The organism is Sphingomonas changbaiensis NBRC 104936 (genome assembly GCF_000974765.1).
GTDB lineage: Bacteria > Pseudomonadota > Alphaproteobacteria > Sphingomonadales > Sphingomonadaceae > Sphingomonas_B > Sphingomonas_B changbaiensis.
In genome coordinates, this window is the sequence record NZ_BBWU01000050.1 from 1 (window position 1) to 41,340 (window position 41,340).

The following is a 41,340-nucleotide window of genomic DNA, read 5'->3' on the forward strand; positions in this document are numbered from 1 at the left end:
TGAGCTCGACATTCGGGCTCCGTTCCCCCTCACCCGGTCAGCGCGAGCGCTGACTCGACCTCTCCCCGTAGGGGAGAGGTGCTACTCCGCGCCTAAGCCCGTTCCAGCACGTCGTGCAGGCGGGCTTCGGCGTCGCCTTCCGCGACGTCGATCTCGAAGGTCGCGGCGATGCGGCCTTCGCCGCCCAGCGGCAACGGATAGCGGGCTTCGGCGACCAGGATCGGCGTGCCTGCCTCGTCCGGAAGGGCGACGCGCGTGTCCACGCTCCTGTCATCGCCCGGGGCAACGTCGACGGTCGCGATCTGCGCGCCCGAGCGCGCGTCGATCAACGCCTGTTCGCCTTCCGACGACTCGTTGCCGTTCAGCATCCAGGTCGAGATGCGCACGTCGTGGGCGGGGGCATCGCCCGAGTTACTGACGGTTACCTCGACCTCCAGCGAATCCTCGGCGCGGATCGGTCGCAGGCCGATGTCGATCCAGGGCCGTCCGGCCTCGGCTTCCGCGGTCGCGGGGATAGGAGCGACGGCGGCCGGCTGCTCAAAGACCGGCTCCTCGGCCAGCGTATCATAGCTGTCGTCATAGGCATGGGCTGCCGCGCGCCGCCGGCGCGACACGAACAGGGCGACCAGCGCCAGGATCGCGATCAGAGGGATCGCCAGCATCGCCCAGGCAGCGCCGCTGCTGACCTCTCCGGTCGCGGGCGGAGCGGCGGGGGCCGGGGCCGGAGCAGCGGGGGCGGCCGCTTCCGGCACGGTGGTCGCCGACGCGGTCGGCGACGGCTGGGGTGAAAGCGCTGCTGCGGGAACGGCCGCAGCCGTCGCGGGCGCCGTAACGCTGGCGCTCCGTGTGTTGCGCGGGGGCGTCGAACGCGAGCGCTGCTCAGGAGCAGTGGCTGTCCGGGTCGGCTCGGTCGCAGCTGTCTCGGGGGGCGGAGCAGGCGGCGGCGCGACTGTCTGCACCACCGGCGATTGCGGGGCGAAGCTGATCGTCGGCGATGCCGCCGGTGCCGGGGCCGGGGCAGGTGCCTCGGCGGGCGCCGGAACCGGCGTGATGGTGGGAGGGGTGACCGGCTGCGTGTCTTGCGCAGCGGCGGGGATCGCGGCACCAGCCAGCAACAGGCTGAAGGCGACCCGGTGAGCGGTGTGATTCTGTGTCATGGTCGCGCGGCAACGGCCATTTGGCTCGGCTGGTCGCAAGCGTTGCGACAAGACGTGCTTGGACGCGGCCCGGCAGTTTCGCCATTGGACAATTTCGCCTTTACTTTCGCCGCGCCCCTTTGACAGGTCTACTTCACGTCCCTATATCGCGCCCTTCACCACAGTTTTCGGGAAATGGCTCGCAATGGCGCGGCGTGCCGAACGAATGGAAGACTGGTGGTTGCCCAGGACGCTTGGAGCTGCGGTTCTCTTGTCGAGGACACGCGGCTTTTTGCGTCCTGATCGCGTCCCGATTCTAACGGCGAGGCACTAAACCCCCATGGCGACTCAGGCAGTTCCGGCTCCGGCTGGCCGCGCGTCCAAGCGCATCCGCAAGGTCTTCGGCAACATCCACGAAGTGGTGCAGATGCCGAACCTGATCGAGGTCCAGCGCGAAAGCTACGAACAGTTCCTCCGCTCCGATCCGTCGATCGGCTATGTCTCGGGCCTGGAAAAGACGCTGCGCAGCGTGTTCCCGATCCGCGACTTCGCCGGCACCGCGGAGCTCGACTTCGTCCATTACGAGCTAGAGCCGCCGAAATACGATACCGACGAATGCCGCCAGCGCGGCATCACCTATGCGGCGCCGATGCGCGTCACGCTGCGCCTGATCGTGTTCGAGGTCGATCCCGATACGGAAAGCCGCTCCGTGCTCGATATTAAGGAGCAGGACGTCTACATGGGCGACATGCCGCTCATGACCGAGAACGGCACCTTCATCATCAACGGCACCGAGCGCGTCATCGTCTCGCAGATGCACCGTTCGCCGGGTGTGCTGTTCGACCATGACCGCGGCAAGACCCATGCCTCGGGCAAGTATCTCTTCGCCGCGCGGGTGATCCCATATCGCGGCTCGTGGCTCGATTTCGAGTTCGATGCGAAGGACATCGTCAACGTCCGCATCGACCGCAAGCGCAAGCTGCCGGTCACCTCGCTGCTGTTCGCGCTGGGCCTGAACTCGGAGCAGATCCTCCACCAGTTTTACAACACCGTGACCTGGGAGCGCGGCGAAGGCGGCTGGAAAGTGCCGTTCGTCGTCGAGAATTGGCGCGGCCAGAAGCCGGCGTTCGACGTCGTCAACGGCGACACCGGCGAAGTCGTGTTCCCGGCCGGCCAGAAGGTCACGCCGCGCGCCGCCAACAAGGCCGGCAAGGACGGGCTCACCACGCTGCTGATCCCGACCGAGGAAATCTACGGCCGCTATTCGGCGCTCGACCTGATCAACGAATCGACCGGCGAGATCTATATCGAGGCGGGCGACGAGGTCTCGGCCGAGAATCTCGAGAAGCTGGACAAGGCCGGGCTCGACCGTGTCGAGCTGCTCGACATCGATCACGTCAACACCGGCCCCTGGATCCGCAATACGCTGAACGCCGACAAGGCCGAGGACCGCGACCAGGCGCTTTCCGATATCTACCGCGTCATGCGCCCCGGCGAACCGCCGACGCGCGAGACGGCGGAAGCGCTGTTCGGCGGCCTGTTCTTCGATCCGGAGCGCTACGACCTGTCGGCGGTCGGCCGCGTCAAGCTCAACATGCGCCTGGGCCTCGATGCCGAGGACACGATCACGACGCTCCGCACCGAGGACATCCTCGCGGTCGTCAAGGAGCTCGTGAACCTGAAGGACGGCAAGGGCGAGATCGACGATATCGACAATCTCGGCAACCGCCGCGTCCGTTCGGTCGGCGAGCTGCTGGAGAACCAGTATCGCGTCGGCCTGCTCCGTATGGAGCGCGCCGTGAAGGAGCGGATGAGCTCGGTCGACGTGTCGACCGTCATGCCGAATGACCTGATCAACGCGAAGCCCGCGGTCGCCGCGGTGCGCGAGTTCTTCGGCTCGTCGCAGCTCAGCCAGTTCATGGACCAGACCAACCCGCTCTCCGAAGTGACGCACAAGCGTCGCGTCTCGGCGCTCGGGCCGGGCGGCCTCACCCGCGAGCGCGCCGGCTTCGAGGTCCGCGACGTCCATCCGACCCACTATGGCCGCATCTGCCCGATCGAGACGCCGGAAGGCCCGAACATCGGCCTGATCAACTCGCTGGCCTCGTTCAGCCGCGTCAACAAATACGGCTTCATCGAGACGCCGTACCGCCGCGTGGTCGATCACAAGGTCACCGACGACGTCGTCTATCTGTCGGCGATGGAAGAAGCCAAGCACACGATCGCGCAGGCGAATGCCGAGCTCGACAGTGAAGGCCGCTTCGTCGAGGAGCTGGTCTCGTCGCGCCAGGCAGGCGAGTTCCTGATGGCGATTCCGGACACGATCACCCTGATGGACGTGTCGCCGAAGCAGCTGGTGTCGGTCGCGGCCTCGCTCATTCCGTTCCTGGAGAACGACGACGCCAACCGCGCGCTGATGGGCTCGAACATGCAGCGCCAGGCGGTGCCGCTGGTTCGCGCCGAAGCGCCGTTCGTCGGCACCGGCATGGAAGAGACCGTCGCGCGCGATTCGGGCGCGGCGATCGCGGCCAAGCGCGCCGGCATCGTCGACCAGGTCGACGCGACCCGCATCGTCGTCCGTGCGACCGGCGAGGTCGAGGCCGGCAAGTCGGGCGTCGACATCTACCGTCTGATGAAGTTCGAGCGTTCGAACCAGTCGACCTGCATCAACCAGCGTCCGCTGGTGAAGGTGGGCGATGTGGTCAACGCCGGCGACATCATCGCCGACGGCCCGTCGACCGAGTTCGGCGAGCTGGCGCTGGGCCGCAACGCGCTCGTCGCGTTCATGCCCTGGAACGGCTACAACTACGAGGATTCGATCCTGATCTCCGAGCGGATCGTGAAGGACGACGTGTTCACGTCGATCCATATCGACGAGTTCGAGGTCATGGCCCGCGACACCAAGCTCGGGCCCGAGGACATCACCCGCGACATCCCGAACGTCGGCGAGGAAGCGCTGCGCAACCTCGACGAGGCGGGCATCGTCTATATCGGCGCCGAGGTGGAGCCGGGCGACATCCTGGTCGGCAAGATCACGCCGAAGGGCGAAAGCCCGATGACGCCGGAGGAAAAGCTGCTCCGCGCGATCTTCGGCGAGAAGGCGTCGGACGTGCGCGACACGTCGCTGCGCCTGCCGCCCGGCGTTGCCGGCACGATCGTCGATGTGCGCGTCTTCAATCGCCACGGCATCGACAAGGACGAGCGCGCGATGGCGATCGAGCGCGAGGAGATCGAGCGCCTGAAGAAGGACTCGGACGACGAGCGCGCGATCCTCAACCGCGCCACCTGGAGCCGCCTGCGCGAAATGCTGGTCGGCCAGGTCGCGACCGCCGCGCCGAAGGGCGTCAAGAAAGGTGCGACCATCGACGCCGACCTGCTCGAAAGCGTCGAACGGCACGAATGGTGGAAGTTCGCCGTGGCCGATGACAAGGTCCAGTCGGACCTCGAAGCGGTCAAGGGTCAGTATGACGAGGCCGTCAAGCTGATCAACGAGAAGTTCGAGGATCGGCGCGAGAAGCTGGAGCGGGGCGACGAGCTGCCGCCGGGCGTCTTGAAGATGGTCAAGGTCTTCGTCGCGGTGAAGCGCAAGCTGCAGCCGGGCGACAAGATGGCCGGCCGTCACGGCAACAAGGGCGTGATCAGCCGCATCCTGCCGATCGAGGATATGCCGTTCCTCGAAGACGGCACGCATGTGGACATCGTGCTGAACCCGCTGGGCGTGCCGAGCCGCATGAACGTCGGCCAGATCTTCGAGACGCATCTGGGCTGGGCCGCGCGCGGCCTGGGCCGCCAGATCACCGAGGCGCTGGACGCGTGGCGCGAAGCCAATCCGGACAGCAAGGGCGGCAAGGCGCCGGAAGCGGTCCGCGACCGGCTGAAGACCGTCTATGGCGACGCCTATGCCGCCGAGATCGCGGGCCGTTCCGACGAGGATATCCTCGAGATGGCGCAGCTGCTGAAGAACGGCGTGCCGATGGCAACGCCGGTGTTCGACGGCGCCCGCGAGGCGGACGTGTCCAACATGCTGGAGCTGGCGGGTCTCGACTCGTCGGGGCAGTCGACGCTGTATGATGGTCGCACCGGCGATGCGTTCGACCGCAAGGTGACGGTGGGCTACATCTACATGCTGAAGCTCCACCATTTGGTCGACGACAAGATCCACGCGCGTTCGATCGGGCCGTACAGCCTGGTCACTCAGCAGCCGCTGGGCGGCAAGGCGCAGTTCGGCGGCCAGCGCTTCGGCGAGATGGAAGTGTGGGCGCTCCAGGCGTACGGCGCCGCCTACACGCTCCAGGAAATGCTGACGGTGAAGTCCGACGACGTGGTCGGCCGCACCAAGGTCTACGAGGCGATCGTCAAGGGCGACGACACCTTCGAGGCCGGCATTCCGGAGAGCTTCAACGTGCTCGTCAAGGAAATGCGCTCGCTGGGCCTGAACGTCGAACTCGCGTCGCACGGCGACGACGAGGACGGCGAGCTGGCCGAGGCTGCGGAGTAACCGACCTTCTCCCCTCCCGCTCGCGGGAGGGGCCGGGGGTGGGCCTGACCTGCCCCCGCGGAGCCGATAAAGATTTGCCCACCCCTAGCCCCTCCCGCAAGCGGGAGGGGGACCGGAGCAAAAAATGAACGAGATGACCCCCTTCGCCAATCCGATGACCAAGCCGGAGACGTTCGACCAGATCCAGATCGGGATCGCGTCGCCGGAGCGGATTCGTTCCTGGTCGTTCGGCGAGATCAAGAAGCCGGAGACGATCAACTACCGCACGTTCAAGCCGGAGCGTGACGGCCTGTTCTGCGCGCGCATCTTCGGTCCGATCAAGGATTACGAGTGCCTGTGCGGCAAGTACAAGCGCATGAAGTACAAGGGCATCGTCTGCGAAAAGTGCGGCGTCGAGGTCACCGTCTCGAAGGTCCGGCGCGAGCGGATGGGCCATATCGAGCTGGCCGCGCCGGTCGCGCACATCTGGTTCCTGAAGTCGCTGCCCAGCCGCATCGGCCTGCTGCTCGACATGCAGCTGAAGCAGCTGGAGCGCATCCTGTACTTCGAAGCCTATGTCGTGATCGAGCCGGGCCTGACCCCGCTCGAGCGCTACCAGCTGCTGACCGAAGATGAGCTGCTGTCGGCGCAGGACGAATATGGCGAGGACGCCTTCTCGGCCGGCATCGGCGCGGAAGCGGTCCGCATCATGCTCGAAAGCCTCGACCTCGAAGGCGAGCGCACCCAGCTGCTCGAAGAGCTGGCGGTCACCAAGTCCGAGCTGAAGCCCAAGAAGATCATCAAGCGGCTAAAGGTCGTCGAGAGCTTCATCGATTCCGGCAACCGCCCGGAATGGATGATCCTGAACGTCGTGCCGGTGATCCCGCCCGAGCTGCGCCCGCTGGTGCCGCTGGACGGCGGCCGCTTCGCGACGTCGGACCTGAACGACCTGTATCGCCGTGTGATCAACCGCAACAACCGCCTGAAGCGGCTGATGGAGCTGCGCGCGCCGGACATCATCGTCCGCAACGAAAAGCGCATGCTGCAGGAAGCGGTCGACGCGCTGTTCGACAATGGCCGCCGCGGCCGCACCATCACCGGCGCCAACAAGCGTCCGCTGAAGTCCTTGAGCGACATGCTGAAGGGCAAGCAGGGCCGCTTCCGGCAGAACCTGCTCGGCAAGCGCGTCGACTATTCGGGCCGCTCGGTCATCGTGACCGGTCCGGAGCTGAAGCTGCACCAGTGCGGCCTGCCGAAGAAGATGGCCTTGGAGCTGTTCAAGCCGTTCATCTACGCGCGCCTTGACGCCAAGGGTCTCTCGATGACCCTGAAGCAGGCCAAGAAGTGGGTCGAGAAGGAGCGCAAGGAAGTCTGGGACATCCTTGACGAGGTGATCCGCGAGCATCCGGTCCTGCTGAACCGCGCGCCGACGCTCCACCGCCTCGGCATCCAGGCGTTCGAGCCGGTGCTGATCGAGGGCAAGGCGATCCAGCTCCACCCGCTGGTCTGCTCGGCGTTCAACGCCGATTTCGACGGCGACCAGATGGCCGTGCACGTGCCGCTGAGCCTCGAGGCGCAGCTGGAAGCGCGCGTGCTGATGATGTCGACCAACAACATCCTGTCACCCGCGAACGGCAAGCCGATCATCGTGCCGTCGCAGGACATGGTGCTGGGTCTCTATTACCTGTCGATGGAACGCGACGGCGAACCGGGCGAAGGCATGATGATCTCGGACATGGCCGAGGTGCACCAGGCGCTCGACAGCGGGGCGGTCACGCTCCACTCGAAGATCGTCAGCCGCGTGCCGCAGACGGACGAGAACGGCGTCAGCTACATGAAGCGCGTCGAGACGACGCCGGGCCGCATGCTGCTCGGCGAGACGCTGCCGAAGAGCCACAAGGTGCCGTTCGAGACGGTCAACCGCCTGCTGACGAAGAAGGAGATCGGCGACGTCATCGACGTGGTCTATCGCCACACCGGCCAGAAGGAGACGGTGCTGTTCGCCGACGCGATCATGGCGCTGGGCTTCCGTCACGCGTTCAAGGCCGGCATCTCGTTCGGCAAGGACGACATGATCATTCCGGAATCGAAGGTCCGGATGGTCGACGAGACGCGCGACCAGGTGAAGGATTACGAGCAGCAGTACCAGGACGGCCTGATCACCCAGCAGGAAAAGTACAACAAGGTGATCGACGCCTGGAGCCGTTGCGGCGACCAGGTCGCGAACGCGATGATGGAGGAGATCAAGGCGACGCCGCGGCTCGACAACGGCCGTCTCGCCCCGATCAACTCGATCTACATGATGGCCCATTCCGGTGCCCGCGGTTCGCAGGCCCAGATGAAGCAGCTCGCCGGCATGCGTGGCCTGATGGCCAAGCCGTCGGGCGAGATCATCGAGACGCCGATCATCTCGAACTTCAAGGAAGGCCTGACCGTCCTTGAATATTTCAACTCGACCCACGGCGCCCGCAAGGGCCTGGCCGACACGGCGCTGAAGACGGCGAACTCGGGCTACCTGACCCGCCGCCTTGTCGACGTGAGCCAAGATTGCGTCGTCGTCGAGGAGGATTGCGGCACCGAACGGGCGTTGGAGATGAAGGCGATCGTCCAGGGCGGCGCCACCATCGCATCGCTCGGGGAGCGCGTGCTCGGCCGCACCACAGCCGAGGACATCGTCGATTCCAAGACCAACGAAGTGCTGGTTTCGGAAGGGACGCTGCTCGACGAAGCGATGGTCGCGCGGATCGAGGAAATCGGCATCCAGTCGGTGCGCATCCGCTCCCCGCTGATCTGCGAATCGAAGCAGGGCGTGTGCGCGGCCTGCTACGGGCGTGACCTCGCCCGCGGCACGCCGGTCAATATCGGCGAAGCGGTCGGCGTCATCGCGGCGCAGTCGATCGGTGAGCCGGGCACCCAGCTGACGATGCGGACGTTCCACATCGGCGGCGCGGCGCAGCTTAACGAGCAGTCGAACCTCGAAGCGGTCAGCGACGGCCGCATCGAATATCGCGACCTGCCGACGATCGTCGACAGCCGCGGCCGCACCATCGCGCTCGCCCGCAACGGCGAGCTCGCGATCCTCGACATGGAGGGCCGCGAGCGGGCCACGCACCGTATCCCGTACGGCGCCAACCTGCTGCTGGCGGACGGCCACATCGTCCAGAAGGGCGAGCGGATGGCGGAATGGGATCCGTTCACCATGCCGATCATCACCGAAAAGGCCGGCGTGGTGAAGTTCCAGGACCTGATCGAGGGCAAGACGCTCGTCGAGCAGACCGACGAAGCGACCGGCATCGCCCAGCGCGTGGTGACCGAATATCGCGCGACGTCGAAGTCGAAGGAGGATCTGCGTCCGCGGATCACCCTGCTCGACGAGAGCTCGGGCGAAGCGGGCCGCTACATGCTGGCGCCGGGCGCGACCCTATCGGTCGAGGATGGCCAGCAGGTGCAGGCGGGCGACGTGCTGGCCCGCGCCAGCCGCGAAGCCGCCAAGACCCGCGACATCACCGGCGGTCTGCCGCGCGTCGCCGAGCTGTTCGAGGCGCGCAAGCCCAAGGAAAACGCGATCATCGCGAAGGTCTCGGGCCGCGTCGTGTTCGGCAAGGACTATAAGGCGAAGCGCAAGATCGGCATCCAGCCGGATGACGGCGGCGAGGTCGTCGAATATCTGGTGCCGAAGTCGAAGGTGATCGACGTCCAGGAAGGCGACTACGTCAAGCGTGGCGACAACCTGATCGGCGGCTCGCCCGATCCGCACGACATTCTGGAAGTGCTCGGCATCGAGCCGCTTGCCGAATATCTCGTGTCGGAAATCCAGGAAGTCTATCGACTCCAGGGCGTGAAGATCAACGACAAGCACATCGAGACGATCGTTCGTCAGATGCTGCAGAAGGTCGAGATCACCGAGTCCGGCGACACCACCCTTTTGGTCGGCGAGCAGCTCGACCGCGAGGAGATGGACGAGGTCAACGCGAAGCTGACGGCGGGCCAGCGTCCGGCCGAAGGCAAGCCGGTCCTCCTTGGCATCACCAAGGCGAGCCTGCAGACCCGCAGCTTCATCTCGGCCGCGTCCTTCCAGGAAACGACCCGGGTGCTGACCGAGGCCGCGGTGCAGGGCAAGACCGACACGCTGATCGGCCTGAAGGAGAACGTGATCGTCGGCCGGCTGATCCCGGCGGGCACCGGCGCCGGCATGAACCGCCTGCGTGTCGCTGCCTCCAGCCGTGACGCGGCGCTCCGCGCGGCGCACCGCGACTGGCAGGCCTCTCTGGTCGCGCCCGACAGCGCCGCCGAAGAGCGTGCCGCCGAACTCCGCCGCCCGGTGGAGGACGATAGCGGCGACGATCCGCTGAGCGTCGCCGTGGTCAGCGGCGACGGCAGCGACGCGGCTGCCGGTGATTACCTCGAGCAGTAAGGCTCAGGGCAACTGAACGAGGGCTCCGGCGGCGACGCTGGGGCCCTTTGTTTTGGGAACTCTGCGGAAAGCCGACGCGTCTTTGCAGCGATAGCTCGACGCGAGAGGCACTGACCATGTCGAAGACCACCACCGACCATGACGAAATCCGCCGCTGGGCCGAAAGCAAGGGCGGCAAGCCCGCCGCCGTCGAGCGCACGCACGAAGACGGCGATGTCGGCATCATTCGGCTGATGTTCCCGGAGAACAGACAATCCGAGCACGGCTCACTGGTAGAGATCGGCTGGGACGAGTTCTTCAAGCAGTTCGATGAAGCGGAACTCGCGCTGATCTATGACGAGAACAGCATGTTCAGCAAGCTGATCGGCCGCGACACCGCGGAGAAGCGCGCGCACGGCGACAATGACGCGTCGCGACACGAAAATCGCGGTCGTTCCGACAGCGGCGGCCGCTCCGACACCAGCGGCTCCCGATCAGGCGACGGCGGCTCCGATCTCAAGTCCCGCGAATATGTGGGCGAGGATGGCAAGACGCATCACCACACGCATCCGTACATGAAGGAACACGGCTAGGCGCGTCCACGAGCGTCACGTCTCAGCTCAGCAACGTCAGCAGCGCGAAGCCGGCGGGGAGAGCGAGCGCCGTCCCGAGCGCCAGGTCGAACACGCGCGCCGGAAGGATGCGGCGATCGCGGGTGACGGTTAGCAGGTCGGCAAGGCTCATCGACAGGATCGATGCGCCGCAGAGCGCAGTGACGGCGAGTGTCGCGACGAAGGCGCCGCGCACGCGATCCGGGCTGACCACATGAACGGGCCAGAGCAGCAGCGCGAGCACGGCGGCGATCAGGCCGAGCCGGATCGCGCGCGCCAATGTCCAGATCTCGCTCAGCCGCATGGCCGCTCTCCTGCGCGGCCGGAGCCGTTGGCGCAAGCGCCTGATCCGGGCCCGGTTTATCGCACGGCAGCAAGCGTCCGCCGCATCGGCGGGACCCCGGCAGCGCGGCCCTTGTTCACAAGGCGCCAAACCGAAGGGAGGCCCGTAATGCGTACTGGATTCATCACATCGGCGCTGATCGCATCGAGCATGGTCGCCGCCGCGCCGAGCGTCGCGCTCGCACAGACGACATCGTCGGCGGCCAAGCTGTCGGTCGCACACGCGCGCGCAGGCGCCCCGAGTGGCGACAGCCAGCTGGCCGGCGGAAGCGGCGGCGTCATAGCGCTCGCGCTGGTGGCGGGCATCGTCGCGATCGGCGTGCTGGCGGCGGTCAACAGCGACGACAATGGCTCGTCGCCCGCCAGCCCCTAGGGTGTGCACACACCCTAGTCGAACAGGCTCGAGACCGAGCTTTCGTCGGCGATCCGCTTGATCGCCTCGGCGAGAAGCGGCGCGATGGTGAGGGTGCGGATGCGCTTTGCCTGAGCGATGCTCTCCGTCGGGGCGATCGAGTCGGTGATGACCAGCTCCGTCAGGGTCGACCCGTCGACCCGCGCGACCGCCCCGCCCGACAAGACGCCGTGGCTGACATAGGCGACCACGTCCTCCGCGCCCGCCTCGCGCAGCGCGGCGGCGGCGTTGCAGAGCGTGCCCGCCGAATCGACGATATCGTCGATCAGCACGCAGAAGCGGCCCTCGACGTCGCCGATGATGTTCATGACTTCGGATTCGCCCGGCCGTTCCCGGCGCTTGTCGACGATGGCCAGCGGGGCGTTGTTGAGCCGCTTGGCGAGCGCACGCGCGCGTACCACGCCGCCCACGTCCGGTGAGACGACCGTCAGGTTCTGCGCCGGGAAGCGGGCGAGGATGTCGGCCGACATTACCGGCGCGGCGTAGAGGTTGTCGGTCGGGATATCGAAAAAGCCCTGGATCTGGCCGGCATGCAGGTCGACCGAAAGCACCCGGTTCGCGCCGGCGACGGTGATCAGGTTGGCGACGAGCTTGGCGGAAATGGGCGTGCGCGGGCCCGGCTTGCGGTCCTGCCGGGCATAGCCGAAATAGGGGATCACAGCGGTGATCCGCTTCGCCGACGCGCGTTTCAGCGCATCGATGCAGATCAGCAGCTCCATCAGATTGTCGTTCGCCGGAAAGCCGGTCGGCTGGACGATGAACACGTCCTCGCCGCGGACATTTTCGTGAATCTCGACGAACACTTCCTCGTCGGCGAAGCGGCGGACGCTCGCTTCGGTCAGCGGGATTTCCAGATAGTCCGCGATCGCCTGGGCGAGCGGCAGATTGGCGTTTCCGGATAGAAGCTTCATGGGCGTCCCGCTGTCACGATTCTGTCGCGGTCCTTAGAGCGCGCGGGCGCCTACGGGAACCCTTCCTTGTCGAAACGAACGGTCCTAGATGCCGCCGCATGACCGACCGGCTCCGCATCGCCCTTGTCCAGATCAGCCAGCGCGTCGGCGATATCGCCGGCAACGCCGACACGATGCTTGCCTGGCGAAGCAAGGCCAAGGACGCGGACCTTGTCGTCTTTCCGGAGCTGCAGCTGATCGGCTACCCGCCCGAAGACCTGGTGCTGAAGCCGGCGCTGCACGGCCGCGCGGAACAGCAGCTGCAGCGGCTGGCCGAGGCGACGGCCGATGGCGGCCCGGCGATGATCGTCGGCACCGTTCGGGCGGAAGGCGACCGGCTCTTCAATACCCTCAACCTGCTCGACGGCGGCCGCATCGTCGCGACGACCCGGAAGCACGAGCTGCCCAATTACGGCACGTTCGACGAAAAGCGCTGGTTCACGCCGGGTCCATTGCCGCAGCCGATCGACTGGCGCGGGGTCAGGATCGGCCTGCCGATCTGCGAGGATATCTGGTTTCCGCCGGTCTGCGCGCATCTGAAGGCAGAAGGGGCGGATATCCTGATCTCGCCGCACGGCAGCCCCTATGAAATCGACAAGGACGATCTGCGGACCGGCGAAATCGCGGCGAAGCGGGTGGCCGAAACCGGCCTGCCGCTCGTCTTCCTGAACCGGGTCGGCGGGCAGGACGAGGTGGTGTTCGACGGCGCCTCGTTCGTGCTGAACGGCGACGGCACGCTCGCCCACCAGCTGCCGGACTGGGAAGAAAAGCTGGTGATGACCGAGTGGGAGCGCACGGCGGACGGCTGGCGCTGCACGCCCGGAGAGATTCACGCGCTCGATCCCTATCCCGCCGACGCCTATCACGCGATGGTCGTGGGCCTACGCGACTATGTGAACGCGAACCGCTTTCCGGGCGTGGTGCTCGGCCTTTCCGGCGGCATCGACAGTGCTCTGTCGGCAGCGGTCGCGGTCGATGCGCTCGGCGCCGACCGCGTCTGGTGCGTGATGCTGCCGTCGCGCTTCACCTCGCAGGAATCGCTCGACGATGCGGCCGAATGCGCGCGCATGCTGGGCGTTCGCCTCGACACGATCCCGATCGGTCCGGCCGTCGCGGCGTTCGACGAGATGCTGGCGCCCAGCTTCGCCGGCCGCGAACCCGACCTGGCGGAAGAAAATATCCAGGCGCGAATCCGCGGCGTGACGCTGATGGCGCTGTCGAACAAATTCGGCCCCATGCTGCTGACCACCGGCAACAAGAGCGAGATGTCGGTCGGCTATGCGACGCTCTATGGCGACATGGCGGGCGGCTATTCGGTGCTGAAGGACGTCTACAAGACGGCGGTTTTCGAGCTCAGCCGCTGGCGCAACGCGAACCGCCCGGCGCTGGGCCTGGGCGACGACGGGCCGGTGATGCCGGAGCGCGTCATCGACAAGCCGCCCTCGGCCGAACTCCGAGCCGACCAGAAGGATTCGGATTCGCTGCCTCCCTATGACGTGCTCGATCCCATCCTGCACGGTCTGGTCGAGGAGGAATTGTCGGTCGATGCGGTCGCGTCCCGCGGCTTCGACCGCGACACCGTCGCCCGGATCGAACGCCTGCTGTACGTCGCCGAATATAAGCGCCGCCAGGCGCCTCCCGGCGTCAAGCTCGGCAAGCGCAATTTCGGCCGCGACCGCCGCTATCCGATCACCAACGCGTTCCGGACCGCGTAGGTCGACAAAGAGAAGAATCTGGCCTATATTCTGGCCAGAAAGGACGAGCCATGCGTCACGTGCCTCTCGCAGCGTTCAAGGACAGAGCATCGGAATATATCGCTGCGGCGGAAAAGGGCGAGGAGATCATCATAACGCGCCATGGCAGGCCCGCCGCGAAACTGACGACCGCGATTGATCGCGAGGAGCGCCAGCGGCGCGCACGCGAGGCGCTCGATCGCTTGATGGAGCATCGGGAGCGGATGCGGGCGGAAGGACGCACCGCGACCATCGAAGAAATGATCGCGTGGAAGAATGAAGGGCGCCCGTGACCGGACTGGTTGTTGACGCCTCCGTTATGGGGCCGCTGATTGTTCCGGACGAAGGCGACGACCTTGTCCCCGCGGTGTTGAACGCACTGTTGGCGGGGGAGGCCCTGGTTCCTCTGCATTGGCGGCTCGAAGTCGCAAACCTGGCCCGCATGGCGGTTCGAAAAGGGCGCTTGACCGATCAAGCGCTGGTGGCCGTTTTCGACGATTTCCGCGACCTGAATGTCAGCGTCGATCCGGAGACGGACCGGCTCGCCTGGGGCGACAGCCTTGAACTGAGCCGTCGCCATGACCTCACTGCGTACGACGCTGCTTATCTTGAGCTGGCGATGCGAGCAGACCTGCCGCTGGCGACGCTGGATCGCCGGCTCCGCGGCGCAGCCCGTGCCGAGAAGGTGGAGCTTCTGCCTAAATGAAAGTCACTACCCGCTTCGCGCCTTCCCCCACCGGCCGCGTTCATGTCGGCAATCTGCGGGCGGCGCTTCACAACTGGCTGTACGCGCGTCAGCAGGGTGGGCGCTTCCTGCTCAGGATCGACGATACCGACCGGGAGCGGTCGGAGGAGCGGTTCGTCGACGCGATCCGCGCCGATCTCGGCTGGCTCGGGCTCGATTGGGACGGGGAGGCGCGGCAGTCGGAGCGTTTCGCTCTGTACGAGGCGCGGTTCGAACAGCTGCGGGCTGCAGGCCGGGTCTATCCCTGCTTCGAGACGCCGCAGGAGCTTGAGCTGAAGCGCAAGGTGCAGCTCGGGCGCGGACTGCCGCCGGTCTATGACCGCGCCGCGCTTACGCGCGGCGACGCGGAGCGGGCGCGGCTGGAGGCGGAAGGCCAGCGGCCGCACTGGCGCTTCAAACTCGATCATGATGCGCCGATCGAATGGGATGACCTGGTCCGCGGCCCCCAGCGCTTCGATCCGACGCTGATGAGCGATCCGGTGATCCGCCGCGCCGACGGGTCCTGGCTGTACCACCTGCCGTCGGTGATCGACGATATCGACCTGGGCATCACCCATGTCGTGCGCGGCGAGGACCATGTCTCCAACACCGCGGCGCAGGTGCAGATGTTCGAAGCGTTGGGCGCAAAGCCGCCGGCCTTTGCGCACGAGGCGCTGCTGACCGGTGCCGAGGGCAAATTGTCGAAGCGTCTGGGCGCGACCGATGTCGATCATTGGCGCGAGACCGGTGTCGAGCCGCTTGCGCTCGCCGCCAAGCTCGCGCGGATCGGCACCAGCCTCCCCGTCGAGCCGGTCGCCTCGACCGCGCCGCTGATCGAACGGTTCGACTTCGCGACCTTCGGCCGTGCCCCCGCGCGGTTCGACGAGGCGGAGCTGGCGAAGCTCAACGCGCAGACCGTGCACCTGCTGAGCTTCGCGCAGGTTGCCGATCGCCTGCCCGCCGGCATGGACGCGCGCGCGTGGGAAGCGGTGCGGCCGAACCTGGAGCGCGTGTCCGATGCCGCGGAGTGGTGGCACGTGATCGAAGGGCCGATTGCGGCTGAGATTGGCCTGGAGGATCGCGACTATCTCCACACTGCGGCCGAAGCTGCGGCACGGATCGATTGGTCGGCCGACCCCTGGCATGCACTGACCGGCGCGCTGAAGGACACGACCGGTCGCAAGGGCAAGCCGCTGTTCCTGCCGCTGCGCCGTGCGCTCACCGGGCTCGACCACGGCCCCGACATGGCGGTGCTGCTGCCGCTGATCGGGCGGGAGCGGGCATTGGAGCGGTTGCAGGCGGCTGCGGGCTGAGGCGAGAAAGCCCGTTCGTTTCGAGCGAAGTCGAGAAACGCGTGTAACGTCTAGCCCGCTTCTCGACTACGCTCGAAGCGAACGGATTTTGGGGGCACGGTGGCCAAGCTCTATTTCTACTACGCCTCGATGAATGCGGGGAAATCGACGACCCTGCTGCAGGCGAGCTTCAACTATCGCGAGCGTGGCATGCACACGATGCTGTTCACCGCCGCGATCGACGACCGCTATCGCGCCGGCGTGATCACTTCGCGGATCGGCATCGAGGCGGACGCGAACAGCTTCGTGCGCGACACCGACCTGCGCGCGGCGATCGCGGCGGAGCATGAGGTGACGCCGCTCGCCTGCGTGCTGGTGGACGAGGCGCAATTTCTCACCCGCGATCAGGTGTTCCAGCTCGCGCGGGTGGCCGACGAGATGGGCATTCCCGTGCTCGCCTATGGCCTGCGCACCGATTTCCGCGCCGAGCTTTTCGAAGGCAGCAAATGCCTGCTGGCGCTCGCCGACGTGCTGGTCGAGCTGAAGGCCGTCTGCGCCTGCGGCCGCAAGGCGACGATGAACCTGCGCATCGATGCCGAAGGACAGCCGGTGCGCGAAGGCGCCCAGACGGAGATCGGCGGCAATGATCGCTACGTTGCGCTCTGCCGCCGGCATTTCATGGAGCAATGGCGCGGCTGATCCGATCGCCACGGCGGCATGATCCCTGTTGAACAGGTGCCGCGTGGCAGCTGTCCGGCCAATCGCGCCAGAGTCGCGAAATCGTCCCAGAAATAGACATTTCGTCCGGGTGGCTATCTTTTCCTATCGAATCAGTGCGTTTTGCTTATGCTTCCTGCGGGGCAAACTGGTCCCGCAGGTCCACAAGGGGGTTTTCCATGATCAATCATCTCTACGCCGCTGCCGCGGCGCTTCTGACTGTTTCCGTGGCGTCCAGTGCGCAAGCGGCTACCGACTATAATTCCACGCCCGCCAGCGGCTGGCATTACGGTTCGGGCAACGACTATGCCCCCGCGAACACGGCGGTGCTGACCACTGTCACGCCCTATAACAGCGATCAGCTCTATCTGCGCTGGCACAAGACCGGCCAGGTTGCTCCGGCATCGGACAGCAACGGCGTCTACAGCTTTGCCCTGGGCACGACTCCGATCAGCTTCGACTGGGGCTTCACCAAGGCGTCGGCGCCTGCCTCTGCGCTGATCACGATCACGAATCTCGGCACGGCTCAGTCGGTCAGCTATGATCCGCTGTTCGTCGGCAACGACAACTATACGGCTGTCGGGCCGTATTCGACGACGATGCAGAACAGCGCCCGGCTGACCTTCGCTTTCCTGTCGGGCGTCGGCTTCAACCCGAACATCAATGACACCTATCGCGTCCGGCTGGACGTCAACGGCCTGTACGGCGGCACGCAGTCGCTTTCGGTCGATGCGCAGATCGGCACCGGCGTGCCGGAACCGGCGACCTGGGCGCTGATGCTGGTGGGCTTCGGCGCGGCCGGTCTGGCGGCCCGTCGCTCGACGAAGACCGTCCGCGTCCTCGCGTAAGCACAGCCCAAAAGGGGTTCATCGAAGGGCGAGGGCTTCGGCTCTCGCCCTTTTATTTTGGGCGTGCGATCTCTCGCGCCGGAAGAGCCGGACGGGCCGGTCTTGCCCATCCGCCGGCGGTCCCCATATTCCTCGCCACTGCCCTTTTCGCGCTGCAGCAATTGCGCTAAGGGCGCCGCCAATTCCCGCTCGAGCCAGGATTTTTCATGAGCCTCCGCAACGTGGCCATCATCGCGCACGTCGATCATGGCAAGACCACGCTGGTCGACCAGCTGTTCCGCCAGTCCGGCACTTTCCGCGACAACCAGCGCGTCGAGGAACGCGCGATGGATTCGAACGACCTGGAGAAGGAGCGCGGGATCACCATCCTTGCCAAGTGCACGTCGGTCGACTGGCACGGCACGCGGATCAACATCGTCGACACGCCCGGCCACGCCGATTTCGGCGGCGAGGTGGAGCGCATCCTGTCGATGGTGGACGGCGTGATCCTGCTCGTCGACAGCTCCGAAGGCGCGATGCCGCAGACCAAGTTCGTGACCGGCAAGGCGCTGGCGCTGGGCCTCAGGCCCATCGTCGTCGTCAACAAGATCGACCGTTCCGACGCGCGCGTGCAGGAAGTGCTGGACGAAGTGTTCGACCTGTTCGTGAGCCTCGAAGCGACCGATGAGCAGCTCGATTTCCCCGTCCTCTACGCATCCGGCCGCAACGGCTACGCGTCCGAGGATCCCGAGGCGCGTGAGGGGACGCTTGCGCCGCTGTTCGACAAGATCGTCGCGCACGTGCCTGCGCCGACGGTCGACGAGGATGCGCCGTTCAGCTTCCTGGTGACGCTTCTCGACCGCGACAATTTCCTGGGCCGCATTCTGACCGGCCGGGTCAATGCCGGCACGGTCAAGGTCAACCAGCCGATCCACGCGCTCGACGCGGACGGCAATGTCATCGAAACCGGCCGCGCGTCGAAGCTGATGACGTTCCGCGGGCTGGAGCGCGTGCCGGTCGAGGAAGCCAAGGCGGGCGACATCATCAGCATCGCCGGCCTGACCGTCGCGACGGTCGCGAACACGATCGCCGACACCTCGGTCACCACGCCGATCAAGGCCCAGCCGATCGATCCGCCGACGCTCAGCATGCGGTTCGCCGTCAATGACAGCCCGATGGCAGGGCGCGAGGGGACCAAGGTGACCAGCCGCATGATCCGCGACCGGCTGCTCCGCGAGGGGGAATCGAACGTCGCGATCCGCGTCACCGAAGCGGCCGACAAGGACAGCTTCGAAGTCGCCGGACGCGGCGAGCTTCAGCTGGGCGTGCTGATCGAGACGATGCGCCGCGAGGGCTTCGAGCTCGGCATCAGCCGCCCGCGCGTGCTGTTCCGCGATGGCCCCAATGGCCGCGAGGAGCCGTATGAGACCGTCGTCATCGACGTCGATGACGAATATTCCGGCACCGTCGTCGAGAAGATGTCGATCCGGAAGGCCGAGCTGACCGACATGCGCCCGTCGGGCGGCGGCAAGACCCGCATCACCTTCTCGGCCCCGTCGCGCGGCCTGATCGGCTATCACGGCGAGTTCCTGTCGGACACGCGCGGCACCGGCATCATGAACCGACTGTTCGAGAAATATGGCCCCCACAAGGGCAATATCGAAGGCCGGAAGAACGGCGTCCTGATCTCGAACGGCAGCGGCGAGGCGGTCGCCTATGCGCTCGGTCCGCTGGAGGAGCGCGGCGTGCTGATGGTCGAGCCCGGCGAGGCGCTCTACGAAGGCATGATCATCGGCGAGAATGCGAAGACGGAAGACCTTGAGGTCAACCCGATGAAGTCGAAGCAGCTGACCAACTTCCGCGCTTCGGGCGGCAAGGACGACGCGATCCGCCTCACCCCGCCGCGCCGCCTGACGCTCGAACAGGCGATCGCCTATATCGACGACGACGAACTGGTCGAAGTCACGCCCAAGAGCATCCGCCTGCGCAAACGCCACCTCGATCCGCATGAGCGCAAGCGGGCAAGCCGCGCGAAGGCGGCTTGAACTTAGTCAAGTTGTTGACTAAGTTCGGGCGGTGGCGACCGTCAGCGTTCATGAAGCAAAGACCCACTTGTCGCGCCTGATCGAGCGTGTGCTGGCGGGCGAGGAAGTGATTGTCGCGCGCAATCGCGAGCCGGTGATCAAGCTCGTTCCCGCCACGCCAGCACCGAGCACGCGGCGTGCCGGACGGCTGAAGGGCAAGATCAATATCGACGATCGCTTTTTCGAGCCGCTTCCGGACGATGAACTGGCCGCCTGGAACTGCGAGGATTGAGGCTTCTCCTCGATACCCATGCGCTGATCTGGTGGCTGATCGACTCTCCGAAGCTCAGCAGATCTGCTCACGCAGCCATCGCTGATGGGCGGAATGAAATCTTGGTCAGCGCCGTCTCGGCCATCGAGGTCACCACCAAGTATCGGCGCGGCAGACTTCCCGAAGCCGAGCCCTTGGCGGTTGCCTTCGAGCGGGAAACCGCGAGCGAAGGTTTCATGTCTCTGCCCATCAGCATTGCCCATGCCGCGATGGCCGGAGGACTTCGTATTCAACATGCCGACCCGTTCGATCGCTTGCTGATTGCACAGGCGCAGCTTGAAGAGGCCCTGCTGGTCTCAAACGAGAAGCTGTTCGACGGTTTCGGCGTGAAGCGCCTATGGTGAGGTGAATCAGCCTTTCGCCATTTCCAGAAGCACCGCCCATTCCTCATCCCGCACCGGCGTTACCGACAGCCGCGACTGGCGGAGCATCTCGAGCTTGGCGAGGCGGGGTTCCGCCTTGATTTCGGCGAGGGTGACGGGGCGGGGGAGCTTTTCGACCGGCTTGACCGCGACGGAGGCCCACTCACCTTTCTCGCCATCCGGACGCCAGGCGCGGGTGATTTCCATGATGCCGACGGCCGCCTTCTCGGTGTTCGAATGGTAGAAGATGGCCCGGTCGCCGGGCTGCATCTCTTTCAGGAAATTGCGCGCGGTATAGTTGCGCACGCCGTCCCATTCGGTCGCGCCGTCGCGGGCCAGGTGATCCCAGCCATAAACGTCGGGTTCGGATCTCATCAGCCAGTAACGCATGTCACTGCGCCTCCGGGTAGATCAGGAATTCCTCGATCTTGCCGCCGTTCGGCTCGGCGCGCAGGCTGATCGTCAGCTTCCGGCCCGGGTAGCGCACTTCATAGACTTCCGACGTGAAGCCGCCGCGCATCCGGGCCGGGCGCAGGCGCACGAAGCTCTGCGGCTCGCCCAGCGGCATCAGGCTGGCGCGGTGGTCCGCCAGCACCTGCGGCGTCAGATAGGCATTGAAGTCCGCGGTGAACTTCGTCCGGTCCGCCTTGCCCTGGCGCAGCTGATCGAAAATCGCGCGCGCGGCCGCAGTGTCCGGGTCCTGGCCCAGGATCATCGCCTCGATCCGATCGGCGATCGCATTGTGCGCGTTGCCGAAGTCCGCATTCACGAACACCGTCACCGCCGCCTTGTCGGCCGGATAGACGCGGTTGTCGGCAAGATAGCCGACCGCGGCGCCGCCATGCTGGATACGCGGATGCCCGCGCACCTGGTCAACCGTGACGCCGAGGCCATAGCCGGAACCCTTCCCGTCGGTCAGGATGATCTCGCGCTCCTGCTCGGCCCAGCTTGCCGGCTTCAGCAGCGCGCGGTCGATCCGGGCGATGTTCCATTTGGACAGCTCGGTTGGCGTGGTCAGCAGCTGCCCCGCCGCGAACAGCCAGCCGGCCGCAGGCGCCTTGGCCAGCCGTACCGGGCCGAGCGCAAACCGGGTGAACGGCTGCGCATCGGTCGGCTTCAGATCATAATCCGAATCGCCGACCTTCATATGCAGCGGCTGGAAGATGCGCGTCTGCAGGAACTGCATCAGCGGTTCGCCCGTGACCTTCTCGATGATCAGGCCCGCGGCGACGAAGCCGGTGTTCGAATATTGCCATTGGCTGCCCGGCGGAAAATCGAGCGGCTGCTTCGCCCAGCGGTCGAGGATTTCCTGCGGCTTGACCGGCTTTTCCATCGCCGAGAAGGCGTAATTCTGCGGCCAGAAATCGCGGTAGCCGGAGGTGTGGTTCAACAGCTGCCGGATCGTGATCTTGTCCGCGTCGGTCAGCTCTGGGAGATATCTGGAGACCTTGTCGTCGAGCGACAATTTGCCTTCCTCGGCCAGCAGCAGGATCGCGCCAGCCGTGATCTGCTTGGAGACCGACGCGATCGGATAGGCGGCGGTCGTGGTCGGCGGGGAGGCATCGTTCCGCTGCTTGCCATAGGCTTTGGCGAACTGGAGCTTGCCGTCGGTCACGACCGCGACCGAGGCGGAGGGCACGCCGGTCTCCTTCAGCGCCTGGACGGCGATCCGGTCGATCTCGGCAATCTGCGCTGGGGTGAGGGGAGTGGCGAGGGCAGGAGCGGCAATCAGGACAAGCGGAATGAAAAAGGCGCGCATGACTCTCCCCGTCATTCCCGCGAAGGCGGGAATCCCGCTTCTTCTTGCAGCGTCTCGGGAAGAAGAAAAGGTTAATCCCGGCCTTCGCCGGGATGACGTCAGAGAAGGCCGAGCGTGCCCAGCTCGTCGCGCAGCGTGTCTGCGTCGCGGAACAGGTGCCCGCGCATGCCCACGGCTTCCGCGCCGGCCACATTCTCGGCCCGGTCGTCGATGAAGACCAGCGCCTCGGCCGGGATTCCGAAGCGTTCGACGGCCAGCTCGTAAATGGCCCGGCCCGGCTTCACCAGCCGCTCGGCGCCTGAAACCACGATATCACGGAACCGCCCGAACACCGGCTGGGTGTCGCGGAACGGACCCCAGAACTCGCGGCTGAAGTTGGTGATCGCGAACAGCGGCACGCCCGCTTCGTCGAGCTCCTCGACCAGCGGGATCATGCCGTCGACGGCCGGTCCCAGGCTCTCGTTGAAGCGCGGACCCCAGGCTTCGATCAGCGCACGGTGCTGCGGGTACTCGGCAATCAGCTCCGCGCTCGTTTCGGCGAACGGCCGGCCGGCGTCATGCTGGAAATGCCAGTCATGCGTGACCACGTCGCGCAGGAACGCGTCGAGCGCCCGGTCGTCGTCGATCAGGCGCTCGTAGAGGAACCGCGGGTCCCAGGTGAAAAGGACGTTGCCGACGTCGAAAACGACGCCGCGAACCGTCACGGCAGCTTAGCCCTGGCGGGCCTTGAAGCGGCGGTTGGTCTTGTTGATGACGTAGGTGCGGCCGCGGCGGCGGATCACGCGGTTGTCGCGATGACGGTCCTTCAAGGACTTGAGCGAGTTACGAATCTTCATGTGGTCAACGCCTGGTTCGAATCTGGGCTGAAAAGCGAGGCGCCCGCCTAGTCGAGCGAGGCGCGAAGGTCAAGGACTGCGCGGGCGTGCAGCTAATTACGGTTTCGATACGTTTATGGCAGGAATGGCTCGAAAGGACGTTTGCATGAGGTCTGCTCCGCGCTTTCTGCTGATCGCTTCGCTGCTGGCAGTCGGCGCCTGCACAACGCCGATGGCGCCGATCGAGGTCACGCGCTTTCACCTGGGCGAAATGAACGAGCGCGGCACGGTGATGGTCGAGCCCGCCCCCGGCGCGCCGACGGGCATGGAGTTCGACATGTACGCCAATGCCGTCGCCGGCGAACTCAACCGCCTCGGCTTCGCGCAGGTCGATGGCGTCGGCCAGAGCCTCTATGTTGCGATCGTCGACGTGCGGTCCGGCACGCGCGAGCGAATGGGCGGCGGCTCGCCGGTCTCGATCGGCATCGGCGGCTCGACCGGCGGCTGGCGGAGCGGCGTCGGCGGCGGCGTCAGCTTCGGCCTGGGCGGTAACCGTGGCGGCCTGGTCGTCAGCACGCAGCTCTCGGTCCAGCTGAAGCGCCGTTCCGACCAGACGGTGGTCTGGGAAGGCCGCGCCCGTGGCGAGGCGCCGGCGCGCGATTCCGGGGCGCTGCCGGGCCGTCTTGCAAATGCGTTGTTCAGGGACTTTCCGGGTCAGTCAGGCCGCACTATCAGCGTGCCATGACCTTCAGCATCACCAGCAGTTTCGACAGCGGCAACATCCGCGTCCTGAACATCGACGGGCATGAAGCCGATCTGGAGATCGTGACCGATCACGGCTCCGATTTCTATCAATGGTTCTATTTCCGCGTCGGCAATGCGGCCGGGCACGATATCACGCTCAGGATCGTGAACGTTGCCGGCTCCGCCTATCCGCTCGGCTGGCCCAATTACCGCGCGCGCATCTCGGAGGATCGCGAGGCCTGGCGCCTGGCCGACACCAGCTTCGTCGACAAGGTGCTGACGATCCGCGTCCGGCCCGAGACCAACGCGCTGTGGGTCGCCTATTTCGCGCCCTATTCGATGGAGCGGCATTACGACCTGATCGCGCGGATGGCGGCACAGCCCGGCGTCACGCAACGCGAGCTGACGCGCACGCTCGACGGCCGCCCGCTCGACCTCCTCACCTTGGGCGAGGGCGCGAAGCAGGTCTGGCTCTATGCCCGCCAGCATCCCGGCGAGAGCATGGCCGAGTGGTGGATGGAAGGCGCGCTCGAAAAGCTGACCGATCCGAACGACAGGACCGCGCAGGCGCTGCGGCAGAAGGCAACCCTGCACATCGTCCCCAACATGAACCCGGACGGCAGCTTTCGCGGGCATCTGCGCACCAACGCCGCCGGCGTGAACCTCAACCGCGAATGGCACGCGCCGACCGAGGACCGCAGCCCCGAAGTGCTGGCGGTCCGCGATGCGATGGACGCGACCGGCGTCGATTTCGCGATGGACGTCCATGGCGACGAGGCGATCCCGGCCAATTTCATCGCCGGCTTCGAAGGCATCCCGTCGTTCAGCGAGGACAAGGGCGCGCTTTATACCCGCTTCCGCGACACGCTTGCCGATCGCTCGCCCGACTTCCAGGTCGCCAAGGGCTATGAGATTTCGGCGCCGGGCAAGGCCAACATGTCGATGTCGACCACCCAGCTCGCCGAACGCTATGGCGCGGTGTCGATGACGCTCGAAATGCCGTTCAAGGACCATGACGACAATCCGGACCCGGAATTCGGCTGGTCGCCGGACCGCTGCAAGCGCCTCGCCCACGACTGCCTCGACAACCTCGCGGGAATGATTGATTCCATCTAGAACCCCTCATTTCAGCCCGGTTTGGGCTGAGCTTGTCGAAGCCCTCCCTTTCCTTTCTGCGTCCCGAAATAAGAAGGGAGGCCTTCGACAAGCTCAGGCCAAACCGGAGTTGGAAGCAATTTTCCCGGAGCCCAAATGCCCAGCCTCGTCCTCATCCGCCATGGCCAGTCGGCCTGGAATCTCGAAAACCGTTTCACCGGCTGGTGGGATGTCGACCTGACGGAAAAGGGGGCTGCCGAAGCGAAGGCGGCGGGCGAGCTGATGGCCGCGAAGGGCCTCGATTTCGACCGCTGCTTCACCAGCTACCAGACCCGCGCGATCAAGACGCTGAACATCGCGCTGGAAGCGATGGGCCGGCTCTGGCTGCCGGTCGCCAAGCATTGGCGGCTGAACGAGCGCCACTATGGCGGGCTCACCGGCCTCGACAAGGCCGAGACGGCGGCCCGGCACGGCGACGCGCAGGTCAAGATCTGGCGCCGCAGCTTCGACACGCCGCCGCCGGTGCTGGAGACAGGCAGCCCGTTCGACCTCTCGAACGACCGCCGCTATGCGGGCGTCCAGGTGCCCGCGACCGAAAGCCTGAAGGACACGATCGCCCGCGTGCTGCCCTATTGGGAGGCCGAGATCGCCCCGGCGCTGCGGTCAGGCGAGCGCGTGCTGATCTCCGCCCACGGCAATTCGCTTCGCGCGCTGGTCAAGCATCTGTCGCACATTCCGGACAGCGAGATCACCGAGCTGGAAATCCCGACCGGCCAGCCGATCGTCTACGAACTGGACGACGCGCTGGCGGCGACGGATCGGTATTATTTGAGCGAGCGGTGATCCCTTCTACCCTCTCCCTGCAGGGGAGAGGGCGACTCAGCCCCGCGGGGCTGAGCGGGGAGAGGGTCCTGGGCGCTGTACCACATCACCCTCTCCCCGCTCGCGCCCACAGGCGCGAGTCGACCCTCTCCCTTGAAGGGAGAGGGTCGTTAATCACCCCAGCTTTCCGAACTTCGCCTCGTATCCCGCGGTGTCGCCCGCCGCGAGCAGCCGCGCCTGGTCGACCCATTGGTCCCGCGCGATCCGGCCCTTGAACGCGCCGAGCTGGGCATCGACCCGCGCCACATCGGCGTCGTTCCACGCCGCGATCTGGTCGAAGCGGGTTACGCCCAGCCCGTTCAGCAGCGCCGCGACCTTGGGGCCGACGCCTTTCATCCGCGTCAGCTCGTCGGGCGCCCCGGCAGGGATCGGATGAATCGGCTCGACCAGCGCCTCGGGCTCGGGCTTGATCGGCTCGATCTCGACCGGCGGCGGGACGTCGATCGGCGCGACCGCCGGCCCGGCCACGATCGGCGAGACCTCCTCCCGCTTCTCCAGTGTGGCCGCTGGCTTGTCGGCTTCGACGCGCTTGCCGCTGCCGACCAGCCACCAGAGCGCGACCAGCACGACGATCACGCCCAGGACGATCAGCACCCAATATTGTTCGATCCAGTTCATCCCTCAACCCTCCCTTTGGTTTCGCGTTCGACCTCGCGCCAGCCGATATCGTGCCGGCAAAAGCCGCTCGGAAAATCGATCCGGTCGACCGCCGTATAGGCTGCCTTCTGCGCCCAGCGCACCGTCGGCCCTTCCGCGGTGACGGCAAGCACGCGGCCCCCGGAAGCGACGAGCTGCCCGTCCTTTTCCTTGGTACCGGCCTGGAACACGATCGCGCCCGCGGCCTCGGCGCGGTCGATGCCCCCGATCGTGCCGCCGGTCTCGGGCGTTCCCGGATAGCCTTTCGCGGCCATCACCACCGTCAGCGCGACCCGGTCGGAAAAGCGCGGCGCCTCCGCCTCGCCAAGCCGCCCCTCGGCGCAGGCCAGCATCAGCGTGAGCAGGTCGCTTTCCAGCCGCGGCATCAGCACCTGGCACTCAGGATCGCCGAAGCGCGCATTATATTCGATCAGCCTCGGCCCCGCCGCCGTCAGCATCAGTCCGGCATACAGGACGCCTGTGAAGGGCGTGCCCTCTTCGGCCATGGCGCGCACGGTCGGCTCGACGATTTCGCGCATTGCCTGGGCCTGCAGCGCCGGCGTCAGCACGCGCGCCGGCGAATAGGCGCCCATGCCGCCGGTGTTCGGGCCGGTGTCGCCGTCGCCGACGCGCTTGTGATCCTGCGCCGATCCGAACGGCACCACCGTCGTGCCGTCCGACAGCGCGAACAGGCTTGCTTCCTCGCCGGCCAGGAATTCCTCGATCACCAGCGGCCCGTCGGCCGCCCGGATCGCCGCTTCCGCTTCCTCGCGGGTCATCGCGATGACTACGCCCTTGCCCGCGGCGAGCCCGTCCGCCTTGATCACCACCGGCAGCCCGAATGGCGCAAGTCGAGCGATGCCGTCCGCGGCATTGCCAGCCCGCACATAGCCGGCGGTCGGAATGCCGGCGCGCGCGCACAGATCCTTGGTGAAGCCTTTGGAACCTTCCAGCTGCGCTGCCGCCTTGTCGGGCCCGAAGACCGGAATCCCCGCGGCGCGCAGGTCGTCGGCAAGGCCCGCGACCAGCGGCGCTTCCGGCCCGACCACGACCAGCCCGATCTGCTGCCGCTTGCAGAAGCCGATCACGGTCGGGTGGTCCGTCACGTCCATTGCGACCAGCTCGGCATGCTCGGCGATGCCCGGATTGCCGGGCGCCGCGTAAAGCTTGCTCAGCCGGGCGCTTTGGGCCAATTTCCAGGCCAGCGCATGCTCGCGCCCTCCCGAACCGATCAGCAGGACGTTCATGGCTTCACGCTTCTCCTCGACCGATACGGCGGCGACCGACGCCCGGCTGTTAGCCGAGGCATCGCCGGGCGACAACGCGCCCGCGCTCAGCGTGTCCGAGCTCGCCTTCGCATTGAAACGCGTGGTGGAGGACAGCTTCGGCATGGTCCGCCTGCGCGGCGAGATCAGCGGCTACAAGCGCGCCGCGTCCGGCCACGCCTATCTGACGCTGAAGGACGACAAGGCCTGCATTGACGGGGTGATGTGGAAGACCGGCGTCGCCTCGCTCCCTTTCCGTCCCGAAGACGGCATCGAGGTGATCGCGACCGGCAAGCTCACCATTTATCCCGGCCGATCCAAATACCAGATCGTGATCGAGCGGCTGGAGCTGGCCGGCGAAGGCGCGCTGATGCTGCTCCTCGAAAAGCTGAAGGCGAAGCTTGGCGCCGAAGGCGTGTTCGACGCCGGCGCCAAGAAGAAGCTGCCCTTCCTGCCGCAACGGATCGGCGTGGTGACGTCGCCCACCGGCGCCGTGATCCGCGACATCCTGCACCGGCTGGAGGATCGCTGCCCGACGCATGTGCTGGTCTGGCCCGTCATGGTGCAGGGGCAGGGCGCGGCGGAGCAGGTCGCGGCGGCGATCGGCGGCTTCTGCCGGATGCCCGATGGCCAGCGGCCCGATCTGGTGATCGTCGCGCGCGGCGGCGGCTCGATCGAGGACCTCTGGGCCTTCAACGAGGAAGCCGTGGTGCGCGCCGTCGCGGCCTGCACGATTCCGATCATCTCCGCGGTCGGGCATGAGACCGACACGACGCTTTGCGACTATGCCGCCGACGTCCGCGCACCGACGCCGACCGCCGCTGCCGAAATGGCGGTGCCGGTCCGGGCCGAGCTGCGCGCCTATGTTCGCGATCAGGGCGCGCGGATGGAGCGCTGCGCGCGCCGCTATCATGAGCGCGGCGCGGAAAAGCTGCACGGGCTCGCCCGGCTGCTGCCGACGCCCGCCGCGCTGCTCGACCCGCAGCGCCAGCGCGTGGACGATCATGGCGAGCGGCTGCGGCGCGGGCTCGGTCGCCGCGTCGCCGATGCGCGCGGCGAGCTTGCCCGCGCCAGCGGTGCGCTTCGGCCGACCCTGCTTCGTGCAAAGCTCGACCGTGCCGCCGACCGGCTCGCGGCCGTGTGGCGGCTCGCCCAGTCGGTCAATCCGGAGAATCTGCTCGCCCGCGGCTATGCCTGGGTGGAAGGCAGGGGCGGCAAGGTCGTGACCAGCGCCGCCGAGGCGCGGACCGCCGTCGCACTCAGCCTGCACTTCGCCGATGGCACGGTTGACGCGCGCGTCGAACGCGCCCCATCTGGGACCAAGCGCGAGGCGCCGCCCAGCCAGCCTTCGCTGTTGTAGAGGTTCATGATCGAATGCTGATGTTCAATCGCAGCCAGCCGGCCCGGCTTCATTATATGGCGAACGGCTATCGCGTGCTGTCCCAGGGCGATCATGTCGTCTGCGCCGTCTCGGGCGAGAAGATCCCGCTCGATGCGCTGCGCTATTGGTCGAACGCGCGCCAGGAGGCTTATGCCAGCGCGGAGATCGCAACCAGGGCCATGACGGGCAAGTGAGGCGCCTGCTCCCGTTCGCGGCGGTCGCGCTGATCGCGGCCGCGCCCGTTCCTTCGGATATCAAGCTCCAGGGCCAGCTGGAGCAGGGCGGCATCGCCTATGGTACCGTCCCGCCGGGCACGGTCAGCCTCAAGCTTGGCGACGAGACGGTGCCTGTCGCGCCCGATGGCCGCTTCCTGCTCGGCTTCGACCGCAACGCGCCGGCGACGCTGGTGCTCGAGGCGCGGAACGCGTCGGGCGCGGTGCTGACCCGCACGCTCGCGATCGCGCCGCACGCCTGGGCGATCCAGCATGTCGACGTGCCCAAGCGGCCGCCCGTCCCCAATGAGGAGTTCGAGCGGTTGCGCGCGCCCGAGGTGGCGCAGATCGTCGCCGCGCGCGCCGTGACCTCGGACACCGATGGCTGGCGCCAGCATTTCGCCTGGCCCGCGCGGGGGCGGATCAGCGGCGTGTTCGGTTCGCAGCGCATCTATCGCGGCAACGAGCCCGGTGCCTATCACTCGGGCGTCGACATTGCCGGCGGTGCGGGCGCGCCCGTCACCGCGCCTGCCGACGGCGTCGTCGTGCTGGCCGCGGACAAGCCCTTCACGCTGGAAGGCAATCTGCTGATGATCGATCACGGCATGGGCCTGAACAGCGCCTTCCTGCACCTGTCGGAAATCGACGTGAAGAAGGGCGATCATGTGAAGAAGGGCCAGCTGCTCGGCCGCATCGGCAGCACCGGCCGCGCGACCGGCCCGCATCTGCACTGGGCGATGAAGTGGAAGGACGCCCGCATCGACCCGATGGCGCTGACCGGCCCGATGCCCGGCCAGGACGTCAGCAAGGTGCCGGTCGCGGAGAATTAGGCGGCGATCCTCGCCCTCACCCTTCCGCGGCTGCGCCGCTCCCTCCCTCTCCCGCCGGGAGAGGGAAGGGGCCCGCGAGGCGGAGCCGAGTGGGAAGGGTGAGGAAGACTAAGACGATTGCAATTCGCTTTAGTGACACGCGCCTCACCCGACGCGCATGCCCTTGACCGAGCGATTGCCCTCGAACTTGATGAAATAGCTGCCCATCAGCCCCTTCTTGATCAGCACCTTCTCGCCGGGTTTGGGAAAGGCGTTGATGCCTTCCGTCGTCTCCCACGTTGCGCCGTCGTCCAGGGTGAAGCGGAACCTGCCATAGCCGATGCTGCGGATCGTCTTGATCGGCTCGTCGATTTGGGTGAATTCTTCCTTCTCGTCCTTATCGTTGCCGAAGAAGGGCAGCTTGGGCAGCGAGAAGCCGAACAGCGAGCGCTTGGTCTTGGTCACCGCCTGCTTGTCGAGGACGACCGTTTCCTTGGCGGCGACCGACTGGAGCAGCGCGCCGGCGGCGCGGTCGTAGCAGGCGAGCCGCTGGGCATTGTCGGCGATTCCGCGGCACGCGCCGAGCGCCTGGATGGTCGCGGGCGGCTCGTCTGCCGCTACGGCCGGCGCGGCCAGCGCCAGCGCGATCAGGACGGTGACGGCGGAACGGATCATCAGGCAGGCCCCTCGATTGCTGCCCAAAGCGTAGAGCGCCGCCCGCACCCCGGCAAGGCTGGCCGGACAGTGTGACTGAAATGCTACACTTGGGGGCAAAACTCTCGTTTACCAGAGGCGGGCCGTTGTTCTGGGGGCGGCATTTCGCCTAGTAGCGGCGTGATAGCTTCGTTTGCAGCTATGCCACCACGTGAGTCCGGCTAAGCGACCGGCCACGACAAAGGGGAAGAAAGACTATGCAGCTTGCACTTCGTCGGCACCTGCTGGCTTCGACCGTGCTGATTGGCACTTCGATGCTGGGCACCGCCGCCTATGCGCAGACCCAGGCCGCCGCCGCGCCCGCGGATGAGGGCACGATCGTCGTCACCGGATCGCTGATCACCAACCCGAACCTCGAGCGCTCGACGCCGGTCAACGTGACCACGTCGGAAGAAGTCGAGCTGCGCCAGACCAACGTCGCCGAGCAGCTGCTCCGCGAAGTTCCGGGCGTGGTGCCGTCGACCGGTTCGGCGGTGAACAACGGCAACGGCGGTTCGTCGTTCGTCAACCTGCGCGGCCTCGGTTCGAACCGCAACCTCGTCCTGCTGGACGGCGTGCGCATCGCTCCGTCGGGCCTCGTCGGCCGCGTTGACTTGAACAACATCCCGCTCGCGCTGATCGAGCGCACCGAGGTTCTGACCGGCGGTGCATCGACCACCTACGGCGCGGACGCGATCGCGGGTGTCGTCAACTTCATCACCAAGCGCAACTTCTCGGGCCTGGAAGCAACCGCGTCCGAGCAGATCACCGAGCGCGGCGACGGCAACGTCTTCCGTGTCGACACCACGATCGGCGCGAACTTCGACGATGGCCGCGGCAATGCGGTCTTCTCGATCGGCTATCAGGAAGCGGACCCGGTCACGCAGGGTGCGCGCGACTTCAGCCGCTTCAACATCAATGCGTTCACCGGCAACATCAGCGGTTCGGGCACCAAGGTTCCGACGACCTTCACGGTCGTTGGCACGACTGCCCAGGCCGTTGACCCGACGACGGGTCAGTTCGTGCCGAGCGCAAACTTCCCGCCGTTCAACTTCAACCCGTACAACATCTTCCAGACGCCGTTCCAGCGCTTCAACCTCTTCGGCCAGGCCAACTACCAGGTCACCGACGGCGTCGAAGTGTACACGCGCGGCCTGTTCTCGAAGAACACGGTGAAGACGATCATCGCGCCGTCGGGTGCGTTCGGCATCGATGCCGAGATCCCGATCAGCAACACGTTGCTGCCGACGCCGGCCGCGCTGACGCTCTGCCAGCGCAACATCGATCTCGATCCGCGCGATCCGGACGTCGATGCCGACGGCAATGTGATCAGCCTGAACGTCCTGCGTCCGACGCTGGCGCAGTGCCAGGCGGCTCGCACGTCGTTCAATCAGAACAATCCGCTCACCTTCGATCCGACGACCGGAACGTTCAACAACGGCACCTATCTGCAGGCGCCGACGCAGGTGTCGCGCCGTGCAACGGAAAACGGTCCGCGTATCAGCGATTTCCGCACCCAGATCTTCGATTATCGCCTGGGTGTTCGCGGCGGCATCACCGACTCGATCAACTATGACGTGTTCGGGTCGTACGGCGAATCGGATCAGCTGCAGACCATCCAGAACTACACGCTGAACTCACGCTTCCGTCAGGGCCTGCTGACCACGCAGGATGCTAACGGCAACCTGATCTGCCAGGATCCGGCGTTCGGCTGCGTTCCGGTCAACGCGTTCGGTCCGGAAGGCTCGATCACCAAGGCGCAGGCAGCGTTCCTGACCGCCAACAGCACCGTGCTGACCCGCACCTCGCTGGCGCAGGCCCGTGCGACGATCTCGGGTGACTTCGGCGCCTCGCTGCCCTGGGCAAGCGATGCGATCAGCTTCGCGCTCGGTGGCGAATATCGCCGCTACAAGGCCTCGCAGGCTTCGGACACGCTGGCCGCGTCCGGCGACCTGGGCGGCTCGGGCGGCCCGACGCCGAACATCGCGGGCGGCTTCGACGTCTACGAAGCGTTCGGCGAGTTGATCGCCCCGATCGTGCAGGACAAGCCGTTCTTCCAGAACCTGACGTTCGAAGGCGGCATCCGCTACTCGCACTACACGATCAATGCTCCGGGTACGCCGAAGTTCAACACCACCACCTACAAGCTGGGTGGTAGCTGGGAGCCGGTCAGCGCGATCAAGTTCCGCGGCAACTATGCTCACGCCGTTCGCGCGCCGAACATCGCCGAGCTGTTTGCCCCCCAGGCGACGGGCCTGACCACGATCTCCAACGATCCCTGCGCTTCGCTGAATGACGCAGGCACGGTGATCCGTCCGACCCCGACCGGCACGCTTGCGCTGGTCTGCCGCGCTCAGGGTGCGCCGATCACCCAGATCGGGCTGATCCCGCAGCCGACGGCTGGTCAGGGCAACGCCACCAGCGGCGGCAACCTGAACCTGAAGCCGGAGAAGTCGAACAGCTACACCTTTGGTGCGGTTATTCAGCCTGACTTCCTGCCGGGCTTCTCGGCATCGGTCGATTATTACCACATCAAGATCACCGGTGCGATCACCACGCCGACCGTGGACGATGCCATCCAGGCCTGCTTCGGCGCGCCGGATGCGGCCGGCAACTTCAACCCGGCGGCGGGTGCGGAGAACTCCGCGGCCTGCACGATCATCAAGCGCAACGCTGCGACTGGTGCTCTGGCGGGCGATCCGACGGTCACGCCGGGTCTGTTCCTGCCGCTGTCCAACCTCGGCACGATCGAGACGGACGGTATCGACGTCACGATGAACTACCGCGCCGACCTGGGCTTCGCGAAGCTGGCGCTGAACTTCGCCGGCAACTGGACGAACTCGTCCAAGTTCAAGGCGACGCCGACCAGCGCGACGCGCGAGTGCGTCGGTCTGTTCAGCGGCAACTGCGGTTCGCCGGGCGGTGCCGGTGCGGACATCGGTTCGATCCAGCCGGAGTTCAGCTGGACGCAGCGTTCGACCCTGTCGTTCGACAATGTCGACCTGTCGCTGCTGTGGCGCCACATCAGCGCGGTCCACAGCGAGGACGGCGATTCGTACATCGGTCCGGTTCCGGGCAAGCAGTCGAACCTGCCGGGTTCGCCGCCTCCGGGGACGTTCGGCACCCGCAACTTCAACTTCCTGCCGTCGGCCGACTATTTCGACCTGGCGACCCGGATCGGGGTGGGCGACAATCTGACGCTCACGCTGACTGTGGCGAACCTGTTCGACAAGCAGCCGCCGTTTACCGGCCAGGACGTGGGTTCGACGTCGTTCAACAGCGGCAACATCTATCCGTCGACGTACGACGCTCTGGGCCGCACCTACCGCGTCAGCGCCCGCCTGCGCTTCTAAGCGCCCGGCAGACGCCTGAACAAAGGGGGGCGGGTCCTTCGGGACCCGCCCCTTCTTTTTTGTCGAAATCCTCCCCTGGAAGGGGAGGTGGCGCGCGAAGCACGACGGAGGGGTGTCAGCGCCTCAGAACAAATCTCGGGCGCCGACACCCCTCCACCACTCGCCTCGCGAGTGTTCGAGCTTTCGGCTGCCCCCGGCAGCCGAAGATCGCGTCCGGGCGACGCGATCTCGCCCGAACACCCCCTCCCCTTGCAGGCGAGGATCTTATGGCAGCAGCCCGCCCGGCAGCGTCGTCGGAATGCCCGCGCGCTCCGCCGTTACTTCCGCCCAACGCGTGACCTTTTCCAGCTCGTCGCGATGCGCGGCGCCGGCGTCCGCATATTCGGCATTACGATCGGCGCGCCCGAACGCCGCGCCGGACTTTGAGTTGCGGCCAAAGCTCGACGCCACAATCTCCCGCACCGTCCCGTCATCGACAGCCAGATCGTACAGCCGTGCCAGCGCAGCCACGGCCGCTTGCGGGGCGTCCAGCAGCGCCTCGCTGTCCAGCGTCCGCACACGCGGCCCAAGCGCCTGGACCAGCTCCGCGAACAGCGCTTGCTGCGCCAGCCAGCCGGCGGCGGCGATCTGCAGGTCCGTCTGCCCGAAGAACTGCTCGTCATCGAAGCCGAGCCGCTGCACCAGCCCGTCCTTGCGCAGGCCGACGAACAGCTTGCGCACCCACAGCCGCCCGTCCAGCCCCTTCTTCGCGACAGAGGTCAGGAACAAAGGGAGCGGCGCGTGCAGCAGCAGCGCCTTCGCATCGGGCCGCAGCGCCATCATCATCCGGATCAGCCCGTTCACGATGTTGGACGGCTTGATGACCACGGCCTCGCCGGGCGCGAACGGACGGGCCAGCAGGCGCAGCGCACCATCCATCACTTCGGCGACGTCGCGTCCTGCGGCCCCGCGCCGGCGCCAGCCGACGATATCGTTCAGGATCGCCGGCTCCTTCAGCCCCATCGCCAGCCCCTCGCGGTCGAACGCGCGGGCGAGCAGGGTCGAACAGCAGAAGGCGGAGTGAAAGATGAAGTGGACCGGGGCAGGCGGCGTCGCCGCGGCAAGCGCCTGACGTCTGTCGAACTCGATCGGCGTCCGCCCCTGCGGCAGATAATCGTCGACCACGAACGTTGCCGATCGATGCTCGTCCCGCGTCACATGCCGGAACTGAACCGCGTCCTTGCTCTCGACATAGCGATGCGCAAGCCAGAGCGGGTCGCGAGGGATTTGGGTGATATCGAGGCTCATAAACTCCGGTTCGGGCTGAGCTTGTGGGAAGCCCTCCCTTCTTTTTCCTGACTCTGAAAAAAGAACAAGGGAGGGCTTCGACAGGCTCAGCCCAAACCGGGTGGGAGTTCCGCTTACTTTACTACCAGTTCCAGCCGCCCGTCCCCCTCGTCCACCTCCACCGTCGCCCCGTCGCGGACCTCGCCCGACAGGATCAGCTCGGCGAGCGGATCCTGCAGATATTTCTGCACCGCGCGCTTCAGCGGCCGGGCGCCATAGACCGGGTCATAGCCGACGCGGCCCAGCCAGGCGCGTGCCGCGTCGGTCAGGTCCAGCGTCACCTTGCGATCGCTGAGCAGCCGCTGCACCCGTGCGACCTGGATGTCGACGATCGGGCCCATATGCTCCTGGCCCAGCCGGTGGAACAGGATGATCTCGTCCAGCCGGTTCAGGAATTCGGGGCGGAAATGCCCGCGCACGATTTCCATCACTTGCGGCTCCACCGATTTGACGTCGGCGTCGTCCGCCACCTGGCTCAGGAATTGGCTGCCCAGGTTCGATGTCAGGATGATCAGCGTGTTCGAAAAGTCGACCGTGCGGCCCTGGCCGTCGGTCAGCCGCCCATCGTCGAGCACCTGCAGCAGCACGTTGAACACGTCATTGTGCGCCTTCTCGACCTCGTCGAACAGCACGACCTGGTATGGCCGCCTGCGAACCGCTTCGGTGAGCACGCCGCCCTCCTCATAACCGACATAGCCCGGCGGCGCGCCGATCAGCCGCGCGACCGCGTGCTTTTCCATGAACTCGGACATATCGATCCGCACCATCGCGGACGCATCGTCGAACAGGAATTGCGCGAGCGCCTTGGTCAGCTCGGTCTTGCCGACGCCGGTGGGACCTAAGAACAGGAACGAGCCCAGCGGCCGGTTCGGGTCCTGAAGCCCGGCGCGGGCGCGCCGGACGGCGGTTGAGACGGCGTGCACCGCTTCCTTCTGCCCGATCACGCGCTTGCCGATCTGCTCTTCCATATGGAGGAGCTTTTCGCGCTCGCCTTCCAGCATCCGGTCGACCGGAATGCCGGTCCAGCGGGAGACGACGCCGGCAATGTCGTCGGACGTCACTTCCTCGCGCAGCATTGCGCCGGCGGCGGCGCCCTGCGCTTCGGCCAGCTGCTTCTCGAGCGCCGGGATCACGCCGTAGCTAAGCTCGCCCGCCTTCGCGAGGTCGCCCTGGCGCTGCGCCTGCTCAAGCTGATTGCGCGCCTGATCCAGCTGCTCCTTGACCTTCGCTTCGCCCGCGATCTTTTCCTTCTCCGCCTGCCAGCGGGTGGTCAGCTCGGCCGATTGCTGCTCCAGGTTCGCGAGCTCGGCATCGAGGTTCGCCAGCCGCTCCTGCGACGCGGTGTCGGTCTCCTTCTTCAGCGCCTCGCGCTCGATCTTCAGCTGCATGATGCGCCGGTCGAGATTTTCGATCTCTTCCGGCTTCGACTTGATCTCCATCTGCAGCCGGCTCGCGGCCTCGTCCATCAGGTCGATTGCCTTGTCGGGCAGGAAACGGTCGGTGATGTAGCGGTTGCTGAGCGTCGCCGCGGCGACGATCGCACCGTCGGTGATCCGCACGCCGTGGTGCAGCTCGTATTTCTCCTTGAGGCCGCGCAGGATCGAGATCGTGTCCTCGACCGTCGGCTCGTCGACGAACACCGGCTGGAAGCGCCGCTGCAGCGCTGCGTCCTTCTCGACATATTTGCGATACTCGTCGAGCGTCGTCGCGCCGATGCAGTGCAGCTCGCCGCGTGCGAGCGCCGGCTTCAGCAGATTGCCGGCGTCCATTGCGCCCTCGGCTTTCCCGGCGCCGATCAGCGTGTGCATCTCGTCGATGAACAGGATCACGTCGCCTTCGGCCTGGCGCACCTCGTCGAGCACGCCTTTCAGCCGCTCCTCGAACTCGCCGCGATATTTGGCGCCGGCGATCAGCGCGCCCATGTCGAGCGCCATCAGCCGCCGGTCCTTCAGGCTGTCGGGCACGTCGCCGTTCGCGATGCGCAGCGCCAGCCCTTCCGCGATGGCCGTCTTGCCGGTGCCGGGCTCGCCGATCAGCACCGGGTTGTTCTTGGTCCGGCGCGCCAGGATCTGGATCGTGCGGCGGATTTCCTCGTCGCGGCCGATCACCGGGTCGAGCTTGCCCTCGCGCGCGGCCTCGGTCAGGTCGCGGGCGAATTTCTTTAGCGCGTCGTAGCGATCCTCGGCCGAGGCCGTGTCCGCGGTGCGACCGCCGCGCAGCTTCGCGATGGCGTCATTCAGCCCGCCGGGCGTCACGTTTGCCTTGGCGAGCGCCTTGCCCGCTGCAGTCGTGGTCGCCAGCGTCAGCGCCAGCAGCAGCCGCTCGACGGTCACATAGCTGTCGCCCGCCTTGCTCGCGATCTGCTCGGCTTGGTCGAGCACGCGCACCGCGTCGTTGTCGAGGCCCGGCGTCTGTTGCGCGCCCGATCCGCTGACCGACGGCACTTTGGCCAGCGCTGCATCGGTTTCCTTCAGCGCGATCGCCGGATCGCCGCCGGCGGCGCGGATCAGGCCCGACGCCATGCCTTCATTGTCTTCGAGCAGCGCCTTCAGCAAATGCTCCGGCCCGATCCGCTGATGCGACATGCGGATCGCAACCGTCTGCGCCGATTGCAGAAAGCCCTTGGCCCGGTCGGTGAATTTTTCGAGATTCATCTGGTCCCCTCACGAATGTGTGGCCGATGTGGTGTGTCTTTCTTGCAACACAAGGGCGGCGGTCCTGGTGTCGGAACCCGGTTTGAGCGCGCTCGTTCCCGTCCCGACCTCGAAGCGGGAGACATCCCATGCCCTACGCCGAAGCGCGCGATGGAACCAAGCTGCATCTGAAGGATCTGGGCGCGGGTGAGCCCGTCGTGCTGATCCATGGCTGGCCGCTCACCGGCGACATGTGGGAATATCAGACGCTGGCGCTGCTGGAGGCGGGCTTCCGCGTCATCACCTATGATCGTCGCGGCTTCGGCCAGTCGAGCCATCCCGCGACCGGCTATGACTATGATACCTTCGCCGACGACCTCGCGGCGGTGCTCGACGCGTGTAAGGTCGAGCGCGCCAGCCTGGTCGGCTTCTCGATGGGCGGCGGCGAGGTTGCGCGCTACCTCTCCCGGCACGGCGCCGGCCGGGTCGCGCGCGCGGCCCTGGTCAGCTCGGTCGCCGGCTATCTGCTGAAGACCGACGACAATCCCGACGGCGTCGACGCCAGCGTGTTCGATCAGATGAAGGCGCAGATCCGGGAGGACCGGTTCAAGTTCCTGAAGACCTTCGCCGGCCAGTTCTACGGCGTCGGCTGGGTGTCGAGCCCGGTCAGCGACGCGTTGCTCGACTGGACCTTCATCCTCGCGATCATGGCCAGCCCCAAGGCGACGATCGACTGTGTCGACGCGTTCGGCCGCACCGATTTCCGCCCGGATTTCGCGGCGTTTGCCGGCGTGCCGACGCTGATCGTCCACGGCACCGGCGACAAGACCGTGCCGATCGAGCCCAGCGCCCACGCCGCCGCGCGCGGCATTCCCCACGCGACGCTGATCGAATATGACGGCGAGCCGCACGGCCTGTTCGCGACCGCGCCCGACCGGCTGAGCAAGGACCTGCTCGCCTTCCTGCGTTCCTGATTCTCAAGGGAGAACGACCATGTCCGGCAAGCTTGCGATCGTGACGGGCGCGTCGAGCGGCATCGGGCGGGAGCTGGCGAAGCTGGCGGCGCAGGACGGATACGACCTGATCGTCGCCGCCGACACGCCGCTGATGGACGCAGCGTCGGAGCTGAGGAATGCCGGCGCGGAGGTCGAGCAGGTCGAATGCGACCTGTCCACGATCGACGGCGTCGATCGCCTGCTCGACGCCTGCCGGGGTCGCCAGATCGACATGCTCTTCGCCAATGCCGGTCACGGGCTCGGCCATGCGTTCCTCGATCAGCCGCCGGCCGAATGGCGGCACGTGATCGACACCAACATCACCGGCACAGTCTATCTGCTGCAGAAGGTGCTGCAGCAGATGGTCGCGCGGCGGCAGGGGCGGGTGCTGATCACCGGCTCGATCGCCGGCCACCTCGCGGGCGCGTTCCAGGCGGTCTACAACGGCACCAAGGCGTTCATCGACAGCTTTTCCGACGCGATCCATAACGAGCTGAAGGATAGCGGCGTCACCATCACCTGCCTGAAGCCGGGCGCGACCGAGACCCAGTTCTTCCACCGCGCCGGGCTCGACGACACCAAGGTCGGCCAGGCGAAGAAGGACGATCCCGCCGATGTCGCCCGCACCGGCTACGACGCGATGATGAAGGGCGAACGCAGCGTCATCTACGGCATGAAGAACAAGCTGGAGGTCGCCGCCGCCAGCGTGCTCGGCGGCGGCTTCTCGGCCCAGCAGCACCGCAAGCAGGCCGAGCCCGGCTCGGGCGAATAGGGCGTCAGAACCCCCGCACCCGCGGCTCGGCACCGGTGCCCGGCATCAGCTCGGTCAGGGCCCAGACCATCGCGTCGGCGCGATCAGGGCTCGCCCCCGGCCCTTCGTAAAGGCCGCCGCGCACCATTCCGGTCAGCTGATCCTCGAGCTGCGGAAAGCGCCCGGCCAGCTTCGCTACGCCGCGCTCGAACAAGGCCGCCACCGGCTCCGCCCGCGCGACCTTGCCGCGCGCTGCATGGACCAGCTTCAGCGGCAGCCGCACGTCGGCGGCGCGCAGGCAGGCGGCGACCATCGCCCCGCCATTGTTGATTTCCGCGATCACCCGGTCCGCCCGCCAGCGCGCGGCGGCGTCCGCCACCGCCCGCGCCCAGCGTTGGGGTGAGGCATCGCCCAGGCTCGCATCCTCCAGCACGAACACGGTCCCGCCCCGGTCCAGGCCGGCCACCACGATCCCGCACGTGCCCGAGGACGCCGGCGGATCGACGCCGACCACAATGCGCCTGAAATCCTCCTCGGAACCGGGATGCTCGACCCGCGCGTCCTCGATCAGCGCCAGGGGCCACAGGCTCCCCTCGATGTCCTCGATCAGCTCCCCGTCCAGCTCCTGCCGCCCCAGCCGCGTGCCGGCATAGGCCGCCTCGATATGCTCGCGATAGGCAGGCGGCAGATGGAAATTGTCCGCCGTCCGTCCGTTTGACACGACCACGCCCGGCTCCGCCAGCAGCCGCTTCAGCAGCGCCCCCGGCCGCGGCGTCGTCGTCACCAGCGTGCGCGGCCGCGGGCCCAGCCGCAGCCCCAGCATCAGATTGTCCCAGGTCTTCTCGCCCAGCCGCCATTTCGCGAGCTCGTCGCACCAGGCGGCATGATGCTGCGGCCCGCGCAAGGACTCCGGCCGCTCGGCCGAATACAGATGCGCCTCCGCGCCCGACGGAAAGCACACGATATGCTTGCTGGCGACATAGCGGACCTGCTCGTCCGCATGGGCGACCGCAATCAGCCCGCTTTCGCCCTCGACCATCACCGCCCGCGCCTCGTCGATCGTCGCCGCGACCAGCGCGATGCGCAGCGTCCCGTCGGCGCGCGCCAGCGCGCTCACCCATTCGGCCCCCGCGCGCGTCTTGCCAAAGCCGCGCCCGGCCATGATCACCCACAGCCGCCAATCGCCTTCGGGCTCGAACTGGCCCTTACGCGCCTGCCAGCGCCATTGCTGGTGCAGGGCACGGTACACCGGGGTCGGCAGGCCTTTCAGGAATCGCGTCAGGAACGGGTCGTCGGATTCCGGTATCCGCCGCAGCAGGGCCGCGATCCGCAGCGCCTCGCGCCGCTCGCGCGGGCTCATTTGCCCTTCCTTTTGCGTCCGGCGTCGACGCCAAACGCGCGCAGCCGCTTGGTCAGCGCCTCGAACAGCTTGCGCCGCGTCTGCTGGACCTGAACTACGCGCCGCTTGTTGGGAAGTATCCGCACCCGCTCCGCCATCGCGCCCTCCAAAAGAAAAGGCCGGCACGGCAATCGCCGTCCGGCCAAGGAATCCATCGTTGCGTCGACATACCAGAACAGTGTCACGATGTCAAGAAAAATAACCAAATAGGTCCTAAAGTCAGATGCGGCCGAGCGTGCGAACAGCCGCCGCAGCCCCTCT

General features: G+C 66.5%; 36 protein-coding genes. 22 read left to right on the forward strand and 14 right to left on the reverse strand.

The annotated features are described in order from the left end of the window. Positions 1 to 92: 92 nt before the first annotated feature. Positions 93 to 1,157, reverse strand: a complete 1,065-nt coding sequence (locus SCH01S_RS16615; RefSeq protein WP_157032981.1) for a COG1361 family protein — start codon at positions 1,155 to 1,157, stop codon at positions 93 to 95. Positions 1,158 to 1,476: 319 nt separating this feature from the next. On the opposite strand from SCH01S_RS16615, the gene rpoB reads away from it, so the two are divergent. The 3 genes from rpoB (at position 1,477) to SCH01S_RS13875 (ending at position 10,599) form a co-directional block, all read left to right on the forward strand. Then, positions 1,477 to 5,634 (forward strand): DNA-directed RNA polymerase subunit beta, encoded by a 4,158-nt coding sequence (gene rpoB / locus SCH01S_RS13865; protein WP_046349427.1) that lies wholly within the window; start codon positions 1,477 to 1,479, stop codon positions 5,632 to 5,634. A 124-nt stretch (positions 5,635 to 5,758) separates the two neighbouring features. Continuing rightward, positions 5,759 to 10,027, forward strand: coding sequence for a DNA-directed RNA polymerase subunit beta' (gene rpoC, locus SCH01S_RS13870; RefSeq protein ID WP_046349428.1), 4,269 nt, complete (start codon positions 5,759 to 5,761; stop codon positions 10,025 to 10,027). Between the two features lie 116 nt (positions 10,028 to 10,143). Further along, the gene (locus SCH01S_RS13875) at positions 10,144 to 10,599 is read left to right on the forward strand and encodes a hypothetical protein (RefSeq protein ID WP_217995438.1); all 456 of its coding nucleotides are present in this window, start codon (positions 10,144 to 10,146) and stop codon (positions 10,597 to 10,599) included. A 22-nt stretch (positions 10,600 to 10,621) separates the two neighbouring features. Here the strand turns inward: SCH01S_RS13875 and SCH01S_RS13880 are convergent, their stop codons facing one another. Further along, positions 10,622 to 10,921 (reverse strand): hypothetical protein, encoded by a 300-nt coding sequence (locus SCH01S_RS13880; protein ID WP_046349429.1) that lies wholly within the window; start codon positions 10,919 to 10,921, stop codon positions 10,622 to 10,624. A 147-nt stretch (positions 10,922 to 11,068) separates the two neighbouring features. On the opposite strand from SCH01S_RS13880, the gene SCH01S_RS13885 reads away from it, so the two are divergent. Next, positions 11,069 to 11,332, forward strand: a complete 264-nt coding sequence (locus SCH01S_RS13885; protein WP_046349430.1) for a hypothetical protein — start codon at positions 11,069 to 11,071, stop codon at positions 11,330 to 11,332. Between the two features lie 14 nt (positions 11,333 to 11,346). Here the strand turns inward: SCH01S_RS13885 and SCH01S_RS13890 are convergent, their stop codons facing one another. Beyond that, positions 11,347 to 12,282, reverse strand: a complete 936-nt coding sequence (locus SCH01S_RS13890; RefSeq protein ID WP_046349431.1) for a ribose-phosphate pyrophosphokinase — start codon at positions 12,280 to 12,282, stop codon at positions 11,347 to 11,349. Between the two features lie 98 nt (positions 12,283 to 12,380). On the opposite strand from SCH01S_RS13890, the gene SCH01S_RS13895 reads away from it, so the two are divergent. From SCH01S_RS13895 to SCH01S_RS13935, 9 genes are all read left to right on the forward strand, one after another. After that, complete coding sequence (locus SCH01S_RS13895; protein ID WP_046349432.1) at positions 12,381 to 14,036, forward strand: NAD+ synthase; 1,656 nt, start codon at positions 12,381 to 12,383, stop codon at positions 14,034 to 14,036. 50 nt (positions 14,037 to 14,086) lie between these two features. Continuing rightward, a complete protein-coding gene (locus tag SCH01S_RS13900) occupies positions 14,087 to 14,347 on the forward strand; it encodes a type II toxin-antitoxin system Phd/YefM family antitoxin (RefSeq protein ID WP_046349433.1) in 261 nt (86 codons plus the stop codon). Continuing rightward, positions 14,344 to 14,760 (forward strand): type II toxin-antitoxin system VapC family toxin, encoded by a 417-nt coding sequence (locus tag SCH01S_RS13905; protein ID WP_157032983.1) that lies wholly within the window; start codon positions 14,344 to 14,346, stop codon positions 14,758 to 14,760. The genes SCH01S_RS13900 and SCH01S_RS13905 overlap by 4 nt, the downstream gene beginning before the upstream one ends. Then, positions 14,757 to 16,091 (forward strand): glutamate--tRNA ligase, encoded by a 1,335-nt coding sequence (gene gltX / locus SCH01S_RS13910; protein WP_046349435.1) that lies wholly within the window; start codon positions 14,757 to 14,759, stop codon positions 16,089 to 16,091. The genes SCH01S_RS13905 and gltX overlap by 4 nt, the downstream gene beginning before the upstream one ends. Positions 16,092 to 16,190: 99 nt before the next feature. Further along, positions 16,191 to 16,769, forward strand: coding sequence for a thymidine kinase (locus SCH01S_RS13915; protein WP_046349436.1), 579 nt, complete (start codon positions 16,191 to 16,193; stop codon positions 16,767 to 16,769). Between the two features lie 197 nt (positions 16,770 to 16,966). After that, a complete protein-coding gene (locus tag SCH01S_RS17275) occupies positions 16,967 to 17,635 on the forward strand; it encodes a PEPxxWA-CTERM sorting domain-containing protein (RefSeq protein ID WP_046349437.1) in 669 nt (222 codons plus the stop codon). A 206-nt stretch (positions 17,636 to 17,841) separates the two neighbouring features. Further along, positions 17,842 to 19,659: a translational GTPase TypA gene (gene typA / locus SCH01S_RS13925; RefSeq protein ID WP_046349438.1), complete on the forward strand. Its 1,818-nt coding sequence runs from the start codon at positions 17,842 to 17,844 to the stop codon at positions 19,657 to 19,659. 31 nt (positions 19,660 to 19,690) lie between these two features. Continuing rightward, positions 19,691 to 19,930 carry a type II toxin-antitoxin system Phd/YefM family antitoxin gene (locus SCH01S_RS13930; RefSeq protein ID WP_046349439.1) on the forward strand — a complete coding sequence of 80 codons (240 nt, stop codon included), beginning with the start codon at positions 19,691 to 19,693 and terminating at the stop codon, positions 19,928 to 19,930. After that, positions 19,927 to 20,313 carry a type II toxin-antitoxin system VapC family toxin gene (locus tag SCH01S_RS13935; RefSeq protein WP_046349440.1) on the forward strand — a complete coding sequence of 129 codons (387 nt, stop codon included), beginning with the start codon at positions 19,927 to 19,929 and terminating at the stop codon, positions 20,311 to 20,313. Before SCH01S_RS13930 ends, SCH01S_RS13935 begins: the two co-directional genes overlap by 4 nt. A gap of 6 nt (positions 20,314 to 20,319) precedes the next feature. On the opposite strand, the gene SCH01S_RS13940 is transcribed toward SCH01S_RS13935, so the two are convergent. The 4 genes from SCH01S_RS13940 to ykgO all read right to left on the reverse strand — a co-directional run bounded on the left by SCH01S_RS13940 (position 20,320) and on the right by ykgO (position 22,926). Further along, on the reverse strand, positions 20,320 to 20,721 hold the full coding sequence (locus SCH01S_RS13940; RefSeq protein WP_046349441.1) for an EVE domain-containing protein: 402 nt from the start codon (positions 20,719 to 20,721) through the stop codon (positions 20,320 to 20,322). 1 nt (position 20,722) lies between these two features. After that, entirely contained in the window at positions 20,723 to 22,090 is a 1,368-nt protein-coding gene (locus SCH01S_RS13945) for a serine hydrolase domain-containing protein (protein ID WP_157032985.1), read from the reverse strand. Between the two features lie 98 nt (positions 22,091 to 22,188). Further along, entirely contained in the window at positions 22,189 to 22,794 is a 606-nt protein-coding gene (locus SCH01S_RS13950; protein WP_046349443.1) for an HAD family hydrolase, read from the reverse strand. 6 nt (positions 22,795 to 22,800) lie between these two features. Next, positions 22,801 to 22,926, reverse strand: coding sequence for a type B 50S ribosomal protein L36 (ykgO, locus tag SCH01S_RS13955; protein ID WP_003046794.1), 126 nt, complete (start codon positions 22,924 to 22,926; stop codon positions 22,801 to 22,803). A gap of 145 nt (positions 22,927 to 23,071) precedes the next feature. Between ykgO and SCH01S_RS13960 the strand changes: the two genes are divergently transcribed. The 3 genes from SCH01S_RS13960 (at position 23,072) to gpmA (ending at position 25,587) form a co-directional block, all read left to right on the forward strand. Continuing rightward, positions 23,072 to 23,650, forward strand: coding sequence for a DUF4136 domain-containing protein (locus SCH01S_RS13960; RefSeq protein WP_046349444.1), 579 nt, complete (start codon positions 23,072 to 23,074; stop codon positions 23,648 to 23,650). Then, positions 23,647 to 24,765, forward strand: coding sequence for a M14 family metallopeptidase (locus SCH01S_RS13965; RefSeq protein ID WP_046349445.1), 1,119 nt, complete (start codon positions 23,647 to 23,649; stop codon positions 24,763 to 24,765). Before SCH01S_RS13960 ends, SCH01S_RS13965 begins: the two co-directional genes overlap by 4 nt. Positions 24,766 to 24,900: 135 nt before the next feature. Further along, the gene (gene gpmA, locus SCH01S_RS13970; protein ID WP_046349446.1) at positions 24,901 to 25,587 is read left to right on the forward strand and encodes a 2,3-diphosphoglycerate-dependent phosphoglycerate mutase; all 687 of its coding nucleotides are present in this window, start codon (positions 24,901 to 24,903) and stop codon (positions 25,585 to 25,587) included. A 153-nt stretch (positions 25,588 to 25,740) separates the two neighbouring features. Here the strand turns inward: gpmA and SCH01S_RS13975 are convergent, their stop codons facing one another. After that, a complete protein-coding gene (locus SCH01S_RS13975; protein ID WP_046349447.1) occupies positions 25,741 to 26,244 on the reverse strand; it encodes a helix-hairpin-helix domain-containing protein in 504 nt (167 codons plus the stop codon). Next, positions 26,241 to 27,509, reverse strand: coding sequence for a phosphoribosylamine--glycine ligase (gene purD, locus SCH01S_RS13980; protein WP_046349448.1), 1,269 nt, complete (start codon positions 27,507 to 27,509; stop codon positions 26,241 to 26,243). Before purD ends, SCH01S_RS13975 begins: the two co-directional genes overlap by 4 nt. Here purD and xseA point away from each other — a divergent pair. The 3 genes from xseA to SCH01S_RS13995 are packed head-to-tail and all read left to right on the forward strand — an operon-like array spanning position 27,508 to position 29,950. Continuing rightward, on the forward strand, positions 27,508 to 28,887 hold the full coding sequence (gene xseA, locus SCH01S_RS13985; protein ID WP_046349449.1) for an exodeoxyribonuclease VII large subunit: 1,380 nt from the start codon (positions 27,508 to 27,510) through the stop codon (positions 28,885 to 28,887). The genes purD and xseA overlap by 2 nt on opposite strands. Before the next feature lie 14 nt (positions 28,888 to 28,901). Continuing rightward, positions 28,902 to 29,102 (forward strand): DUF2093 domain-containing protein, encoded by a 201-nt coding sequence (locus SCH01S_RS13990; protein ID WP_046349450.1) that lies wholly within the window; start codon positions 28,902 to 28,904, stop codon positions 29,100 to 29,102. A 5-nt stretch (positions 29,103 to 29,107) separates the two neighbouring features. Continuing rightward, positions 29,108 to 29,950: a M23 family metallopeptidase gene (locus SCH01S_RS13995; RefSeq protein WP_439645814.1), complete on the forward strand. Its 843-nt coding sequence runs from the start codon at positions 29,108 to 29,110 to the stop codon at positions 29,948 to 29,950. 144 nt (positions 29,951 to 30,094) lie between these two features. On the opposite strand, the gene SCH01S_RS14000 is transcribed toward SCH01S_RS13995, so the two are convergent. After that, a complete protein-coding gene (locus tag SCH01S_RS14000; RefSeq protein ID WP_046349452.1) occupies positions 30,095 to 30,604 on the reverse strand; it encodes a hypothetical protein in 510 nt (169 codons plus the stop codon). A 236-nt stretch (positions 30,605 to 30,840) separates the two neighbouring features. Here SCH01S_RS14000 and SCH01S_RS14005 point away from each other — a divergent pair, with 236 nt between their 5' ends. Beyond that, positions 30,841 to 33,975 (forward strand): TonB-dependent receptor domain-containing protein, encoded by a 3,135-nt coding sequence (locus tag SCH01S_RS14005; protein WP_046349453.1) that lies wholly within the window; start codon positions 30,841 to 30,843, stop codon positions 33,973 to 33,975. A 264-nt stretch (positions 33,976 to 34,239) separates the two neighbouring features. Here the strand turns inward: SCH01S_RS14005 and SCH01S_RS14010 are convergent, their stop codons facing one another. Further along, positions 34,240 to 35,262 (reverse strand): hypothetical protein, encoded by a 1,023-nt coding sequence (locus tag SCH01S_RS14010; protein WP_046349454.1) that lies wholly within the window; start codon positions 35,260 to 35,262, stop codon positions 34,240 to 34,242. A gap of 113 nt (positions 35,263 to 35,375) precedes the next feature. Next, positions 35,376 to 37,955, reverse strand: coding sequence for an ATP-dependent chaperone ClpB (clpB, locus tag SCH01S_RS14015; RefSeq protein WP_046349455.1), 2,580 nt, complete (start codon positions 37,953 to 37,955; stop codon positions 35,376 to 35,378). Between the two features lie 128 nt (positions 37,956 to 38,083). On the opposite strand from clpB, the gene SCH01S_RS14020 reads away from it, so the two are divergent. Beyond that, positions 38,084 to 38,908, forward strand: a complete 825-nt coding sequence (locus SCH01S_RS14020) for an alpha/beta fold hydrolase (RefSeq protein WP_046349456.1) — start codon at positions 38,084 to 38,086, stop codon at positions 38,906 to 38,908. A gap of 19 nt (positions 38,909 to 38,927) precedes the next feature. Further along, positions 38,928 to 39,701 carry an SDR family NAD(P)-dependent oxidoreductase gene (locus SCH01S_RS14025; protein WP_046349457.1) on the forward strand — a complete coding sequence of 258 codons (774 nt, stop codon included), beginning with the start codon at positions 38,928 to 38,930 and terminating at the stop codon, positions 39,699 to 39,701. A gap of 4 nt (positions 39,702 to 39,705) precedes the next feature. On the opposite strand, the gene SCH01S_RS14030 is transcribed toward SCH01S_RS14025, so the two are convergent. After that, the gene (locus SCH01S_RS14030; protein ID WP_052733949.1) at positions 39,706 to 41,040 is read right to left on the reverse strand and encodes a DNA-packaging protein; all 1,335 of its coding nucleotides are present in this window, start codon (positions 41,038 to 41,040) and stop codon (positions 39,706 to 39,708) included. Beyond that, on the reverse strand, positions 41,037 to 41,340 hold a 304-nt coding region (locus tag SCH01S_RS16820; protein WP_169746401.1), incomplete at its 5' end, for a hypothetical protein. The genes SCH01S_RS14030 and SCH01S_RS16820, both read right to left, overlap by 4 nt.

Bases quoted from the DNA above. Each gene is read 5' to 3' on its own strand.
- SCH01S_RS16615 (WP_157032981.1), bottom strand. From the start codon at position 1,157: ATGACACAGAATCACACCGCTCACCGGGTCGCCTTCAGCCTGTTGCTG.
- rpoB (WP_046349427.1), top strand. From the start codon at position 1,477: ATGGCGACTCAGGCAGTTCCGGCTCCGGCTGGCCGCGCGTCCAAGCGC.
- rpoC (WP_046349428.1), top strand. From the start codon at position 5,759: ATGAACGAGATGACCCCCTTCGCCAATCCGATGACCAAGCCGGAGACG.
- SCH01S_RS13875 (WP_217995438.1), top strand. From the start codon at position 10,144: ATGTCGAAGACCACCACCGACCATGACGAAATCCGCCGCTGGGCCGAA.
- SCH01S_RS13880 (WP_046349429.1), bottom strand. From the start codon at position 10,921: ATGCGGCTGAGCGAGATCTGGACATTGGCGCGCGCGATCCGGCTCGGC.
- SCH01S_RS13885 (WP_046349430.1), top strand. From the start codon at position 11,069: ATGCGTACTGGATTCATCACATCGGCGCTGATCGCATCGAGCATGGTC.
- SCH01S_RS13890 (WP_046349431.1), bottom strand. From the start codon at position 12,282: ATGAAGCTTCTATCCGGAAACGCCAATCTGCCGCTCGCCCAGGCGATC.
- SCH01S_RS13895 (WP_046349432.1), top strand. From the start codon at position 12,381: ATGACCGACCGGCTCCGCATCGCCCTTGTCCAGATCAGCCAGCGCGTC.
- SCH01S_RS13900 (WP_046349433.1), top strand. From the start codon at position 14,087: ATGCGTCACGTGCCTCTCGCAGCGTTCAAGGACAGAGCATCGGAATAT.
- gltX (WP_046349435.1), top strand. From the start codon at position 14,757: ATGAAAGTCACTACCCGCTTCGCGCCTTCCCCCACCGGCCGCGTTCAT.
- SCH01S_RS17275 (WP_046349437.1), top strand. From the start codon at position 16,967: ATGATCAATCATCTCTACGCCGCTGCCGCGGCGCTTCTGACTGTTTCC.
- typA (WP_046349438.1), top strand. From the start codon at position 17,842: ATGAGCCTCCGCAACGTGGCCATCATCGCGCACGTCGATCATGGCAAG.
- SCH01S_RS13940 (WP_046349441.1), bottom strand. From the start codon at position 20,721: ATGCGTTACTGGCTGATGAGATCCGAACCCGACGTTTATGGCTGGGAT.
- SCH01S_RS13945 (WP_157032985.1), bottom strand. From the start codon at position 22,090: ATGCGCGCCTTTTTCATTCCGCTTGTCCTGATTGCCGCTCCTGCCCTC.
- ykgO (WP_003046794.1), bottom strand. From the start codon at position 22,926: ATGAAGATTCGTAACTCGCTCAAGTCCTTGAAGGACCGTCATCGCGAC.
- SCH01S_RS13960 (WP_046349444.1), top strand. From the start codon at position 23,072: ATGAGGTCTGCTCCGCGCTTTCTGCTGATCGCTTCGCTGCTGGCAGTC.
- SCH01S_RS13965 (WP_046349445.1), top strand. From the start codon at position 23,647: ATGACCTTCAGCATCACCAGCAGTTTCGACAGCGGCAACATCCGCGTC.
- gpmA (WP_046349446.1), top strand. From the start codon at position 24,901: ATGCCCAGCCTCGTCCTCATCCGCCATGGCCAGTCGGCCTGGAATCTC.
- SCH01S_RS13975 (WP_046349447.1), bottom strand. From the start codon at position 26,244: ATGAACTGGATCGAACAATATTGGGTGCTGATCGTCCTGGGCGTGATC.
- xseA (WP_046349449.1), top strand. From the start codon at position 27,508: ATGGCTTCACGCTTCTCCTCGACCGATACGGCGGCGACCGACGCCCGG.
- purD (WP_046349448.1), bottom strand. From the start codon at position 27,509: ATGAACGTCCTGCTGATCGGTTCGGGAGGGCGCGAGCATGCGCTGGCC.
- SCH01S_RS13990 (WP_046349450.1), top strand. From the start codon at position 28,902: ATGCTGATGTTCAATCGCAGCCAGCCGGCCCGGCTTCATTATATGGCG.
- SCH01S_RS14000 (WP_046349452.1), bottom strand. From the start codon at position 30,604: ATGATCCGTTCCGCCGTCACCGTCCTGATCGCGCTGGCGCTGGCCGCG.
- SCH01S_RS14005 (WP_046349453.1), top strand. From the start codon at position 30,841: ATGCAGCTTGCACTTCGTCGGCACCTGCTGGCTTCGACCGTGCTGATT.
- SCH01S_RS14010 (WP_046349454.1), bottom strand. From the start codon at position 35,262: ATGAGCCTCGATATCACCCAAATCCCTCGCGACCCGCTCTGGCTTGCG.
- clpB (WP_046349455.1), bottom strand. From the start codon at position 37,955: ATGAATCTCGAAAAATTCACCGACCGGGCCAAGGGCTTTCTGCAATCG.
- SCH01S_RS14020 (WP_046349456.1), top strand. From the start codon at position 38,084: ATGCCCTACGCCGAAGCGCGCGATGGAACCAAGCTGCATCTGAAGGAT.
- SCH01S_RS14025 (WP_046349457.1), top strand. From the start codon at position 38,928: ATGTCCGGCAAGCTTGCGATCGTGACGGGCGCGTCGAGCGGCATCGGG.
- SCH01S_RS14030 (WP_052733949.1), bottom strand. From the start codon at position 41,040: ATGAGCCCGCGCGAGCGGCGCGAGGCGCTGCGGATCGCGGCCCTGCTG.